Consider the following 57,282-nt stretch of genomic DNA (forward strand, 5'->3'; position numbering starts at 1 on the left):
CTGGCGTTGACTTTTGGCACGCTGTTGAGTTCTCAAGGAACGGTCGCTTCCTTTGTACTCACCCTCTCGGGCTTTCCTCCGGGCTTCCCTTCGGTGTTCCAAACTCTATCAGTGTTTTTCCGGCCCCCTGACCACCTTCCCGCAGACATGCGGAAGGTGATCCCGAGTTAGGATCTGACAAATTTGGGTGCTGCTAAGCAAGGACGCTTTATCGCGCCGCTCGGCCTCAAGCAGGAGTACAACTGTACACGGAGCCTCCGAGCGCGTGCAAATCCATTAGGCTGGTGGTCTAGACCACTAGCTGGTAGCTTCCATGCGGAACCGCCACTTCATATGACATACGCTGCTGCTCAGTGCCGTCCGGAACAAGCAGTGACGGCCCGTAAGCAGCTCCATCTCTGGGAGGCTTCCCATGACCACCGTGACGTCCCCTCTGGCAGGACGCGCCATCGGGCTGGCCGCCGTGCCGGATCCGGTCTTCTCCGGGGCCATGGTCGGCCCGGGCACAGCGATCGACCCCGCGCGTGAGCCTTCCGAAGTCGTGGCGCCTGTGGACGGCGTCATCGTCTCCCTTCACCCACATGCCTTCGTCGTCGTCGACGAGAGCGGCCACGGTGTACTCACCCACCTCGGTATCGACACGGTGCAGCTCAACGGCCAGGGTTTCGAACTCCTCGTCAACAAGGGCGACACCGTGACCCGCGGCCAGGGCATCATCCGCTGGAACCCGGCCGAGGTCGAGGCCGCCGGCAAGTCCCCGGTGTGCCCTGTCGTGGCCCTGGAGGCCACGGCCGACTCCCTTTCCGACGTCCGTGACGACGGTGATGTGAAGGCCGGCGACAGCCTCTTCGTCTGGAACTGACGACCTCGCCGCCGTCCCGTCGCATGACCGGAGAAGGCGGCGCCCACGACAACCATCGCGGCGGCGGGACCCGCCGCACTATCGGAGACGGGTGAGATGGAGACAACGCTGCGAGGCGTCGGCGTGAGCCACGGTGTGGCGATCGGCGAGGTTCGGCACATGGGAACGGCGGTGCTGGAGCCGCCTGCCAAGCAGATTCCGGCGGAAGAGGCGGAGCGTGAGCCGGGGCGTGCCCGGCAGGCCGTGGAGGCCGTGGCGGCCGACCTGATGGCGCGGGGCAACCTGGCCGGCGGTGAGGCCCAGGCGGTGCTTGAGGCGCAGGCCATGATGGCCCAGGACCCGGAGTTGATGGCCGACGTGGAGCGGCGGATCGCCGTCGGCAGCACCGCCGAGCGTGCCGTGTACGACGCGTTCGCCGCCTACCGCGAACTGCTGGCCGGGGCCGGCGAGTACCTGGCCGGCCGCGTGGCCGACCTGGACGATGTGCGGAATCGTATCGTCGCCCGGCTGCTGGGGGTTCCGATGCCGGGTGTCCCCGACAGCGACGAGCCCTACGTGCTGGTCGCGCGGGATCTGGCGCCGGCGGACACCGCGTTGCTGGACCCGACTCTGGTGCTCGGTTTCGTGACCGAGGAGGGTGGGCCGACGAGTCACAGCGCGATCCTGGCGCGGGCGCTCGGGGTGCCGGCCGTGGTGGCGCTGCCGGGCGCCGGTGAGCTCCTCGAGGGCACGGTGATCGCCGTCGACGGCAGCACCGGTGACATCTTCGTGAACCCGAGTGCGGAGAAGAAGGCCGAGTTGGAGACCGCGGCCGCCGAACGCAAGGCCGCGCTGACCGCCTCGACCGGTCCGGGTGTCACCGCCGACGGGCACAAGGTGCCGCTGCTGGCCAACGTGGGCGGACCGGCGGATGTGCCGGCGGCCGTGGCGGCCGGTGCCGAGGGCGTGGGTCTGTTCCGTACCGAGTTCCTGTTCCTGGACGACAGCAAGAACGCGCCGTCCGAGGAGAAGCAGGTCGAGGCCTACCGTCAGGTACTGGAGGCCTTCCCGGAGGGCCGGGTCGTCGTGCGGGTGCTGGACGCGGGCGCGGACAAGCCCCTGGACTTCCTGACTCCTGCGGATGAGCCCAACCCGGCGCTGGGCGTGCGCGGTCTGCGGACACTGCTGGACCACCCCGACGTGCTGCGCACGCAGCTGACCGCGTTGGCGAAGGCGGCCGAGGGACTGCCCGTCTACCTTGAGGTCATGGCGCCCATGGTGGCGGACCGTACCGATGCCAAGGCGTTCGCGGACGCCTGCCGGGAGGCGGGGCTGCGAGCCAAGTTCGGCGCGATGGTGGAGATTCCGTCCGCCGCGCTGCGGGCGCGTTCGATCCTCCAGGAAGTCGAGTTCCTGTCGCTGGGCACCAACGACCTGGCGCAGTACACGTTCGCTGCGGACCGTCAGGTCGGTGCGGTGTCCCGGCTGCAGGACCCGTGGCAGCCCGCGCTGCTCGACCTGGTCGCGCTGTCCGCGGAGGCGGCGAAGGCCGAGGGCAAGAGCTGTGGAGTCTGCGGCGAGGCCGCGTCCGATCCGCTGTTGGCGTGTGTGCTGACGGGTCTGGGTGTCACCTCCCTCTCCATGGGTGCGGCGTCGATTCCCTATGTCCGGGCGGCGCTGGCCAAGTACACGCTGGCCCAGTGCGAGCGGGCCGCTTCCGCCGCGCGTGCCGCGGACAGCGCGGACGAGGCCCGTGCGGCGGCTCAGGCGGTGCTGTCCGGCGAATAGCCGGGCGCGGCCGATCAGCTGTCCTTCCGGGGGCGCTCCACCTGCGGGTGGGGCGCCCCCGGTGCGTTTCAGTGGTGGTGGCCCGGTGTCGTCTCCTGGTCGCCCAGGTCGGGCGGTGTGCAGTAGTCGACGTCTGACTCCGGGGAGATGAGGTCGCCGGACTCGACGTCGGTGCAGTAGGCGTCGAAGACCTCGGCCGCGGTGAGGGGTGCGAGGCGGTCGCCGCGCAGTCGCCAGCCGTAGACGCGGTCGGCGGTGCCGGGGGCGCTGGTGCGCATGACGAGTCCGCCGGGGCTGCGGGTGGCGAGGCCGAGGGCGAGGACGCTGGTGAATTCGAGGGCTTCGGCTTCGTCGAGGTGGGTGGTGCCCTCGGTGTCCTGGTCGGCGTGGAGGACGGTGACGAGCGTTTCGGGTGGTCCGGAGACGCTGCACACGAGGTGCCGGTCACCAGGTGGGGCGGCGTCGAGGATGCGGCTGAGGAGGTGGGAGGCGCGGGCGAAGGCGGCGCGCCCGATGTCCTCGCCGCAGGTGGGGCAGGGGCCGAGGCGCGCCAGGAGGGTACTCGCGTACTCCCAGGTGGCCTGGCGTACCGCTTCGTCGACGAGGACGGGGACGAGGTCGGTGAGGGGTCGGCCGTCGTAGGGGACGGTGGCGCCGGTGGCCGCGAGTTCGGCGGTGAAGCGGGTGCGGCTCGCGGGGTTGTCCGGGTCGAGTCCGGTGTCCGTGCAGAACTCGGCGTATTCCTCGGGGTCGAAGAGCGCGAGTGTGGTGTGGGTGCCTTCCGCGGCGCGGGTCCTGAGGAGGGCTTCGATCTGGCCCAGGTAGGTGGGATGGTCGTCGAAGGTGAAGGTGCGGTAGCGCCGCATGGCGCGGAAGTCGTGTTCGTCGGTCAGCAGGCCGATGGTGCCGGCGATTTCGCGGCGCAGGACGCGTCGCATGACCCGGTGGTCGGTGTGCGCCATGTTTCCCCCTGTGAGAGCGGTCGATCAATGCTCACTCACAGTAACCGGCGCCACTGACAATGAGGGTTGCGGAAGTCGGCCAGGGACCAGGCGGTGCCGAAATCCGCAGGTCAGCGCGATGGCGGCACCGAATGCGATCGGGACATAGCCGGCGGGCGTCCGGATCCCGCCCTGCTCCCCGGCCTGGTGCCGCCCTCACGGCACTCCCCCGGCGCCCGGTCGCACCGCTCGATGCCCCGGCTCGCCCGGCTGGAGGAGGCCGTGCGGATCTCGACCGCCGGTCTGGAGCCGGCCGACGCGGTGCGGCCGGCCTCGGACTTCGCCGCCGTACTGGGCGAGTCCGAGGCCTCCTACGGCGGGTGAGCGCGCCGCTGGGAGGGTCAGGCGCGCTTGCGGGCCAGCTCCTCGTAGAAGCTCAGCAGGTCCAGGTTGTCGATGGAGCCGGGGTTGACGGCCTTCTCCAGGGGTGCGCCCTGGAGAAGGCGCTTGACCGGGACCTCGATGCGCTTGCCGGTGAGGGTGTGCGGGACGCCGGGGACCTCGATGATCTCGTCGGGGACATGGCGCGGCGAGAGCTGTTCGCGGATGGCCTGCTTGACGCGGTTCAGCAGGGCCTCGTCGAGGACGGCGCCCGGGGCCAGGTGGACGAACAGGGGCATCCAGTAGCCGCCGTCGGGCTGTTCGATGCCGATGACGAGGGATTCCCTGATCTCGGGGAGGCGCTCGACGACCTCGTAGATGTCGGCCGAACCCATCCGTACGCCCTGGCGGTTGAGGGTTGAGTCGGAGCGGCCGTGGATGATCACCGAGCCGCGGGAGGTGACGGTGATCCAGTCGCCGTGCCGCCAGACGCCGGGATACATGTCGAAGTAGCTGTCGTGGTAGCGGCTGCCGTCGGGGTCGTTCCAGAAGTGGATCGGCATCGAGGGCATGGGGTTGGTGACGACCAGTTCACCGACCTCGTCGATGACGGGGTCGCCGTTCGGGTCCCAGGCCTGGAGACCGGTCCCGAGGCAGGGTGCCTGGAGTTCGCCGGTGTAGACCGGGAGGGTGGGTACGGCGCCCGCGAAGCAGGAGCACACGTCGGTGCCGCCGCTGACGGAGGCGATCCACAGGTCGTCGCGGACCTCGTCGTGCAGCCAGCGGAAGCCGTCCGGGGGCAGTGGTGAGCCGGTGGTGGCGACACACCGCACCTGGGACAGGTCGAAGTCGCGGGCGGGGTGCACGCCGGCCTTGCGGCAGGCCATCACGTAGGCGGCGGAGGTGCCGTAGAGGGTGGCCCCGGTGCGTTCGGCGACCCGCCACTGGGCGCCGGTGTCGGGGTAGCCGGGGCTGCCGTCGTACAGGACGATCGTGCTGCCCGTGAGGAGGCCGGAGACGAGGAAGTTCCACATCATCCAGCCGGTCGAGGTGTACCAGAAGAAACGGTCCTCGGGGCCCAGGTCGCAGTGCAGGCCGAGCTGTTTGAGGTGTTCGACCAGGATGCCGCCCTGGGACTGGACGATGGCCTTGGGCAGGCCGGTGGTGCCGGAGGAGTACAGCACCCACAAGGGGTGCTCGAAGGGGACCTGTTCGAACTCGGGCTCGGTGTCGGCGGAGGTCAGGGCCGACCACTCCAGGGCGCCTTCGGGGGCGGCGGTGCCGAGCAGCGGGATGTGGACGACGGCGCGCAGGGTGGGCAGTTCGCGGCGGAGTTCGGCGACGATCTCGCGGCGGTCGTGTTCCTTGCCGCCGTAGCGGTAGCCGTCGACGGTGAACAGGACGACGGGTTCGACCTGCTGGAAGCGGTCCAGGACGCTGCGGGCGCCGAAGTCGGGGGCGCAGGAGGTCCACACGGCGCCCACGGCGGCGGTGGCCAGAAGGGCGACCACGGCCTGCGGGATGTTCGGGAGGTAGCCGCTGACGCGGTCTCCCGGGCGGACTCCGAGGGCGCGGAGTTCGGCGGCCAGGGAGCCCACCTGGCGGCGCAGCTCGGACCAGGTGACCGGCAGCGGTTCGTGGGTCTCGTCGACGTACAGGAGCGCGGGTTCGTCCGCGCGGGTGGCGGCGGCGCGCAGGGCGTGCTCGGCGTAGTTCAGCGTCGCGCCGGGAAACCATTCGGCGCCGGGCATCGTGCGGTCGCCGAGCACGCGCGCGTAGGGCGTCGAGAACCGGACGTCGAACCACTCCGTGACGGCCTTCCAGAACGTGTCCAGATGGTCGACGGACCAGCGGTGCAGTGCCGGGTACCCGCCCTCCGCGGGGGCTCCGTGGTGTTCCGCCGCCCAGATCTGGAACCTGGTGATGTGTGCCTGGGCGATCCGTTGCGGATCGGGTTGCCAGAGCGGTTGGGGGTTCGCTGTCGACATGGGGCGGCTCCCGGGCTTCTGCGCTGGTGTGCGTCGGGCGCGCACGGGCTGGGGTGTGCGCGTACGCGGCTGACAGGGACGATGCCATGTGATCGACTTCTACACCAGGGTGCGCTCCACATAGTCCGTGTCGTGAAGATGTGGTCCCGGCACGGGTGAACGGCAGTTGAACGGCACGCGCGTGTGGAGCGCCGAGTGGCAGGGTGAGCAGCATGGACGGTCGTGACCTGGTGCGTTCGGTGAGAGTGGTCGGTTCGAGGAAGGCGGCTCAGGGGTTGCGTACCGTACGGGCGGCGTGGCGCAGGAGGCGGATCGACGCCGCCGGGCTGCCCGCGCGGGGGGCCGAGCGCGCCCGGGTGCCGGGGCCGGTGCGGGACGCGGAGCCGGGACCGGGGGGTGGTGTCATCCGCTTCAGCCGGTCCGAGCTGCGGATCACGGTCGCCGTGAACGGGGCGGTCTTCTGGGGCTGGGACGGGGCCGGTCCCGAGCCGTCGTACGCGCTCGCGGGCCGCTGTCCGGAGCCGGATCCGCGGGCGGTCCTCGAACCGGACACGGACGGCGGCTGGCGGGTCGTGGCGGAGCGGGTGACGGTCAGCGTCTCGCGGCACGGCGCGGTGGAGGTGTGCACGCCCGGTGGTGTGATGCTGCGGCGGGACCTGCCGCCCCGCTGGTGGGAGCCCGTGGCCGGGGGCCCGGCGCGCTGGGTGCAGCGGTCGGAGGTCGCCGCGGACGCGCGGTTCTTCGGTCTCGGCGGGCGTGCCTCGGGGCCGCGGCTGCGCGACGGCACGTACCGCCTGTGGAACACCGACCCCGGCCTTGCCTTCGGGTCCGATGACGATCCGCTTTACATCACCATGCCGGTGCAGCTGGTGGTGGCGGACGCGGCCGTGCACCTGGTGTTCCACGACACCTCGTGGGACGGCACGGTGACCCTCCGGGAGGGCGAGGAGGGTGCCGGTTCCGGCCATGACCGGACCGGGCGGTGCGAGCTGCGGATGGACGGGGGTCCGCTGCGTTGCTGGGTGATGGTGGGCACGCCCGCGCGCGTGCTGCACACCTGGGCCTCGCTCACGGGCGCGCCCGCCCTGCCGCCGGCATGGGCGCTGGGTCATCACCACGCACGCTGGGGTTTCGGCAGCGAGCAAGAGGTCCGGCGGGTCGTCGGCGGTTACCAGGAACGTGGTCTGCCGCTGGACGCCGTCCATCTGGACATCGACCACTACGACGCCCATCAGGTGTTCACCGTCGACCACGAACACTTCCCGAAGCTGCCGACGCTGTCCGAGGAGCTGCGGCGGGACGGGATCCGGCTGGTGTCGATCGTGGACCCGGCGGTGAAGGCCACGCCGGGCAACGCGGTCTACGACAGCGGGACGGACGTCGACGCCTTTGTGCGGGATCCGGCGGGGCGGTTGGTGGAGGGTGTGCTGTGGCCCGGCGAGGCGGTCTATCCCGACTTCACGCACGCGCGCGTGCGCAAGTGGTGGGGCGGGCTGTACGAGGAGCGGCTCGCGCTGGGCTTCGCCGGGTTCTGGCACGACATGAACGAGCCGACGTCCTTCACCGCCTTCGGCGAGTCCACCCTGCCGCGCGCGTCACGGCACGCCCTGGAGGGGCGCGGCGGCGACCATCGGGAGGCGCACAACGTCTACGCGCTCTGCATGGCGCGGGCGGCCTACGAAGGGCTGCGCGAACTGGCGCCCAAGGAGCGGCCGTTCCTGTTCTCCCGCTCCGGCTGGGCCGGCCTGCAGCGTTACGGGGGCGCCTGGTCCGGTGATGTCGCGACCGGCTGGCCGGGGCTACGCGCGTCCCTGTCGCTGGTGCTGGGGCTCGGGCTGTGCGGGGTGCCGTACTCCGGGCCGGATGTGGGCGGTTACGACGGGAGCCCGTCGCCCGAGCTGTTTCTGCGCTGGTTCCAGCTGGGCGCCTATCTGCCGCTGTTCCGCACGCACGCGAGCATGCGGGCGGGGCGCAGGGAACCGTGGGAGTTCGGGGCCGAGGTGCTGGAGCACGCGCGCGTGGCTCTCCTGGAACGGCGGCGCCTGCTGCCGTACTTCATGACGCTGGCGCATCTGGCCCGGCGGACCGGCGCGCCCTATGTGCGGCCCCTGTGGTGGGGTGCGCCGGAGGACCGGGCGCTGCGCGACTGCGAGGACGCGTTCCTGCTGGGCGACGGTCTGCTGGTGGCTCCGGTGCTGGATCCGGGCGCCGACAGGCGTGCGGTGCAGCTGCCCCGCGGGCGCTGGTACGACACGCTGACGGAGCGGGCGTACGAGGGGCCGGGGCAGGTGCTCGTGGACGCTCCGCTGTCGCGGATTCCGGTGCTCGCGCGCGCGGGTGCCGTCCTTCCCGTGCGGGACGAGGACGGCGGTGTGTGCCTGGAGGTGTGGGCGCCCGCCCGGGGCCGGACCGGGGGCGGGCTGTTCGTGCCGGACGCGGGCGACGGCTGGGACGAGCCGGAGATCGAGCGTTACGTCGCCCGCTGGGAGAACCGGCGGGTGGTGGTGAGACGGGAGGGGGTCAACGGCGGGGGCGAACCGCCGCATCCGGTGCGCATCCGGGGGCTGGGGTGAGCCGGAGGGCTCAGTAGCGGCCCTCGAACCACGCGCGTACGGCCACGCTGTGCAGCGGGAAGGCGAGTTCCTCGGGCCTGCGCAGCAGGTGCCAGCCCTCCGTCTCGTCCGTGATACGGGACGGCGGGAGTCCTTCTGCCGGGCGCTCCGGGAGAAGTCCGAACAGCAGGAGGTGCCCGTCGGGTGAGCTCATGGCGTCGGCGAGCCGTACGTCCCGCACGGCCGCGTCGAGGCCGGTCTCCTCCTTGAGTTCGCGCACGACGGCGTGCCGCCAGTCCTCACGGTCGTCGACGTAGCCGCCGGGCAGCGCCGTGCCGCCTCGCGCGGGGGCGACGGTCCGGGTGATGACGATCAGGGCGGTGCCCTTCGTGTCGTACACGGGCTGGAGGGCGATCGCCACCGGCAGCGGGTTGCGGTAGGCGACGTGGCCGCAGACCGGGCAGGTGCGCGGCCAGCCGGAGACTCCCGCTCCATAGGGCGCTCCGCAGCTCGAACAGTGCGAGTCCGGAGCGGAGTTGACAGGTGGGTGCTGATTTTCGGACACGCGCGGACTTTATCCGATCACGAAGGCGACGTCTTACGGTCGGGGGAACGTCTTGTTCCGGAAGTGAACCGATGCCGACGGCCAGGAACGGACAGCGGGATGTGGCCCGAGGGCGCGGCCTGCCCAATCGCGGCGACCCGTGACACACTTCTGACGTCCCGTCAGATCCCGTGCCCTGGAGGAGCTTTGTCGCGTACACGCACGCCTGCGGTCGAGGGCTGGTTCACGGGCGAGGGGGACGGGTTCCGGCTCCTGGGCACCCGTTGCGCGGCCTGCGCCTCGGTCTTCTTCCCGCGAGAGGACGCCCACTGCCGCAATCCCGGATGCGTGGGCGGCGACCTGGCGGAGGTCGCGCTCTCACGCCGCGGGCGGATCTGGTCGTACACCGACAGCCGCTACCGGCCGCCGTCACCCTATGTGACCGATCCGGAACTTCCGTGGGAACCGTACGCGTTGATCGCTGTGGAGCTGGAGTCCGAGCGGATCGTGGTGCTGGGGCAGGCGGTTCCCAGGATCACCGTCGCCGATCTGGCGGTGGGCATGGAGGTCGAGGTCGTCCCCGGAGTGCTGAGCGAGGACGCGGAGACGGCCTGGACGACCTGGCACTGGCGACCGACAGGGGTGACGGCATGACGGCGGACGTGGCGGTGCTCGGCGTGGGCATGCACCCGTGGGGCAAGTGGGGGCGCAGCTTCGTCGAGTACGGGACGGCGGCGGCCCGCGCGGCCCTTGCGGACGCGGGACTGCGATGGCGGGACATCGGCTCCGTCGTGGGCGCGGACACGGTGCGTGGCGGCTATCCCGGCTACGTCGCGGGCGCGACCTTCGCCAAGGCGCTGGGCTGGCAGGGGGCGCGCGTCGCGAGCGTGTACGCGGCATGCGCGTCCGGGGCGCAGGCGATCGCCGCGGCGCGTGCGCAGATCCTGGCGGGGCTCGCGGACGTGGTGCTCGTGGTGGGCGCGGACGCGGCGCCCAAGGGCTTCTTCCGGCCCGCCGGAGGGGACCGCCCCGAGGATCCCGACTGGCTGCGCTTCCGGCTGCTGGGCGCGACCAATCCCACGTACTTCGGGCTGTACGCGCGCCGGCGGATGGCGGTGTTCGGGGACACCTTGGAGGACTTCGCGCTGGTCAAGGTGAAGAACGCGGCCCTGGGCGTGCTCAATCCGTACGCTCGTTACCGCGAGCGGGTCACCGCCGAGCAGGTCGCGGCCTCCCAGGTGGTCGCCGATCCGCTGCGGCTGCTGGACATCTGCGCGACCTCCGACGGCGGAGCAGCGCTGGTGCTGTCCAGCCTGGAGTTCGCGCGTCGGCACGGTGCGGCCCGGCCGGTGCGGATCCGTGCGGTGTCCACGGTCACACCGCGCTATCCGAACACGGTGCTGGACCTGCCGGACATCGCCACGGACTCCGCGGCGGCGGTCGAGCCCCCGGCGGAGCCCTTCCGGGCCTCGATCACACGCGCCGCCTACGAGGAGGCGGGCATCGGCCCCGAGGAGCTCTCCCTGGCGGAGGTGTACGACCTGTCCACCGCACTGGAGTTGCAGTGGTACGAGGACCTGGGGCTGTGCGGCGAGGGCGAGGCGGCCAAACTGCTGCGCGAGGGGGCGACAGCCCTGGGCGGGCGGATACCCGTCAACGCCAGCGGTGGGCTCGCCTCCTTCGGGGAGGCGGTGCCGGCCCAGGCGATCGCCCAGGTCTGCGAGCTGACCTGGCAGCTGAGAGACGCTGCGGGCGAACGTCAGGTGGCGCAGGCGCGCGTGGGGATCACGGCCAATCAGGGGCTGTTCGGACACGGCTCGTCCGTGATAGCGGTGCGCTGACGGGACAGGTGTGACAGCAGAGGTCGCACACCGTGCGTGACCACCCCGAAATGGTGCGTGAACGTCTTATGAACTGCCCCTGGGCGTACGCCGATGACGTCATCATGCTGCCGTGCGCTCCTGGACGGATGCTCTCCGTTTCGCCTTCCAGCCCGTGGTCAATCTGACGACCGGCGGGATCGCCGCACTGGAGATCCTTGCCCGCCCCGAGACCGGCGACATCCTCGCCGAAGCCCGCCGCAACCCCGAACTCGACGGCAGGGTGGCCGTGTTGGCCCTCCGCGCGGCCGCCCGCAAGGAAGCGCTGCTGCCGCTGCACATCAACGTGTTCGCGGCCACGCTCGCCGACCTGGGCGGCATCGGCCCACTGCCCGGGGCCATCCGCGAAGCCGGACGGATGCCCTGGGAGGTGACCCTGGACATCGTGCCGCCGTACACGCACGTGCCGCAGCGGGCCCTGCTGGAGGCCGTGGCGACGCTGCGCGGCCAGGGCTTCCGGATCAGCGCCGACGGCATCGGCGACGGAGACGTGCCCCTGCGGCTGCTCACCGACCTCTCCCCCGACCTGATCAAGCTCGACGCCTCACTGCTCGGCCGGCCGGCCGCGGTACGGGCGATGCGGACCCTGTGCGAGGAACTCGGCGCCCTGCTGGCCGTCGAGGGCGTGGAGAGCGAACTTCAGTACGAGGCCGCTCTGTCGGCCGGAGCCCAGCTGGCCCAGGGCGAGTTGTTCGCGCCGCCGGCCCGGATCCCGGTGGCGGACGTGTACGTTCCGCCGCGCTCGGCCGCCACCGTGTCCCCGCCCCGCTCCGGGCCGTCGGTGCGGGAGTTCATCCGGCCCGCCGCGCTGCTCCCGGTCACCGCGTCCGCGTTGCAGGTGCGGGCCCTGCTGACCGGTTCCCCGGATGTCTCCGGCGTCCTCCTGGTGGACCAGACGGGCGCCCCGGTCCGCTCGGTGCACCGCTCCCGCTTCCTGCTGTCGATGTCCGGCCGCTACGGCCACGCCCTGTACGCCGACCGCCCGGCCTTCAAGCTCGGCGACGCACCGCGCACGGTCGGCGTCGACGCGACCGCGTGGGAGGTCCTGGACGTGGTGGCCGTCGGCGGCCGGGACCGCACCTCGGACGATGTGGCGGTCGTCGACCGGCTCGGGCGCTGCGTGGGCGTCGTACGGCTCGCCGATCTGGTACGCGCCCTCGCCGAGACCCGCGTCGAGGAGGCGGCAGGACTCAATCCGCTGACCCGGCTGCCCGGTTCGGACGCGATCACGGGCGAGACGGACCGGTGGATCGCGGAAGGCCGCGTCTTCGCCCTGAGCTGGCTGGACATCGACCACTTCAAGCAGGTCAACGACGGCGCCGGGTTCGCGGCGGGCGACGAGCTGATCCGTGCGGTGGGACAGGCTCTCCAGCAGGCCGTGGCCGGGCACGCGCGCGTGGGGCACATCGGCGGGGACGACTTCCTGGTGCTCGCCGACGAGGAGGGGCTGAACCGGCTGGTGACCGACGTGCTCGACGCGCCCTGGTCCGCGGGCGGCCGTCCCGTCACGCTGTCCCTGGCCACCGTCGTGTGCGGCCCCGGCGGTGTGGCCGACCACCGGGAGGCGGCCGCGTGTCTGGCGCCGCTCAAGAAGGCGGCCAAGGCGCTGCACGGGGCGAGTTGGGTGCTGGGGCGGGCGGGACTGCCCGGCCACGAGATCCGGCGCGGCTCGGGCGCGTATCCGGCCCAGGCCGGCTACGTGGCGGTGGAGCCGTGAGAGCTGTCTCCCGGCGAGTTGCCTGTCATCGTTGACGTCGGCGACCTTGACGCTCCCTGAGTGCCGGTGAAAACTTCCGGTGTCGGTCGACATCGCCGTACATTCTCGGCGTAATCAGGCACTGCGCCGTGGGCCGCTCCTGTTCTGAGGCCCGCTCCCCCATGGGCGATTCGGCTGCTACGGCACGCTCGTCACTGACGCCGGGCGGGGCGCGGGACTTTCCCTGCCTTCGGCTGACGTCGCCAAGGGAACCGTTCCTGCTCAATGCGCCGGGGTCGATCCTCCGGCCAGCGCCCTAGGAGCCGCCATGAGCAACGGAGACATATTCGTCGGCGAAGTCATCGGCACGGCCATCCTGATCCTCTTCGGTGCCGGTGTCTGCGCCGCCGTCACCCTCAGACACTCCAAGGCGAGAGCGGCCGGGTGGGTGGTGATCGCGTTCGGCTGGGGATTCGGCGTCCTGGCCGGCGCCTACACCGCCGCTCCGCTCTCCGGCGGCCAGCTCAACCCCGCCGTCACCATCGGCATCGCCGTCGACACCGGCGAGTGGGGCAAGGTCTGGGTCTACCTGCTCGGCCAGTTCGTCGGCGCGATCCTCGGCGCCGTTCTGACGTACCTCGTCTACCTGGCCCAGTTCCAGGCCAACGTGCCCGACGAGGACACCGCGGAGGAGCCGACACCGACGCTCGGCATCTTCTCCACCATCCCGGAGATCCGGAACCCGGTCGCCAACCTCATCACCGAGATCATCGCGACGATCGCGCTGGTCCTGCCGATCCTCGCGTTCGGGCTGACCAAGGGGCTCGGCGAGTCCGGCACCACCGTGCTGATCGTCTCGCTGCTCGTCGTCGGGATCGGGCTGTCCCTGGGTGGGCCCACGGGCTACGCCATCAACCCGACGCGCGACCTCGGCCCCCGGATCGTGCACACCTTCCTGCCGATCCCGAACAAGGGCACCTCCGACTGGGGTTACGCCTGGATCCCGGTCGTCGGCCCCCTGGTCGGCGGGGCGCTCGCGGGCCTCATCTACAACGTCGCCTTCTGAATCGCGTTTCTTTGAAACGCGGTCTTGCGAAACGCGGCCTTCCGATCCCACGCAGCCTTCCGACCCAGCCACCGAGGGGTAGCCATGACGGACACCGCCGAGAGGTACGTCGCCGCAATCGACCAGGGCACCACGTCGAGCCGCTGCATCATCTTCGACCACGGCGGCGCGATCGTCGCCGTCGACCAGCGCGAGCACCGGCAGATCTTCCCCAAGCCGGGCTGGGTGGAGCACGACGCCACCGAGATCTGGTCCAAGGTGCAGGCCGTGGTCGCCGGGGCGCTCGCCAACGCGGGGCTGCGCGCCGACCAGCTGAGCGCGCTCGGCATCACCAACCAGCGCGAGACCACGGTCCTGTGGGACCGCGCCACCGGCAAGCCCGTGCACAACGCGATCGTCTGGCAGGACACCCGTACCGCGGCCCTGTGCAACGAACTCGGCGGCAGCGACGGCCAGGACCGGTTCCGCGACCAGACCGGGCTGCCCCTGGCCAGCTACTTCTCCGGGCCCAAGGCGGCCTGGCTGCTGGACAACGTGCCCGGGCTCCGGGACCGGGCCGAGCGCGGTGAGATCGCCTTCGGGACCATCGACTCCTGGCTGATCTGGAACCTCACCGGCGGCGTCGAGGGCGGCCGGCACGTCACCGACGTCACCAACGCCGGGCGGACCATGCTGATGAACCTGGAGTCCCTCCAGTGGGACACCTCCATCCTGTCCGCGATGAACGTCCCCGCGGCGGTCCTGCCCGAGATCAGGTCCTCCGCCGAGGTGTACGGCACCGCCGTCGGCCAGCTCGCCGGGGTACCGGTGGCGTCCGCGCTGGGCGACCAGCAGGCGGCGGTCTTCGGGCAGGCCTGCTACGACGTCGGCACGGCGAAGAACACCTACGGGACGGGCAGTTTCCTGCTGCTCAACACCGGTGACCGGCCGGTGCCGTCCAAGAACGGGCTGCTGACGACGATGGGCTACAAGATCGGCGACGAGGCACCGGTGTACTGCCTGGAGGGCTCGATCGCCATCACGGGCGCGCTCGTCCAGTGGTTCCGGGACCAGCTCGGCATCATCCGCTCCGCCGACGAGATCGAGACCCTGGCCGCGAGCGTCGACGACAACGGCGGCGCCTACATCGTGCCCGCCTTCTCCGGCCTGTTCGCGCCCTATTGGCGCTCGGACGCGCGCGGGGTCGTCACCGGCCTCACCCGGTACGTCACGAAGGCACATCTCGCGCGCGCGGTCCTGGAGGCGACCAGCTGGCAGACGCGGGAGGTCGTGGACGCCATGTACCAGGACTCCGGGGTGCAGATCACGACCCTGAAGGTGGACGGCGGCATGACCAAGAACAACCTGCTGATGCAGCACCAGGCCGACGTCCTCGGGGTGCCGGTGATCCGGCCACGGGTCTCGGAGACGACCTGCCTGGGCGCCGCCTACGCGGCCGGCCTCGCGACCGGCGTGTGGAACGACCTCGACGAGCTCAAGTCGCACTGGCAGAAGGACGTGGAGTGGACGCCGGCCATGGAGGCGGCAGTGCGCGACAGGGAGTACGCGAACTGGCGCAAGGCCGTGGAGAAGAGCTTCGGCTGGCTGGAGGACGGCGAGTAGCCGCCCGCCCCGGGACCACGGCCCGTACCCCGGTCGGCGGGGGTACGGGCCGTGCCGGCGCCTCAGGTGGTGACGGTCTGCCGGTGGCCCGCCGCGTACGCCATCGCGTGCTGGACGACGCCGATGAGCACCTTCTTGACCGACTCGCGGTCCCGGGCGTCGCACAGCAGGACCGGTACGTCCGCGTCGAGGTCGAGAGCCTTGCGGATGTCCTCGGCCGGGTAACGGTCCGCCCCCTCGAAGCAGTTGACGCCGACCAGGAACGGTATGGAGCGCCGCTCGAAGTAGTCGACGGCCGCGAAGCAGTCCTCCAGCCGGCGCGTGTCGGCGAGCACGACGGCGCCCAGCGCGCCCTCGGACAGCTCGTCCCACATGAACCAGAACCGCTCCTGCCCCGGCGTACCGAACAGGTACAGCACCAGGTCCTCGCGCAGGGTGATGCGGCCGAAGTCCATGGCGACGGTGGTGGTGTGCTTGCCCTCGACGCCGTTGGTGTCGTCGACCGGTCGCCCGGCCTCCGTGAGCACCTCCTCGGTGCGCAGCGGCCTGATCTCGCTCACCGCGCCGACCAGGGTCGTCTTGCCCACGCCGAAGCCGCCGGCCACGAGGATCTTGAGCGTGACGGGCTCGACCGGGGGCTTGCCGCGCTCAGATCGCCCGAAGATCATCGATCTCTTCTCCTGCTTGATGAGGGTCGCTTGATGGGGTCTGGTGACGGGCTTCCGTATCCGCCGCCACCCGGGGTTTCGATGACCAGTACGTCGTCCGCGCCGACGTCCGCGCTGTCGCTGCCGCCGAGCTCGGTGACCGTGCCGTCGGCCCGCTCCACCCGGTTGGCGCCGAGCCCGCCGGGTGCGCCGCCCGCCATGCCGTACGGCGGCACGCGGCGGTGCTGGGACAGGGTGGAGACGGTCATGGGTTCGAGGAAGCGGATGCGGCGCACCGCGCCGTCCCCGCCGCGCCAGCGGCCCGTGCCGCCGCTGCCCCGCCGTACGGCGAACTCGTCGAGGCGGACGGGCAGTCGCCACTCCAGGACTTCCGGATCGGTGAGCCGGGAGTTGGTCATATGGGTCTGTACGACGCTCGCGCCGGGGAACCCGTCGCCCGCTCCGGATCCGGAGGCGACGGTCTCGTAGTACTGGTGGCGCTCGTTGCCGAAGGTGACGTTGTTCATGGTGCCGGAGCCCTCGGCCTGGACACGGAGCGCCGCGTAGAGGGCGCCCGTGATGGCCTGGGAGGTCTCGACGTTGCCCGCGACGACGGCGGCCGGCGGCTCGGGGGCGAGCATCGATCCGGGTGGTACGACGATGTCCAGTGGGCGCAGGCAGCCGTCGTTGAGCGGGATGTCGTCGGCGACCAGGGTGCGGAAGACGTACAGCACGGCCGCGTTGACGACGGCGAACGGGGCGTTGAAGTTGGTGTCCAGCTGCGCGGAGGTGCCCGTGAAGTCGATGGTGGCGCGCCGGTCGTCGCGGTCCACGCGCACGCGTACGCGGATGACGGCGCCGGAGTCGGTCTCGTAGGCGTACTCACCGTCGTCCAGGGCGTCGATGACGCGGCGGACCGCTTCCTCCGCGTTGTCCTGGACGTGGCGCATGTAGGCCTGGACGACGTCGAGGCCGAACTCCTCGATCATGCGGCCGACTTCGTCGACGCCCTTGCGGTTGGCGGCGATCTGGGCACGCAGGTCGGCGAGGTTGGTGCGGATGTTGCGGGAGGGGTAGCGGGCCTCGGCGAGCAGCCGCCGGGTCTCGGTCTCACGGAACCGGCCGTTCTCGGCGAGGAGCCAGTTGTCGAAGAGGACGCCCTCCTCGTCGATGGTGCGGCTGTCGGCGGGCATCGAGCCGGGGGCGATACCGCCGATCTCGGCGTGGTGGCCGCGGGAGGCGACGTAGAAGAGGATCTCGGGTGCCGCGCCGGGGTCACCCTCCGTGTCCGCCGTGCCGTCGGTGCCATCAGTGCCGAAGACCGGGGTGATCACGGTGACGTCGGGCAGATGGGTGCCGCCGTGGTACGGGTCGTTCACGGCGTAGGTGTCGCCGGGGCGCATCGAGGTGCCGCGGCGGCGGATGACCTCTTTCACGCTGGTCCCCATGGACCCCAGGTGGACGGGGATGTGCGGGGCGTTGGCCACCAGGTTCCCGTCCGGGTCGAACAGGGCGCAGGAGAAGTCCAGGCGTTCCTTGATGTTGACGGACTGTGCCGTCGACTCCAGCCGGGCGCCCATCTGTTCGGCGATCGACATGAAGAGGTTGTTGAAGACCTCCAGCAGAACCGGATCCGCTTCCGTGCCGAGATCGGAACTCTGCGTAACCGCCGCGCGTTCCATGACCAGATGCCCGTCGTCGGTCGCCGCGGCCCGCCAGCCGTCGTCGACGACGGTCGTGGCGCCGGACTCGGTGATGATCGCCGGGCCGGTGACCGACCCGCCGGGGGGAAGATCCTCGCGGCGGTGGAGGGGTACGTCGTGCCAGGCGCCACCGGTGTGGAGGCGGACGGTTTCCGGGTCGGCGGGACGGCCTTCGTACGGGGCGAGGGCGGAGAGATCGGGGGGGTGGGTGATGCCGGTGGCTTCCACGGAGAGGGCTTCGACGACGACCGGACGGTCGAGCGTGAAGGAGTACGTGGCCCGATGACGTTCTTCGAAGGCGTGTTTCATCGCGTCGGGCTCGGTGAGCTCGACGGTGAGAGTGGTGTCGGTGCCGTCGTAGCGGAGCTGGGCGCGGCGGGTGATTTCGATGCGGTCCTCCGGGACGTCCTCGGCGAGGAGTTCGGAGCGGGCCGCGGCCTCCAGGTCGTCGGCGGTCTTGCGGACGCCCGGCATGGCGGCGGGCTCCAGGGGAGCCTCGACGGACTGTTCGCGCATGGCGGTGGTGTCGGCGAGGCCGATGCCGAGCGCGGACAGGACGCCCGCCATGGGCGGCACCAGGACCGTGCGGATACCGAGCGAGTCGGCGACCATGCACGCGTGCTGGCCGCCGGCCCCGCCGAAGGTGGTGAGGGCGTAGCGGGTGACGTCGTGGCCCTTCTGGACGGAGATCCGCTTCACCGCGTTGGCGATGTTGGCCACGGCGACGCTGAGGTAGCCCTCGGCGACCTGTTCCGGGGTGCGGTCGTCGCCGGTCTGTTCGCGGATCTCCCGCGCGAGGCCGGTGAAGCGGTCGCGGACGAGGCCGGCGTCGAGGGGCTGGTCGCCGTCGGGTCCGAACACATGAGGGAAGTGGGCGGGCTGGATCCGGCCGAGCATGACGTTGGCGTCGGTCACCGTGAGCGGGCCGCCACCCCGGTAGCAGGCCGGGCCGGGGTCGGCGCCGGCCGAGTCGGGGCCGACCCGGTAGCGGGAGCCGTCGAAGTGCAGCACCGAGCCGCCGCCCGCGGCGACGGTGTGGATGTCCAGCATGGGGGCGCGCAGCCGGACGCCCGCGATCTGGGTGGTGAAGACCCGTTCGTACTCGCCGGCGAAGTGGGAGACGTCGGTGGAGGTGCCGCCCATGTCGAAGCCGATGACCCGGTCGAAGCCGGCGAGCTGCGACATCCGGGCCATGCCGACGATCCCTCCGGCAGGTCCGGAGAGGATGGCGTCCTTGCCGCGGAACTGCCCGGCCTCGGCGAGCCCGCCGTTGGACTGCATGAACATCAGCCGTACGCCTTCGAGTTCGTCGGCGACATGGCGGACGTAGCGGCGCAGTACGGGCGACAGGTAGGCGTCGACGACGGCGGTGTCGCCGCGCGGGACGAGCTTCATCAGCGGGCTGACCTCGCTGGACAGCGAGATCTGCGAGAAGCCGGTGCGGGCGGCCAGCGCGCCGATCGCCTGCTCGTGGGCCGGGTGGAGATGGCTGTGCATACAGACCACGGCGACGGCCCGGATACCGTCGTCGTACGCCTCCCGGAGCGGGCCCGCCAGGGCGTCCAGGTCGGGGGCGCGCAGGACGGTGCCGTCCGCGGCGATGCGCTCGTCGACCTCGACGACCCGTTCGTACAGCAGCTCGGGCAGATCGATGCGGCGGGCGAAGATGCGGGGGCGGTTCTGGTAGGCGATGCGCAGGGCGTCGCGGAAGCCCCGGGTGATGACGAGCAGGGTGCGCTCGCCCTTGCGTTCCAGCAGCGCGTTGGTGGCGACCGTGGTACCCATGCGGACGGCGTCGACCTGGTCGCCGGAGCCTTCGAGCAGCTCACGCACGCCTGCCACCGCGGCGTCGGCGTACCGTGCGGGGTTGTCGGAGAGCAGCTTGTGGGTAAGCAGCCGGCCGTCCGGGCGTCGCGCGACGACGTCGGTGAACGTACCGCCGCGGTCGACCCAGAACTGCCAGCCTGTCACGTCACTTCTCCGCATCCGCGCCGGTCACAGCGCCCGGAGGCCGTTGATCACGTCGCGCAGAATACTCTCGTCCACCAGCTCGGCCGGAGGGACCGGCCGGTTGACATGGACGAGTTCCCCGTCGACGAGGTCGCCGATGAGGACCCGGACCACTCCGACGGGCAGATCGAGTCCGGAAGCCAGTTCGGCGACCGACTGCGGGGTGTCACGGCACAGCTCGACGATGTCCACGTGCTCCGGGGACAGCGTCCGGTCGTCCTCCGGGTCGTCCGCGTGGGCCTCCGTGACGACCACCGCGATCAGATCGAGGCGGTGCTGGGCCGCACTGGTGGTGCGGCCCCGCGTCATGGCGTACGGACGGACGACCGGTCCGGCCTCGTCGTCGAACCAGTGACTTCTTCCCTGACCGTCTCCGCTCATGTCATCCCACTACCCGCCCGAGGGCAGATCGGTGCGCGGAGCGGACACCAGATGTACGCCGACCCGCTTGACCAGGAGGGTCATCTCGTACGCGACCTGGCCGACGTCGGAGTCGGCGTCGGAGAGGACGGCCAGGCAGCTGCCGTCGCCGGCGGCGGTGACGAACAGGAAGGCGTCGTCGAGCTCGACGACGGTCTGCCGGACGCTGCCGGCCTCGAAGTGTCGGCCCACGCCCTTGGCGAGGCTGTGGAAGCCGGAGGCCACGGCAGCCAGGTGCTCGCCGTCCTCTCTGGTGAGGTCCTTGGAGACACCGGTTGCCAGGCCGTCGCCGGAGAGCACCACGGCCTTGCGGATACTGGCGACCCGGTCCACCAGGTCGTCCAGCAGCCAGTTCAGCTCGCCCTTGTTCGTCGCCGTGTGGCCGGTCGCCTTCGGATCGGTCATCGACCGTCCCCCTTTTTCGTTCCTTGTGCTGTGCCGTCCCGGGACCCGTCGCCCGCGGTGTTCTCCGCCCGGCCGCGCTGCCAGCCTCGCTGGAGCGAGGCCATGCGGCTGCGGACCTCGTCGGCGTCGCGCTCGACGGGCTCCGGCTCGTGCCCGGCGGCTCGGGCGGGGTCCTGTCGCAGCTGTGGGGCCAGGTTGGCCTGCCGTACCCGCCTGGGCAGCGGCCGGGTGCCGGATGCGGCCTCCGGGGGTGTGCTGCCGAGGGGCGGGACGGAGTCGTCGGTGCCGCTGCCGGAGGCGATCGCGGAGCGGCGGGTGCGCCGGGGCAGGGCGGCCGGCCCGGAGGGTTCGTCCGGGCCGCCGGCCTCGGGCGCCGTGCGTGGCTGGACGCCGTCGGCCGGGCCGCCGGTGCGCTGCTGGGACGGCTCGGTGCGGCGGCGGGAGGGCAGCGGGGCGAGTCCGCCCGGTTCGGGCCGGCCCGCGTCCGCCGGGTCCCGGTCGTCCGGTTCGGCGCGGCGGGAGCGCTGCTCGGTGACGGGCTTGCCGTGCGAGCTGACCAGCTTGGGCGTACTCCGTCTGGGCAGCGGCAGGGGGCCACCGGGACGCTCGTAGCGGGAGCCGTCCGCGGTGTCGGAGGCGGGCTGACGCAGCTCGCTGACGACGGGCGCGGTGTCGTCGTCGGCGCGGGCGAGGGAGCGGCGGGGTCGGAACAGACCGCCGCGCTCGCTGTCCTCTTCGGTGAGGGCGCCCGGGAAGTCGTCCAGCGCGTCCAGGTCGACGGGTGCCTCCAGCTCGACCGGTCCGCCCAGCAGCGCGGTCGGCAGCCCGGGGCGCTGCGCCGACATCTGGGTCCGGGTGGTGGCGCGGCTCTCCTCGGGTTCGGTCTCCGAGGCGGGCCGCTCGCGGTCGAGGCGGAAGCCGAGCCCGTTGGTATCGGGGATGTCGTCGGTCAGCAGTACGTCGGGGATGAAGACGACGGCGGTGGTGCCTCCGTAGGGGGACGGCTGGAGGGAGACCCGGACGTTCTGGCGCTGGGCGAGGCGGCTGACCACGAACAGGCCGAGCCGGTCGGTGTCGGAGAGTTCGAACTCGGGGGTCTCGGCGAGCCGCAGGTTGGCGTCGAGGAGTGCCTCGGCCGCCATGCCGAGACCCCGGTCGTGGATCTCCAGGGTGAAGCCGTTGGCGACCCGCTCACCGAGGACCTGAACGGCGGTGTGCGGCGGCGAGAACACCGTGGAGTTCTCCAGGAGTTCGGCCACGAGGTGGGTGAGGTCGGCGACGGCGGGGCCGGTGACGGCGACCCGGGGCAGCCGGCGGACCTCGATGCGCTCGTAGTCCTCGACCTCGGCCACGGCGGCACGCACCACGTCCATCAGCTGGACGGGGCGGCGCCACTGCCGCGAGGGGGCGGCGCCGGAGAGGATCACCAGGCCCTCGGCGTGCCGGCGCATGCGGGTGGTGAGGTGGTCGAGGCGGAAGAGGTCGGCGAGTTCGTCGGTGTCCTCGGTCCTGCGCTCCATGGTGTCGAGCAGGGTGAGCTGCTTGTGCAGCAGGACCTGGCTGCGGCGGGCCAGGTTGACGAAGACCTCGGAGACACCCGAGCGCAGTTCGGCCTGCTTGACGGCGGCCTCCACGGCGGCGCGCTGCAGGGTGTTGAGGGCCTGGCCGACCTCGCCGATCTCGTTCCTGTCGTACTCCAGGCGCGGGACCTCGGTCTCCACGTCGACCTGTTCACCCGCGGACAGCCGGCGCATCACGCTCGGCAGCCGGACCCCGGAGGCCTCGTGCGCCTCCTGGCGCAGCAGCCGCAGGTCGCGGATGAGGCTTCGGCCGACCCGGACCGACACGACCAGCGAGAACATCACGGCGACCATGCCCAGGACACCGACGACAGCCGCCTGGACGATCACGGAGACGGCGACGGGCCGGATGCGGTCCTGGTAGCGGTCACCGACCTGGTCGTCGAGGGTGCGCAGTTCGTCGAGCACATTGCCGGCGGCGGTGTCCCAGCTCCTGGCGCTGACGTCGTTCGGCACACCGGATCCGGCGTCGATCACGGACTGCTCCGCGGTCCGCAGCGGGGCGGTCGTGGCGTTCTTCCAGAAGCGGTCGAAGCGGTCGCGTTCCGACGACGGCAGCAGCGGCAGGTTGATGTCGTACAGGAGGGTGCGCTGGGCGACGAGGTCGGATATCTCCCGGGCCTCGGCGCGGGAGATCTTCCCGACCACGAGGGCGGAGCCGAGCAGAGCGTCCTCGCGGGAGAGGATTTCGCGGGCGCGGGTGATGTTGATGAGGGCCCGGGCCTGCTTGTCCATCTCGACGTCGTCGATCCCGCCGAGGGAGGCGAGCAGCGTGTAGCAGGGGTCGACGACGCGGTTGTAGAGGTCGAGGGCCTGGGCACGGCTGACGGTGCCCTGTTCGACGCTGCGGCGCAGGGCGTCGATGCCGTCGAACGCGTCCAGCACGGCGGTGAGGTGTTCGGCGTCGTCGGCGCTCATGCCGTCGCGGGCGTCCTGCTTCCCGGCGTTCTTCCTCAGTTCGGCGAGAGCGCGGTCGGTGGCGGCGCGGGTGCGGTGCAGGGCGGCGAGTGCGTCGGCGGCGCGCGGGTCGGCGAGATAGACGAGGGTCTGCCGGCGTTCCTGCTGGAGAACGCGGGCGGTGTCCTCGGTGGGGTAGCCGATGTCCTCGACGATGTGCGACACCTGGAACAGCTGGGTGACCTCACGCCCCGTGAGCACGGCCGCGAAGCCCCAGACGGCCGTCAGAGACACCAGCGGCACGAGAAGCAGCGCCACGATCTTCCGGCGGATCGACTTCCCGCGAAAGCGCATGGCCTCCCCCAGCTCGACCCCCGCCGGCCGGGGGTACACATGTACGTCAACAAACGGCGCGAGCCTACTACCGCCACATGGATAACTCGAAGACGCGTCCGGACGATGAACTTCCGCCTGGGGGCCGGGACATGGGGAACTGACAGGGAGAGATGTCCGGGCATTGCGGGAGATTGCCACCACGATCGCGCCGACTTCGCGTGTGTGGGGGCGGGAACGACACGAAGGATCAGTTGGCCGGAAATTTTCACTGGTTGGGAATCATCGGGCGAGTTCGTTCGTCCTTGTTGATGGGCGAGGGGTGCGAAATCAGCCACAGGAGCCGTATCTCGCATCCGGGCAGCGTAAAACAGCGCAAGCCGGGCAGCCACTGGGGAGCCGGGGTCGTCGGACACCGGTGCGAGGGGGTCTGTCGGCGGTGGGGAGTGACACCTTGATGGGGACGGCTCAGCGGCGCTTGGCGCCCGAGGACGGCACGGCGACTCGCTCGACGGTGCGTCCGGGGCCCGAGGCGCCGGACGGCGGCTTTTCGCCGCGCCTCGGCGACGAGGGGCTCTCCGGTGCGCTGGCGCGCACGCAACAGCAGGCGCGGTACCGGCCGTTGTGGGTGGAGGAGCCCGCCAAGCGGTACCGGATGCCGGATCCGGTGCGTACGTCGGCGGTGCGGGCGCTCATCATCATCGCCGTCACGCTGATCCAGGCCATGGTGGCGTTCTTCTGCACGATGGCGGAGTCCTGGCTGGCGTTCCCGATGGTGATCAGCAGCGTGGCGAGCACGGTGGTCGCTACCTGGGGCGCGGTGGACGTCCTGGTGACCCGTCAGGTGTGGAACCAGCGCAACGGCGTGATCTCGGAGCCGAGCAGCACGGCACGCTCGCTCCGCCGCGAGCGGCGCGCGGCCCGGCGGCAGCAGCGGGCCGCCGAGCGCGAACAGGAGCGGATACGGCGGCATGGCGGCAGCACCGGGCGGCTGTCCCACCCCTGAGGCCGGCCCCCACCCTTGCAGGGCGGGGGCCCTGCCCGCGGCCGATTGAGAACTTCAGGGCGAGGGCCTCTTGAACATGCGGGTCGCCGTGATCTCGCTGTGCCCGGCCTCCCCCGCGTGCGGCTGCTGCGGCAGCCCGGGCCGCAGGTGCTCCTCCACGCTGATGTACTTCAGCCCGGCCCTGAGGTCGGCGTCGTTCCGCAATCGGATGACCAGCGGGAACTCGGCCAGCGCGGTGGTGTCGAACAGACCGGTCGTGTACAGCAGCTGCACGCCCAACGCGTCCGACACGGCGCGCTGGAGTTCCAGCAGATAGGTCGCGTTGGCCCGTCCGATGGGGTTGTCGAGGAACAGCGTCCCCGCGTGCCGGTGCTTGTCGCGCCCGCGGTCGTTGGACCTGAGCGCGGCCATGGTGCAGTACAGGGCGATGGCCGCGGTGAGCAGCTGCCCACCGGAGAACACGTCCCCCATCTGGCCCACCGGCACCCGCTCCGCGCGCAGCACGGCGTCCGGCTTGAGGATCTCGACGGCGACCCCCTTCGGCTGCAGGGCCGCCCCAACCCCCCTCAGCAGCAGGGACATTCCGTCCCGTCGCAGGTCGGAGTTCTTCTTCACGGCCGCCCGGGTCGCCTCGTCGACGACCTCACCGAGCCGTTCGGTGAGCGTGGCCTGGTCGGGCTCCTCGAAGCGGATGCGGAGGAACTCCTGCCCGGACCACTCGCCGAGTCCCTCGGGCAGCCGGGACAGCCGCTGGGCCGACCGCAGGGTCGCGAGGGCCGACTCGACGAGCCCGCGCAGCCGGTCCACGATCGAATCGCGGTTGCGCTCCAGCTGGGCCAACTCGTCGGTCAGCACCCGCAGCCGGGGCGCGAAGGCGTCCGCCCACTTCTGGGCGTGCTCGGGCAGTGCGGAGGCGGGCAGTTCACGGATCTGCTGCCGCGCGGGCGTCCGGACCGCTTCGTACCGTGTGGAATTGGCGTGCCGTACGAGCACATCACTCGTCTCGCGTACGGCGGACTCGGCGGCGGAGAGGTCACCGGCGCAGCCGCGCAGCGACCGGCGGGCCTCGGCGGCGGACTGCCGGGCCTCCTCCAAGGTGCCGGGGTAGGGCTCGGGCTCCTCCTGCTCCTCCTCGGGGGCGTGTTCGCGCAGCAGGTCGCGGAGCATCGCGGCGATCTCGTCGAAACCGCCGGCCGCGTCCTCGGCCGCGCGGTGGGCGTCCAGCAACTCGGTGTGGGCGGCGCGGGCCTGGGTCAGGGCCTCGGTGCGGGCGGCGAGTTCGGCGGTCGCGGTGCGCAGCAGGGCCTGCGCGTGTTCGGCGTCACGCGGCTGGAGCTCCTCGGGCAGCTCGGTGTGTGCCTCGCCGTCCTCGGGGGCGTGCCGCTCGGCCTCGCCGCGCAGCCGGCCGAGTTGCTCGCTCGCGGTGGACATCCGGGTCTCCAGGAGCTGTACCAGCTCCTCCGCCCGGGCGGCGGCGGCCTGCCGGGAGGGCCCGTCGGAACCGTCGGGCGACTGGAGCAGCTGCTCCGCGCGGGTGCGGACCTTGTTGGTCAGCCGTTCCAGCTCCGCGAGCGCGGCGCTCTCGTCGCTCTCCGAACGGGCCTGCTCGGCACGGAGATCGGCGCCGACGCCGACCTTCTCGTACACCTGTGAGGCGGCCCGGTAGGCCTCGCGCAGGGCGGGCAGCGAGGACTTGGGGGCGTCCTCGTCGGCTTCCGGTACGTCGTCGGGGGCGCCGGCGATCTCGGCACGCTCGGCGCGTAGCGCCCGGGCGGTGCGGCGTGCGTCGTCGGCGGCACGCTGGGCGCCGCGCCGGTCCTCGTCGGCGGCGCGGGCGCGCTCCAGGCAGGTCTGGGCGCGGGCCTCCGACTCGGTGGCCTCGTCGGCGAGTTCGCGCAGCTTGACCTGCCAGCCGGCCCGCTCGCGCAGCCGGAACGCGAGGCCGGCGAGGGCGTCGGCGGCGCGCCGCGCCTTCTGAGCGGCCTCCTGCCGTTCGTCGCGCACCTGGGCGGTCTCGGCCGCCGTCTCCTCGGTCTCGGCCCGCACCGTCCGTGCCTCGGCCAGTTCGGCCTCGGCCTCGTCGGCGAACGCGCGCGCCTCCCGCGCGGTCTGCGCCAGTTCCACGAGCCGCCCGGCCGGGCAGCCGGTGCGCCAGGAGGCGAGCCGCGCGGCCAGCTCGCGGTCCCTGCCGAGTCGGGCGGCGAGGATGCGGATCTCCTCGTCCCGCTCGGTGGCCCGGGCGCGCAGCGCCTGCCGCTCCTCGTCGGCGGCGTGCTCGTCGTGCATGGCCGGGTTCGGCGGTACGAGGAACACGTCGCCCGGGGTGGCGTCGACGGCCGGGGTCGGCGCGAGCAGGGCCGCGGCCGTGCCGACGGCGACGGCGGAGCGCGGCAGCAGGGCGGCCTCGCCGAGCGCCGCACGGGCCCGCGCGTGGGTGTCGGGGTCGGTGATGATGACGCCGTCGACGAGTTCGGGGCGGGCGGCGAGCACGCGGGCGTGGTCCGTCGGGTCGACGGCCTGGGCGAGATAGCGCCAGCCGGGCAGCGCCGGGATGCCGTGCTCGCCGAGGTACTCGACGGTGGCCAGCACGTCGGGGCCGGGCGGCAGCAGCCCGCCGTCGCCCAGGGCGCCGAGGATCCGGGAGTCGTCGGCGGCAGCGGTGCGCAGTTCGAAGAGGTGCCGTTCGGCGGAGCCGACGGCGTCGTCGAGCAGCTCGCGCAACTCGTCGGCGAACCGGTCAATTTCCTCGGCGCTGAGGGCGTCCTCCGCGCCCTCGCCCCGGGGCCGGGGGATGGTCGTACGCGAACCGGTGAGGCCCAGCAGTTCGGTGAGCCGTTCCTCCGCCGCCAGGGCCTCCGCCAGGCGCTTCTCCGCGTCGTAGGTCCGCTCGGCGGCGGTCGCCGCGTCTGCCGCGCGGGCGGCCGTGAGTTCGGCGCGGGACTCGGCGGAGGCTGCCTCGCGCGCGTGCTCGGACGCCTTGCGGGAGGCCTCGCGCGCGGTGTCCCAGGCGGCCACGGCGGTCTTCTCGGCGTCGCTGGCCGCGAGGGCGGCGCGGGCCGGGTCGGCGTCCGGCGCGCTGTCGTCGAGCCAGCCGGCGCGGACGGCCTCAGCGGTCTCCTGCTCGACCTCGCTGAGGCGCTGGCGCAGATGCCCGATCTCGCTGCGGGCACGCTGCGCTTCGGTGGCGGCGGAGGTCGAGTCCCGGTAGGCGGAGTCGCTGACCTCCTGGAGGGCGGCGGAGCGCTCCTCCTCCTCGTTGGCGAGGTGTTCCGCGCTCCCGGCGGCCGCGTGCAGAGCCCGTACGAGATCGACGGCGGCCTTGGCGCGGGCGGCGAGCGCGGGCGCCGCGTCCCGCTCGGCGTCCTGGATGGCGGCGGCCACGCGTGCGACACGGTCGGCGGCGGCGCGGTGGCGCAGCACGGCTTCGGCGGCCTGCCAGGCCGAGTGCAGGGTGCGGGCGTCGGCCAGCTCGCGTTTCTGCCCGGCTGCGGACTTCTCACCGGCGGCCAGTGCCAGCGAGGCGTGCCGGTAGGCGAGTTCGGCGGCGATCAGCGCGCTGCGCTCGCGGGCGCCCTCGGAGTGCGTGACGGCGGACGCGGCGGCCGTGACGCGCTGGGCGAGGTCGGCGGCGCGCACCCGCTCCTGCGCGCCCCGCGCGGACAGCCGGCGCGCGAGCGTGCGGGTACGGCGCTCTGCGCCGGCGTGGATGTCACGCGCGCGTGCCCGCGCCTCGGCCGCCTCGACGATCCGCCCCAGCAGGTCCACCGACCCGGCGGTGAAGTCCCGTTCGGCGATCAGCTCGGCGCGCCGCCCCAGCTTGTGGCCGAAACCGCCGACCAGGTCGGCGAGCCCGTCGGTGTCCCGGGTGTCGGTCACGGCCCGCAGCAGCAGGTCGGTGAAGTCGGAGTCCTTCTTGACCGCGAACAGACCTGCGGCCTCGCCCTCGTCGGCGTTCATCTCCCGCTGGTAGCGGAAGAGTTCGGGGTCCAGGCCGAGGTCGCCGAGGTGCTCGATCCAGCGGTCGTGGATCTCCTCCCAGTGCACCTCCAGATGCGGATACGCCTTGCCCGCCTCGGTGATGGCGTCCCGGAAGCCCTTCATGGTGCGCCGCCGCCCCTGCGCCCCGGAGGCGCCCTCCACGGGCGGCCGTACGGCGGTGGACTCGGCGACCGGCAGATTGTCCAGGGAGAGTCCGGGCCCGGGACGGAACGAGTACCAGGCCTCGGCGAACTTCCGCGGGTCGTTGGAGACCTGCCGTCCCCGCCACTCGCTCACCTTGCCCACGACCACGCACTCACCGGTGAGCGTGTGCTGCCACTCCAGGGCGACATGCCCGCAGTCGTCGGCGAGCAGGAACTTGCGCAGCACGCCCGAGCTGGCGCCGCCGAGGGTGTTGCGGTGGCCCGGCAGCATCACCGAGAAGATCAGCTTGAGCAGCACCGACTTGCCCCCGCCGTTCTCCAGGAAGAGCACGCCGGCGGGCGCGGGGCGGCGAGGCGGACCGACCGGCTCCTCCTCGAAGAACTCCGCCTGGGTGGGGGCCGGGTCGGGCACGGGCCGGCCGACGCCCCGCAGGTCCAGCACGGTGTCGGCGTAGCGCGCACCGGCGGGCCCGATGGAGTAGAGGCGGACCCGGGACAGCTCGTACATGGCGGACTCTCGTAAGTCTGGGGAAAGGTGCGTGGGGTGCTGGACGGTCAGGAGTGGAACGGCAGTCCGGCGTCGGCGACCAGGTCGTCGCTGTCGTCGGCGGGCAGCAGGCTGGCCGTGCCGTCGGTGACCGGGACGACGCCGAGTTCCAGCAGTTCGGCCATGGCGGCGCTGCCGGCCATGTCCCGTACCTGGAGTTGGTAGCGGGCCGTCGTGCGGTAGGTGCCGCCCTGGTCGTCGCCGGTGCGCTGGAGGAATCCCGAGTCGGTGAGGAAGACGACCGCCTTGCCGATGATGCCCGTGGTGGATCCGGCCAGCCGGCGGGCGTCCTTGGTGGCGCCGGTAGCGCTGCGTCTGGCCCAGATCCGCCAGGCGGCCTCCAGGCCTGGCGCGTCGGTGGCCGGGTCGGTGTTCTCGCCCAGCTCGTCGGCGCGCTCCTCCAGGCGGCGGCAGGCCTGCCGGACGAAGGCGTCGACGCCGTTGACCGTGATCCGCCCGATGTAGCCGTCGTCGGCCAGGTCCTCGGGGCGCGGGAACGCCAGCGCGGCGACGGCGAGATGCGCGAGCCCGTGCAGGAACCGGTCGCTGCCGTCCGCGGATGTACGACGCGCGTAGTCGCCCATGCGAACGGCGAACACCGAGTCCTCGGCGGCGGTCACGGCCATCCCGGCGCGGGGCGACACCTCCAGCACCACCAGCCCGAGCCCGGCGGCCACGGCATCCGCGAGCCGCGCGAACGCCGGGTCCTCCCGGTAGCGCCGCAGCAGCTCGGTGTACTCCTGATCACGCGCGGGCTGCAGTTTGGGCTGCAGCCCGAAGGCGACGAGCCGAGCCGCGTCGGCGGCGTCGGCGGGCGTGACGGCAGCGTTGGCCGGCGCGGCGGACGCGTCGGCCTCAACGTACTCGTTCACGAGGACAACTCCTTGAGCTTGAAAACAGGGGTCGGCGCAAACGCCCCGTCAGGAGCGCGGGGCTGCGTTGGACGTGCGGCTGCCGCCGTGTGGGCACCACCAGCCCCCACAGGCCCGCACCGGCAGCACAACATCACGCGGCCTCGGTCCGATCCGCAGCCATCCCCACCGCATCCAGCAAAGCGGTCCCGACGATCAGATCGGCGCCGCCGAAGCCGGGGTCGTCCAGCTCCGTGCCGTCGTCCACCGCGAACAGCAGCTTCTGCTCACCCTGCCGGTAGGCCGTGCCCACGGCCGGGCTGGCGGCGTGCACGGCCAGCAACGCGACCAGGTACGCCAGGTCCTCGCCCCCTACCCGCCGCGCCTCCGCCAGCAACCCCGACAACCGCCGAGGCGCGTCGGCCGGAAGGTCCAGCAACCGCATGGCGTCCGCCAGCTGCTCCTCGCTGAAGCGGCTGTCGTCCGGCGTGGCGATCAGGTCCGGCTCCGGCATCTCCGCACCCAGGTGCTCGCGCTCCACGGGCGGCGTCAGCAGTATGTCGACGAGGTCGCCCACCCGCACCGACACCGGCGTCCGCAGCCCGGTCCCGCGCGCGAAGAACGCCCCGGTGACCCGGCTCGCCTGCTCCAGCGGCAACGGCAGCAGGGGCGCGAAGAGGTGGCCGTACAGGTCTGTCCCCGACGTCGTCATCGGCGTCGCGAACGCCTGCCGGTCCTGCTCCGCGCGGAACAGCGGCCCGGCCTCCAGCAGACGCGACTGCAACTGCGTGTGGCGCCGGATGCAGTCCTTGACGATGTCGACGAGCTCGGCGGCGCGCCGCTTGTTCTCCGGGTCCTCGGTCTCGTCGCGGGCCTTGCGGATGTTGGTGAGGATCGCGTTCTCGTGCCGGTAGCGGTCGGCTACGTGGTCCAGGGCCTCGGCGATCATGTCGGGGACGGCGTTGAGCCAGTCCACCGCGCGGACGTTGCGCCGGGTGGCGTCCAGGGCGCGGCGCAGGGTCTCCGAGTACTGCACGGTCCGGTAGCGGGCCTGCTCGGCGGCGAGCTGGGCGTCGGCGAGGCGGCCGCGGTTGATCAGCACCTCCAGCTTGACCTCGGCCGCGATCTGGGCGCTGGTGACGTCCGTGTCGAGGGCGCCCACCAGGACGTTGACCGCCTCGTCGGTGGTCCGGAGATACACCGTGCCGCCGGGGCCGGGCACCTCCTCGATCAGCTTGAAGTCGTAGTCCCGGCGGACATACGACCCGTCGGGCGCGAAGGTGCCGTACACCGCGCGGAAGCCTCGGTCGACGCTGCCGACGTTGATCAGGTTCTCCAGGACCCAGCGGGCCACGCGCTCGTGCTCGGCGACGGGGCGGTGAGGCGTCTGGGCGGAGATGCGCGGGATCAGCCGGGCGACGATCTGCTCGTGGTCCGCGCCGGTGTCGAAGTCCATGTTCAGGGTGACCAGGTCGATGGCCGAGAGCGCCACCTCGGCCATGCCGTAGACCGAGTACTCGCCCGCGAGGTTCGCCTTGCGCGTGTCCAGGTCGTGCAGCGGCGCGGTGCAGGCGAGCGCGCGCAGCCGCCGCGCCAGCCCCTCGTCGGCGGCCGGGCCCGGTGCGGGGCGCGGCCCCGCGCTGAGCTGGGGCGGAACGCTGTCCGTCGTCGCAGGCGAAGTCACGGTGCACAGACTAGGTCCTTGGTCTGACAACGGCCCAAACGACGCGGGTGGCTCCGGCGGCGGGGCCGGGTGGCCCGAGGCCGGTTCTTCGGGTGCGGGTCTGTGGGGGTCGATCGCGCCCACGCGACGGTAGCCGCACATCCAACACAGCCCCGCGCGCCTGACGGGGCACTGCCCCCTTACGGAGTCAGGTCCTCTCCGACCCTGCGGCGGTAGACCTCCACCACTCGCTCCAGTGAATCAGTGAGGTACGTCTCCAGCAGTCGCTCCGCACCGCGCCTGTCGCCCCCCTCCAGGGATTGCAGGATCTCCCGGTTCCGGGCCAGGTACGGCTCGTGCAGGGCGTGTGGGTCGTCGACGATGTGGAACGCGAGGCGGAGTTCGGCGAAGACGCTGCGCATCAGTTCGTCGGTGCGTTCGCTGCCGGCCAGGGCGACCAGTTCCCGGTGGAAGTGGATATTGGCCGTACCCACTGCTTTCCAGTCATTTCCGGCCGCCGCCTGGCGGCCCTCCGTGACCGCCGCCGAGAGACCGTCCAGGGCGTACGGGGGCTCGCCGAGGCCACGTACGACGGCGCACTCGACCAGGGACCGGGTGCGGTAGATGTCCTCGACGTCCTCGACGGTCAGGACCCGGACGAAGACCCCCCGGTTGAGTTCGTGGACCAGCAGGCGTTCGTGGGTGAGCAGCCGGAACGCCTCGCGCAGGGTGTTGCGGGAGACGCCCAGCGCGCCGCCGATGCCGTCCTCCGACAGGCGGGCGCCTGGCGGGAAATACCCGTCGGCGATCCGGCTCCTGAGGATGTCGGAGACCCGTTCGGCGGTGCTGGTGCGCCCGAGGAGGGCACGGTCGTCGGCCAGTCCCGTCAGCTGCTCTGCCATGCCCGGAATTCAACCGCAGACACAGGAACGAAACAACGCGGGTATTGAAGGATCGTTGAACGATCCTCTACGGTGCTCAGCACGCTCACCTTGGCACGGCACCGCACGGCTCAGTCCCCGCACCCTCCGTCCCCTCTCCATGCTTCTGCGAGGTGCCCATGAGCACGACTCCTCCACCGCAGGCCCTGACCTCCGACGCGCACCCGGGCAAGGGTGAACGCACCGCCGAGGACGGCGCGTTCGGCTGGCTGCGCGCCCTCGGTCCGCGCGGCCGGCACGCGTTCGCCGGCGCCTTCGGCGGATATGCACTGGATTCGTACGACTACTTCACCCTGCCGCTGAGCATGGTCGCGCTCGCGGCCTACTTCGGCCTGGACAGCGGCCAGACCGGCCTGTTCACCACCGTCACCCTGGTGGTCTCCGCGGTCGGCGGCGCCGCCGCGGGCGTCGTCGCGGACCGGGTCGGCCGGGTCCGCGCCCTGATGATCACGGTCATCACCTATGCCGTCTTCACCGTGGCCTGCGGCTTCGCACCCAACTACGAGACGCTGCTGGTGTTCCGCGCCCTCCAGGGCCTCGGCTTCGGCGGCGAGTGGGCGGTCGGCGCGATCCTGGTCGCCGAGTACGCGAGCGCCCGGCACCGTGGCCGCACACTCGGGGCGATCCAGAGCTCCTGGGCCGTCGGCTGGGCACTCGCCGTGATCGTCTACACGACGGTCTTCTCGTTCGTCGGCGACGACCTGGCCTGGCGGGTCATGTTCTGGACCGGCGCCCTTCCCGCGCTGCTCGTGGTGTGGCTGCGCCGCCGGGTGCACGACGCTCCGCAGGCGGTCGCGGTACGTGAACAGAGCCCGAGGCGCGGCTCGTTCGCCGCGATCTTCCGTCCGGCCACGGCCGAAGCGCCGGGTCTGCTGCGCACCACGGTCTTCGCGGGCCTGCTGTCCACGGGTGTCCAGGGCGGCTACTACACGCTGGCCACCTGGATCCCCACGTATCTGAAGTCCGAGCGCGGGCTGTCGGTCGTCGGCACCGGCGGCTATCTGACCTTCCTGATCTCGGGGGCCTTCCTCGGGTATCTCACCGGCGGATACCTCACCGACCGGCTGGGCCGGCGCCGCAACATCTGGCTGTTCGCGGTGCTGTCGGCGGTCTGTGTGCTGGCGTACGCGAACATCCCGGACGGCGCCAACACCACGCTTCTGGTGCTCGGTTTCCCGCTCGGCTTCTGTATGTCGGCGATCTTCAGCGGCTTCGGTTCCTACCTGAGCGAGCTGTACCCGACGGCGGTGCGCGGCACCGGGCAGGGCTTCACGTACAACGCGGGCCGCGCGGTGGGCGCGGTCTTCCCGACCCTGGTGGGCTTCCTGGCCGACAGCTGGGGCGTGGGCGGCGCGCTGATCTTCGGCGCGGCCGGGTACGGGCTCGCCGCCCTGGCCCTGTTCGGGCTGCCGGAGACGCGCGGGAAGGAACTGGCGTGAACCGTACCGAAGACCGCCCTGTCACCCTGGCCGACGAGCACGCGCACGCGTGGAGCCCGAAAACCGCCCGGGACCGCTTCCGGGAGGGCCTCACGGGCGCCACGGCCGGGGTCGCGGCCGGCCACACCCAGGCCAACCTGGTCTCGGTGCCCGCCGACTGGGCGTACGAGATGCTGCTGTTCTGCCAGCGCAACCCCAAGCCCTGCCCGGTGCTCGACGTCACCGACGCCGGCGCCACCGACACCGTGCTCGCGGACGGCGCGGACCTGCGCACCGACCTGCCGCGCTACCGGGTCTGGCGGGACGGGGAGTTGGTGGACGAGCCGACGGACGCGAGAGCCTACTGGCGGGACGATCTGGTGTCGTTCCTGCTCGGGTGCAGCTTCACGTTCGAGTGGGCGCTGGCCGAGGCGGGTGTGCCGATCCGCCATGTCGAGCAGGGCCGGAACGTGCCGATGTACGTGACGAGCCGCCCGTGCCGTCCGGCTGGGCGGCTGAGCGGGCCGCTGGTGGTCTCGATGCGCCCGGTCCCGGCGGAGCGTCTGTCGGTCGCGATCCAGGAGAGCAGTCGGCTCCCGGCGGTGCACGGTGGCCCCGTGCACTGCGGCGATCCCTCGGCGCTCGGCATCGACGATCTCGGCCGACCCGACTTCGGGGACCCGGTGGACGCCGGCCCCGACGACATCCCGGTGTTCTGGGCCTGCGGGGTGACCCCGCAGGCGGTGGTGACGGCCTCCCGGCCGCCGTTCGCCATCACGCACGCACCGGGCCAGATGTTCATCACCGACGCCCGCGACGAGCAGTACCGCGTCGCCTGACACGAGAGACACCGGATCCATGACCTCGATCGATCTGAACGCCGACCTCGGCGAGGGCTTCGGCCGCTGGCGGCTCACCGACGACGAGCAGTTGCTGTCCGTCGTCACCAGCGCCAACGTGGCCTGCGGCTTCCACGCCGGGGACGCGGCCACCATGCGGCGGGTGTGCGAGCTGGCGGCCGGGCGCGGGGTGACGATCGGCGCCCAGGTGTCCTACCGGGACCTGGCGGGGTTCGGACGGCGCGCGATGGACGTGCCGTCCGCCGAACTGGCGGCTGAGGTGGCCTACCAGATCGGTGCCCTTGAGGTCTTCGCTCGCGCGGCCGGCGCGCGCGTGGCGTACGTGAAGCCGCACGGCGCGCTCTACAACCGGGTCGTGCACGACGAGGAGCAGGCCGCCGCGGTGGTCGACGGCGTGCTCCTCGCGAACGCCTCGCTGCCCGTCCTCGGGCTGCCCGGCTCGCGGCTGCTGGAGCAGGCCGGGAAGGCGGGGCTGCCGGCCGTCACGGAGGCGTTCGCGGACCGCGCGTACACCGACGAAGGCACGCTCGTCCCGCGCGGGCGCGAGGGTGCGGTGGTGAGCGACCCGGAGGCGGTCGTGGAGCGCTCGGTGGAGCTGGCACGCTCCGGCGCGGTCACCACGCACTCCGGCGCGCGCATCGCCGTACGCGCCCGCTCACTCTGCCTGCATGGCGACACCCCGGGCGCCGTGGAGCTGGCCCGCAGGGTGCGCGCGCGGCTCACGGAGGCGGGCGTGACCGTAGCGGCCTTCGCATGAGCACGAGCATGGGCAGGGGCATGGGGGCACGGGCATGGGCATTGGCGAAAGCACGAGCACGAGCACGAACACTGACACGAGCGTGGACACAAGCCCCGGCATGAACACGAGTTCGACGACCGAGGCCGCCACGCCCATGACGATGACAACCCATCTCGTCGGTGACGACGGCCTCCTGGTCGAGGTCGGCTCCGGCGTGGAGGCTCAGGCCCTGCACGCCGAGTTGTCGCGGCGGCGTGCGGAAGGCTCGCTGAGGGCCCGCGAGATCGTGCCGGCTGCCCGCACGGTCCTGCTCGACGGCCTCGACGACCCGACCCGCTGGGCCGCCGAACTGGCCGCCGCGCAGATCCCGCCCACTCCTCCACGCCCGCGTGCGGCGATCGAGCTGCCCGTGCGTTACGACGGTCCGGACCTGGCCGAGGTGGCCGCCCACTGGCGGGTGCCCGAGCGGGAGGTGGCCCGCATCCACGCGGGAACCGAGTTCACGGTCGCCTTCTGCGGTTTCGCCCCCGGCTTCGGCTATCTCACCGGGCTCCCCGCCCGCTACGACGTGCCGCGCCGCGCCACTCCGCGCACGGCGGTGCCCGCGGGCGCGGTGGCGCTGGCCGGGCCGTACACAGGCGTGTACCCGCGTTCCTCGCCGGGCGGCTGGCAGTTGATCGGAACGACGGAGGCAGTGCTGTGGGACCACACCCGGGTGCCGGCCGCGCTGCTGACCCCGGGTGCGCGCGTGCGGTTCGTACCGGTGAGGGGCGTATGACCGACCGTGCGCTCGTCGTCGTACGAGCCGGAGCGCTGACCACCGTGCAGGACCGCGGACGCCCCGGGTACGCGCATCTCGGGGTACCCCGCTCGGGGGCGCTGGACGCGCCCGCCGCGGCGCTCGTCAACCGGCTGGTCGGCAACTCCCCCGACGCGGCCGTCCTGGAGACGACCCTCAACGGGTGTGCCGTGCGGCCGCGTTCGGCAGTGGTGGTCGCGGTCGGGGGTGCGCAGGGTCCGGTCGCGGTGGGCGGGCGCCCGGCCGCGTGGGGCGCGCCCGTGCTGGTTCCGGCCGGGGAACTGCTGGAAGTGGGGGCGGCCCGGCGCGGCGTACGAAGTTATGTGGCCGTCTCCGGTGGGATCGCCGTCGAGCCGGTCCTGGGCAGCCGGGCCACGGATCTGCTCTCCGGGCTCGGGCCGGCTCCACTGGCGGACGGCACGGTGCTGCCGCTGGGCACTCCGGTGGGCCCGCACGCGCGCGTGGACGTCGCACCGCAGCCGTCCCCGCCCACGGAGCTCGTGCTGCGGGTGACGCTCGGCCCGCGCGCCGACTGGTTCACGCCCGCGGCCGTCCGGGCGTTCACCTCGCGCGCGTACCGCGTGTCGTCGGCGAGCAACCGCATCGGGCTGCGCACGGAAGGGCCCGCCTTGGAGCGGGCCCGTTCCGGTGAACTCCCCAGCGAGGGCATGGTCCTCGGCGCCGTCCAGGTGCCGCCGGACGGCTGTCCGGTGGTGTTCCTGGCCGACCATCCGACGACCGGCGGCTATCCGGTGATCGCGGTGGTCCGCGCCGCCGACCTCCCGGCGGCGGCCCAGGCGGTCCCGGGCGTCCCGGTCCGCTTCGTGGCCGTACGCCGTCGCTGAGCCGCCGTGACGGCCTCATCCGGCACCGCCGTGTCACCGCCGGCGCCAGTCCGCGTGCCGCCGCCGACGCCGTCGTCCGCGCGTGACGTCCTCGTCCTCACGCGGCGTCGGCGGGCCGCTCCGGCGGCTGGAGGGCGGCCAGCGCGGCGGACACGGCGGCGGACGCGCTCAGGTCCAGGCGGGCGCTGGTGCCCTTCCGGCGGTGCCGCATCTCGTCGATGGCCAGCCGCAGCAGCTGGGGCAGGAGGTCGCGGCACCGCCTGATCACCCAGGCGGTACCGGCCGTGGCCAGCCAGAACAGACTCGCCTTCCTGGTCGGCGGGGGGAACTCGGGCTCGGGGGACGGCGCCGTACCCGTCGCCATACCCAGCGGGGCGAGCAGGGCGTGGAAGCGGACGGCGAGCTGCCGGTGCCCGCGCTCGCCCGGGTGCAGCCGGTCCGCGCTCCACATCTCGCGGTCGGTGAGCCAGGCACCCTCCGCCGCGTGCAGATGGACGGCCCCGTACCGCTCGGACAGGGCGTGCACCACCATGTTGACCGCACGCCCCCGGCGGGCCAGGGGGCGGGACAGGGCGCCCGGGAGTCCCCACATCGAGCCGGGGTCGGGCAGGCACGCCGTGAGCAGGGTCGCGCCCTGCGCGGTCAGGGCCGCGTAGACCTTGTCGAGTCGTTCGGCCACCGCGTGGATGTCGAACGTGCAGCGCAGGGTGTCGTTGACGCCGATGACGACGGCGACGATGTCGGGGCGCAGGTCCAGTGCGGCCGGGGTCTGGCGTTCCAGCACGTCCCGGGTCTGCGCCCCGCTGACCGCGAGGTTGGTGAAGTCCACGTCCTTCGCGGCGAGACCGCCGGACAGCAGCGCGGCCCAGCCGCGCCATCCGTCGCCGGCGGGGTCGCCCACGCCCTCGGTCAGCGAGTCCCCCAGGGCCACGAAGCGAACCGCTCTCATGCCACGCCCTCCGGCACGACACGACGGATCGATTCCGTCGTTCCGTTCTCGTCACGACGGCACAGCACCGACGCGTCGTGCGCGGCGAGGAAGGCCTCCACGGCCGTCCCCCAGCCGAAGCACTCCGCACGCGCGCGTGCCGCTTCCCTGCGCTCGGGACCGGGTCGCTCCAGGAGCATCTCCACGGCGTCGGCGAAGGCCTCGCCGCGGTCGGCGGCGGTGGCTCCCGCGGAGCCGATCACCTCGGGCAGCGCGGAGGAGGCGCTGGCGACCACGGGCGTCCCGCAGGCCATGGCCTCCAGGGCGGCGAGCCCGAAGGTCTCGGCGGGGCCGGGCGCCATGGCCACGTCGGCGGACGCCTGCAGCGCGCCCAGGGTGTCCCGGTCGGAGACGTGCCCCAGGAAGGTCACCGGCAGCCTGCGCTCCCGCGTGCGCTGTTCCAGACGCGCCCGCAGCGGCCCGTCACCGGCGACGACCAGGATCACCCGGCGGCCGCGCCGGACCAGCGCCTCCACGGCGTCGAGGGCGGTGCCGGGCCGCTTCTCCACGGACAGCCGCGAGCACATGACGAGCAGTGCCTCGTCCTGGCCGGCGTACCGCGCCCGCAGGTCGAGGTCGCGCATCGAGGGGTGGCGGCCGGTCAGGTCGACGCCCAGGGGGGCGCGTACGACGTTGCGCGCGCCGATGCGGATGAACTCGCGCTCGGCGAACTCGGTGGTGCACACCACGCGCGCGTAGGTGTGCGCCGTACGGATGTTGAGGGCGTCGGCGGTGCGCCGGGACATGTTCTCGGACATGCCCCAGGTGCGCAGGACACCGTCGGCGGTCTCGTGGGAGACCATCACGGCGGGGATCCGGGCGCGCCGGGCCCAGCGGCCGGTCCAGCGCAGGGTGGTGCGGTCGGACACCTCCAGGCGGTCCGGGGCGAGGTGCTCCAGGAGGGTCTGCACGCGTGTCTTGTCGACGAGGACGCGGTAGCCGCCGGTGCCGGGCAGCATCGGGCCGGGCAGGGTGATGACGCGGCCCTGCTCCTCGACCCGGTCCGAGTAGCGCTCGCCGGGCACGATCAGGACCGCTTCGTGACCGGCGGCCACGAAACCCTTCCCGAGTTCGCGCAGGGCGGTGCGCAGGCCGCCGGAGGACGGGGCGACGAAGTTGGCCAGCCGGACGATGCGCAGGGGTGCCGACGACGAGGCGCTCATGCCGCCACCACCGGCCGGCGTGCCGCGAGCACGTCCTCGTAGTGCTGGATGAGCTGGTCGCCGACCGCGGCCCAGGTGCGGCCCTCGACGGTCGCGCGGGCGGCGGCGCCGAAGCCGGCCCGCATCGCGGGATCGGCCGCCAGTGAGGCCACGGCCTCACGGACGGCGCCCGCGTCGCGCGGCGGGACCAGGAACCCGGTGCGGCCGTGGTCGACCAGGTCGATCGGGCCGCCGGCGGCGGGCGCGACGACCGGGACACCGCTGGCCATGGCCTCCTGGACGGTCTGGCAGAACGTCTCGAAGGGGCCGGTGTGCGCGAAGACGTCGAACGAGGCGAAGATCCGCGCGAGGTCGTGGCCCGTGCGGCGGCCGAGGAAGACCGCGCCGGGCAGGGCCTCGGTGAGGTGGACCTGGCTCGGCCCGTCGCCCACGATCACGACCTTGACGCCTTCCAGGCCGCAGACCCCGGCGAGGAGTTCGACCTGCTTCTCGGGGGCGAGGCGGCCGACGTAGCCGACGATGACCTCGCCGTTCGGGGCGATCTCTCGGCGCAGCGCCTCGTCGCGGAACTCGGGGCGGAAGCGGACGGTGTCCACGCCACGCTGCCACAGCTGGATCCGGGGAACCCCGTGCGACTCCAGGTCGCCGATCGACGCGGTGGACGGAGCGAGGGTGCGGTCGGCGGCGCCGTGGACGGACCGTATCCGCCGCCAGGCGGCCGCCTCCCCGGCGCCCACGTAGGTCCGGGCATATCCGGCCAGGTCGGTCTGGTACACGGCGACGGCGGGGATGCCGAGCCGGGCGGCGGCGGCCATGCCGCGGACGCCGAGGATGAAGGGGCTGGCCAGGTGGACGACGTCCGTGCGGTGCTCGATCAGTGCGGCGGCGAGCTTGCGGCTGGGGAGAGCCACGCGGACCTGGGGATAGCCCGGGAGCGGAAGGGAGGGGACGTGGACGACAGGGCACGGCGCGGCGGCCGCGGCGAGCCTGTTTCCGGGGGCGGGAGCCGGAGCGACGACGAGGGGAGCGTGACCGCGATCGACGAGGTGCCGGGCGGTCTGGAGCGCGCAGTGGGCCACGCCGTTCACATCGGGGGGAAAGGATTCGGTCACGATGACGACACGCATACCGGTGTTGTCGCCGCGCTGGACGTGGCCGCGTCAAAGTGGATCTTTCCGATGGTTAAACGTCCCATGAGCGTTGCCCTGCACACCCGAGCGGGTCAGCCGGCGTCCACATCCGGCTGGTGTGCCGGTCACAGGTTGTTCACTCAGCGGGCGGACTTCCGCGAATGGAACGTATGCGGGATCCCCCGTGGTTCCCGAGTTGACGCCGTGGTCCCCCGTGGCGATGTCTCACACGGCGGGGGCGTCCGGTCCGATACGGCTGCGGACCGCCGTCTGGACCTCGTCCTCCTCGGCGGGGTCGGCGGCCAGCCGGCGGAGTTGTTCGACGACCCGGGCGTCACCGGTCTCGGCGTGCCGGGCGGCGATCTCGCGGGTGGTCTCCTCGCAGTCCCACAGGCATTCGACGGCGAAGCCGGTGGCGAAGGAGGGGTCGGTGGCTGCCAGGGCGCGGGCGGCGCGACCGCGGAGATGGGACGAGGCCGTCTCGCGGTAGACGTGCCGCAGGACGGGCGCGGCACAGGCGATGCCGAGGCGTCCGGTGCCGTCGACGAGGGTCCACAGTGTCGGTGCGTCGGGGCCTTCGCCGCGTACGGCTTCCCGTAGGGCGGCGAGGACCAGTTCGCTGTCCTGTGCGCCGCCCCGGCAGGCGAGCATCCGTCCGGCGGCGGCGCCGAGGGCGTCGGGCCGGCGGGCCCAGCCGCGGGCGCGGTCCACGGCGGCGATACTGCGCATGCGTTCGAAGGCGTCCACGGCGGCCTCCACGACGATGGAGGTGCCGTCGATCACCGCGGCCTCGATCAGGCCCAGCGCGTCGGAGTCGTTGCTGTCGGCGAGGTAGCGCAACGCGGTGCAGCGGGCTCCGTCGGTGCCGTCCTTGGCCGCCTGGAGGATCTCCGGCCGGTCCTCGGGGCCGGCCACGGCGACCAGGCAGCGGGCGGCCGGCACATGGAGGGCCGCGCCCCGCTCGACGCCCTGCTGGGCCCACTCGAAGACCGCACGCACGCTCCACCCCGGACGGGGCCCGGTAGGTCGCATCTGGCGCTGCCAGCGGTCGAAACAGCCGGTTTCCTGTGCGGCACGCACGCGCGTGGCGATCGATTCGCGGGGATCCTCGGCCCACAGCCGCCAGGGCCGTGGCTCGAAGGCGTCCCGTACGGCGGCGGCCAGCTCGGCCTCGCCCTCGGCGTCCGTGGTGAAGCGTGCCAGCACCGGGGCGGCCAGGGCGCACAGGCCCGCGTCGTCGTCGCGCAGCGCCAGCTCGTCCAGGGCCCAGGCCCAGTTGGTGCCGGTGGCGGCGTACCTGCGCAGCAGTTCGAGCGCGTCCCGCCTGCCGTAGGAGGCGAGGTGGCCGAGTACGGCCAGCGCGAGGCCGGTGCGGGATTCCTCGGAGTCGAGGACGTCGTCGGGGTCGAAGAGATGCGCCTCGATGGCGTCCAGCTCGCCGTTCAGGTCGAGATAGAGGCGGGCGTAGTAGAGGGAGCGGTTCTCCACCTGCCAGTCGTGGCGGGGGTCGTGGAGCACGCAGTGGTTCAGCGCCGCGAGCGCTTCGGCGCGCGGGGCGGTGAGCGCGTGCAGCGTGCCGTCGCCACGGCCCCGCTGGAGCAGGCCGAGCAGCGTACCGCTGGGCGCTATGACCGGATCGAACATGGGAAACAGCCTCACATCAAGCGTCGACGCAACCGGAGAACACGCACTACCTGGCCGCGTGACACAACGTCGGAGCGCCCGCCGTCTCTTGCTTGCTGTAGACCATTTCTCTCTGCCTCTCGTCAGTGGCCCATGCGGGCCGCATCACGGCCCGCGCGGTGCGGCAACACCTGCCCGGCCATCGCGTCCGTGAATCACGACGTCATGATGACTCGGCACTTCGACCTGCCGCGACCGAAATTTCGGCGGCCCTGTACCGCCTCCCCCGTTTTGTGTGTTTTCGCTGGTCGGAAGGGATGGTTCAGTGGATGCCGAACAATTCGAGAAGTTCCGCCTTGCCGAACATCCGCGCGGTGTCGACGGCCGACGGAGTGCCCGCCGCGGGGTCCGCGCCGGCCTCCACGAGCGCCTTGATGACCTCTGTCTCGCCCTTGAAGACCGCTCCGGCGAGCGGGGTCTGACCTCTGTCGTTGATCCGGTCCGCCTCGGCACCCCGGGCGAGCAGCTCGCGCACCGCGTCGGCGTGTCCGTGGTAGGCGGCGAGCATCACGAGGGAGTCGCCGCGGTCATTGGTGAGGTTGGCCGGAACGCCCGCGTCGAGGTACGCCACGAGCGCCTCGGTCCGCCCCTGCCGGGCCAGATCGAAGATCTTGGTCGCCAGCTCCACGACCTCGGGGTCGGGGGCTTCGCTCATCGAACGGACCGCCTCTCCTGTGTGCTGCGGGGTCTTCCGTGGACGGAGGGAGCGTACGGCAACGGGTGGGCCGCGCGGCCGTACGAGTGAATCGCCAGGGTACTGGCTTCAGGGGGCACATGACCGGAACTGTCCGAGGTAAAGATCTCCACAGCTCCGCCGACCGGTCACCGGGACCCCACCGGACACCGCCCGACCTGGTCGGCAACGGTCAGGAACGATCCGCCGACCGAGTGAAATCTGCCGAAATTCACTCATTTGCACCTTTAATCGTATGGATACCTCCTGTGATGCTGGAAGAACTCATGGTGACTGTCCCCCTTCGACACCAGGAGATCTCAAATGATCCTCTCCATCTCAGGCGTCATCGTGCTCGGCATCATCGTCTTCCTCTTCTTCCGCAAGGACGGACTGAAGCCGTCGCACGCCACGGTCTCGGCGCTCTTCGGTTTCTATCTCGCCAGCACGGCCATCGCACCGAGCATCAAGGCCGGCGGCGAGAGCCTGGCGAGCCTGCTCGGCGGCATCAAGTTCTGACGCCCCTCCGGTCCCTACGCACCATCAGGAGACAGCAGTGGCCCGGCGCCCTCTCCCCCGCATTCTGAGCAACGGCACCGCGCAGCTCGCCCGAAGCCGGGAGCTGGCCCGGACGGCTGCCGACAACGCCACCGACGTCCTCCACCCGCTCATCACCGTGACCCGCGGGCTGAGTCGGCTGGTCTCGGCCGGGCGGCGCAGGTGGGCGGAGACGCCGCAGGACAAGCGTGGGTCGCTGCTGTTCCTGGTGGCCTCGGTCGTCCTGGTCGTGGCCCTGGTGCCGTACGGACCCCTGCTCGCCGTCATCACCCTGATGGCGGCGAGCGCCTGGCACGGCCGCGACCGCACCCCGCCCCCGCCGGAGGGCCCCGACGAGTCGCAGACCCAGCGGCTCCAGTCCCTGTACGAGGCCCTGGTGCCGTACTTCTCGGCCGCCGAGGACCCGGCGCCGCTGTACGCGCACGGCGGGGAGTGGGAGAAGGCCTTCCTCACCCACGAGTTCGACGACGCCGGCCGCGTCAGCCAGCTCATGATCCGCTATCCCGCGTACTTCCCGGACGGCGAGCCCGAGGCGCGCGCCCGGATCGAGTACCTGCTCACGGCGAAGTCCGGGCGCGGCCGCGAGTACCACTTCGCCTGGGACGAGGAGGGCAACCGGCTCACGGTGACGGTCCTCGCCCCGCTGCCCACCGACATCACCGCCCAGCGCTTCGTCACCGCGCCGGGCGAGACGGTGCTGGGCTTCACCGACCCCACCGAGATCCAGCGCACGCTCCCGCTCGCCTACGGCGAGGAGCAGCGGGACGTCCCGCCGGTCGTCTGGCGCACCGGTGCCCGCTCCACCGAACCCCATCTGCTGGTCATGGGCCGCCCCGGCAGCGGCACCTCGACCCTGCTGCGCTCGGTTGCGCTGCAGGCCCTCCAGTACGGCGACGTGCTCATCCTCGAGGGCGGCGGCACCGGCGAGTACGCGTGCTTCTCCGGCCGGGACGGGGTCCTCGCCGTGGAGTGCGGCCTCGCCGGGGCATTGGCCGGCCTCGAATGGGCCGCGCACGAGACGGAACGGCGGCTCATCGCCCTCAACCGGGCGCGGCAGGCCGGCCAGCCGCCGCCGGACGACTGCCGGCGTCCGCTGTGGATCCTGCTGGACCGCCCCGGCGCCTTCGTCCACCTGGCCTCGGCGAACGGCCACAAGGACCCCGGGGCCCTCCTCCAGACCCCCCTCAGGCACGGCCGCGCGGCGAACGTCACCGTGGTGGTCGCCGAGCACCTCGACAGCACGGACGCGGTGAGCGAGGCGCTACGACAGCACACGCGCGCGCGTGTCGTGCTCGGGCCGGCGCTGCCGGACGAGCTGGAGGCGGCACTGGGGGCGCCGCCGCACACGACGCCGTTGGCCCACATGCCGCCCGGCCGGGGGTACGCCCGGCTGGGCCACGGCCCGGTGCTGCGGCTCCAGGTGCCGGCCACGCCGGACCCGTACGACGACGCGACGAGCGACGCGGACCGCCAGGCGGTACTGGAGCTGCTGCCGCCGCGAAGTGAGCCGACGGAGCAGCCGGTGCCGATGGAGGCGGCGACCGCCGAGGGCTGAGGTGAGGGCGGGGTCGCTCACCGGCGCTTGCAGGGTGCGCCCGCCCACCCGCGCCCGCCCGTGCCACCCGCGCCCGCCCGTGCCGCCCGCGCCCCCCGTGCCGCCCTGGGGGCACCTCCCAGGCCCTTAAGGCACTGGGAGAGGCACGACTGCCCGCAGGCTGGGTCAGCCGACAGGACGCCCGCGGCTACAGCGCCCCTTCAGGGGCGTGAGGCTGTATGCGATGTGCGGCTGCCACCGCGTGGGCGCGACCAGCCCTCACGCGGCGTGCGGCTGCCACCGCGTGGGCGCGACCAGCCCTCACGCGGCGCGCGGCTGCCACCGCGTGGGCGCGACCAGCCCTCACGCGGCGCGCGGCTGCCACCGCGTGGGCGCGACCAGCCCTCACGCGGCGCGGCTGCCACCGCGTGGGCGCGACCAGCCCCCACGCGGCGTGCGGCTCCCGCCGCCTGGGCGCGACCAGCCCCCACGCGCCCGCGGCGAACAACCGCCTACGCCACGAAAGTCCTCGGCGCCTCGCCCCCGGCGGACGCGCCGGCCTCCACCAACCGCGCCGCCGCGGCCAGCCGCCCCGCCGCCTCGTCGGCCACCGGTCCCCCCACCGTGAACGGCAGCCGCACGTACCCCTCGAAGGCCCCGTCGACCCCGAAGCGCGGCCCCGAAGGGACCCGCACCCCCACCCGCTCCCCCGCCTCCGCCAGCCGGGAACCGGACAGACCCCCCGCCCGGACCCACAGCGTGAGCCCGCCCCGCGGCACCTCGAACTCCCAGCTCGGCAGCTCCCGCCGTACCGCGGTCAGCAGGTCGTCCCGGTTCTGGCGGGCCTGGGCGCGGCGCAGCTCGACCGCCTGCTCCCAGCCCCCCGTGCCGAACAGCCAGTTCACCGCCAGCTGCTCCAGCACCGGCGTCCCCAGGTCGGCGTAGGCTCGCGCGGCGACCAGGCTGCGGATGACGTCGGGGGCCGCCCGCACCCAGCCGATGCGCATGCCCGCCCAGAACGCCTTGCTGGCGGAGCCGACCGTGACGACGGTCGAGCCCGCCGGGTCGAAGCCGCAGACCGGCCGGGGCATCTCCACCCCCTCGTCCAGCCACAGCTCGCTCATCGTCTCGTCGGCGACCAGTACCGTGCCCGCCGAGCGGGCCGCGTCGACCAGCCGGCGGCGCTGGTCCTCGTCGGCGAGCGCCCCGGTGGGGTTGTGGAAGTCGGCGACGACGTACGCGATCCGGGGCGCCGCCTCCCGCAGGACCTGGCGCCAGCGGTCCATGTCCCAGCCCGTGAGGCCCTCCGCCATCGCCACGGGGACCAGCCGGGCGCCGGCCTCCCGCATCAGCTGGAGGATGTTGGCGTACGAGGGTGACTCGACGGCGATGCGCTCGCCCCGCCCACCGAAGAGATGACAGATCGCGTCGATCGCACCCATCGCACCGGTGGTGACCATGATCTGCTCGGGCATCGTGGGGATCCCGCGCGCGGTGTAGCGCTCCGCGATCATCGCGCGCAGGACCGGGAGCCCGGCCGGGTAGTCGCCGTGCGTGTGGGCGTACGGCGGGAGTTCCTCCAGGGCGCCCTGGACCGCGCGGGTCAGCCAGGGTTCGGGCGCGGGCAGGGCGGCGCAGCCCAGGTCGATCAGCGAGCCGAGGGCCTCCGGCGGCAGCGGTTCGAGGCCGCGGGCGGGCAGCGGGTTGCCCGCCGGGACGGCGGTCCAGCTGCCGGCGCCCCGCCGGGACTCCAGGAATCCCTCAGCGCGTAGCGCCTCGTACGCCGCCGCCACGGTCGTACGGCTGACGGACAGGGCGAGGGCCAGTTCGCGTTCGGCGGGCAGCCGGGCGGCGACCGGGACGCGGCCTTCGAGAACCAGCAGCCGGATCCCGTCGGCGAGCGCACGGTAGGCGGGCGGACGTCGGGTGCCGGGGCCGGCCGGGCGGTCCTGCTGCGAGTTGAGCAGCCGGCCGAGCTGTGCGGCGCCCACCGCCGAGGTCCACTGCGCCATGAGAATCAGTCCACCTTCCCCGAATTGGCCATGGATGGCTTTTCCTCCCACGCCACAGAGTGACATGAACCAGTCCACTACCACCAGCAGGGGGTACCTCTTGTCCACGCGAGGCCGACTCGGGCGACGGCTGATCCAGCTCTACGCGGGGCTCACGTTGTACGGCGTGAGTTCCGGGCTTCTCGTCGAGGCGGGCCTCGGCCTGGAGCCCTGGGGTGTGCTCCACCAGGGTCTGGCCGAGCACATCGGGCTGAGCATCGGCACGGTGTCGATCATCGTGGGCGCGGCCGTGCTGCTCCTGTGGATCCCCCTGCGCCAGCGCCCGGGCCTCGGCACCGTCTCCAACGTGTTCGTCATCGGCCTCGCCATGAACGCCACGCTCGCCGTCGTCCCCGGCGCGCACGCGTTCGCCGTGCGGATTCCGCTGATGGCGGCGGGGATCGTACTCAACGGAGCGGCGACCGGGCTGTACATCGCGGCGAGCTTCGGGCCGGGTCCCCGGGACGGTCTGATGACGGGTCTGCACCGGCGTACCGGACGTTCGATCCGGCTGATCCGGACGGCGATCGAGGTCGCGGTGGTCGTCACGGGATTCGCCCTCGGCGGGACCATCGGCGTCGGGACCCTGCTCTACGCCGTCTCCATCGGGCCCCTCGCCCAGTTGTTCCTCAAGGTGTTCGCCGTTCCGGTGGCATCCCAAGGCAGCACGGTCGTTGCCAAGGGGTCATCCGAGCAGGCCATACTTCGCCCGTGAGCACGCTGATCCGCCACCCGTACCTGGACCACCCCGGCCCCATCGCCTTCGCCCACCGCGGCGGGGCCGCGGACGGCCTGGAGAACACCGTGGCGCAGTTCCGGCGCGCGGTCGCGCTCGGCTACCGGTACATCGAGACCGATGTGCACGCCACGGCGGACGGCCGGCTCGTCGCCTTCCACGACGACACCCTGGACCGGGTCACCGACGGGGTGGGCCGGATCGGCGACCTGCCGTGGGAGGACGTACGGCACGCGCGCGTGGCGGGCCGCGAGCCGCTCCCCCTCTTCGAGGAACTCCTCGAGGAGTTCCCGGACGTCCGCTGGAACGTGGACGCCAAGGCGGAGCCGGCGCTGCGGCCGCTGCTGGACCTGATCGACCGGACGGACTCCTACGACCGGGTGTGCGTCGGCTCGTTCTCGGAGGCGCGGGTGCTGCGCGCGCAGCGCATCGCCGGGCCACGGCTGGCCACCTCGTTCGGCACCCGCGGTGTGGTCGGGCTGCGGCTGCGCTCCTGGGGGCTGCCCGCCTCGGTGCGCCGGTCGGCGGTGGCCGCGCAGGTGCCCGAGTCGCAGTCGGGTGTCCCGGTCGTCGACCGGCGCTTCGTCCGTGCCGCCCACGCGCGCGGGCTGCACGTCCACGTGTGGACCATCAACGAGCCCGAGCGTATGCACCGGCTCCTGGACCTGGGAGTCGATGGCATCATGACCGATCACATCGACACGTTGCGTGAGGTCATGCAGGGCCGCGGCGTCTGGGTCTGAGACGCGCGACGGCACTGCTGCGGGAAAGGCGAGGGCACGGGTGGGCACCGAAACCGTGCGGACGGGGGTCTCGGACGAGGTCACCGAGCTGCGGCGCGAACAGCGCGGCTGGTACTTCTACGACTGGGCGTGCTCGGTCTACTCGACGAGCGTGCTCACCGTGTTCCTCGGCCCGTACCTCACGTCGGTCGCCGGACACGCGGCCGACGCGGACGGCTATGTGCACCCGCTCGGCATCCCGGTCCGGTCGGGCTCCTTCTTCGCCTACTCGGTCTCTCTGTCGGTGATCCTGGCGGTCGTGCTGATGCCCCTGGTGGGCAGCGCGGCCGACCGCACGGGCCGCAAGAAGCAGCTGCTCGGCGCGGCCGCGTACACCGGGGCCGTGGCGACGACGGGCATGTTCTTCCTCGACGGCGACCGCTACCTGCTCGGCGGGCTGCTGCTGATCGTGGCGAACGCCGCCCAGTCCGTCGCCCTGATGCTCTACAACTCCTACCTCCCCCAGATCGCCCCGCCCGAGGAACGCGACACGATCTCCTCCCGGGGCTGGGCCTTCGGCTACGCGGCCGGTTCCCTGGTGCTGATAGCCGACCTGGTCCTGTACTCCGCCCACGACTCCTTCGGCCTCTCCGAGACGGAGGCGGTCCGCATCTGCCTGGCCGGGGCGGGTCTGTGGTGGGGCGCCTTCACCCTCGTACCGCTACGGCGGCTGCGCGACCGGGGCGGCCGGGCGGCCGAGGCGACGGCGCCCGGGCTGCGTCAACTCGCGGCGACCGTCCGGGACATGCGCCGCCATCCGCTGACGCTGTCCTTCCTGCTGGCGTACCTCGTCTACAACGACGGCATCCAGACCGTGATCTCCCAGGCGTCCGTCTACGGCTCCGAGGAGCTGGGCCTAGGCCAGTCGACGCTCATCGGGGCGGTCCTGCTGGTCCAGGTGCTGGCGGTGGCCGGCGCCCTGACGATGGGGCGGCTGGCGCGGACGTACGGGGCCAAGCGCACGATTCTCGGATCACTGGTGGCGTGGACCGTGACGCTGGCGGCCGGGTACTTCCTGCCGGCCGAGGCCCCGGTGTGGTTCTTCGTCCTCGCGGCCGGCATCGGTCTCGTCCTCGGTGGCAGCCAGGCACTGTCCCGCTCCCTGTTCTCGCATCTCGTACCGCCCGGCAAAGAAGCCGAGTACTTCGCGGCGTACGAGATGAGCGATCGGGGGATGAGCTGGCTGGGACCTCTGTTGTTCGGGATCACCTTCCAGCTGACCGGAAGCTACCGCTCCGCGATCATCTCGCTGGTGGCCTTCTTCGTCATCGGGTTCGCGCTGCTGGCGCGGGTTCCGGTGCGGCGGGCGATCCGCGAGGCCGGCAACCCGGTTCCGCAGAAGATCTAGCAGAAGATCCAGCGGGAAGATTTAGCGTTCAACGCGGAAGGGCGGTAGTGTACGCGTTTGGCCTGCCAGGCGTACCGTTACTGCGCGTCAAAGATGCCGAAACGGTGGGTGACATCTGTTAGCAGATGTGACAAACCGGGCGCTGGTGGGTACAACAAGGGGCGGCTACGACGGCGACGCATGACCCGGAACGGGAATCTTTACCGCCGACCGGACGTTGACCGGATGACGACGACAGCGACACCTGTCCTGTGGGCGACAAGCCCGGGAGGCACGATTCATGAGTGAGCGAGCTCTTCGCGGTACGCGCCTCGTAGTGACCAGCTACGAGACGGACCGCGGTATCGACCTGGCCCCGCGCCAGGCCGTGGAGTACGCATGCGAGAAGGGGCACCGGTTCGAGATGCCCTTCTCGGTCGAGGCGGAGATCCCGCCGGAGTGGGAGTGCAAGGTCTGCGGGGCCCAGGCACTCCTCGTGGACGGCGACGGCCCTGAAGAGAAGAAGGCCAAGCCCGCGCGTACCCACTGGGACATGCTGATGGAGCGACGTACCCGTGAGGAACTCGAAGAGGTCCTCGAGGAGCGTCTGGCGGTTCTGCGCTCCGGCGCGATGAACATCGCGATTCATCCCAGGGACAGCCGTAAGTCCGCATAGTTCCGTATAACGGGAAGCCGACATAACCCATCGAGGGCGCCGTACGTTCAGTGAACGTGCGGCGCCCTCGGTTCTTGGTGAGGTGACCGGCCCTCACGGAGTGCCTCAGCGCGTCAGCGGCGGCCGCTCCCCCGCCGGGCCGTCGCCCCGCTCCGGACCGTCGTTCCGGACGATCACCTCGCCCTGGACCACCTTGCCGTCCGGGCGGTGCATACGGGCCTGCTGGAAGACATCGCCCAGGGTGCCGGCGGCGGACGCGCGGAGCTTGCGGTCGAGGGTGCGTTCCGTGAGGCGGGAGACCGCCTTCTGGACCGGCCGCAGCAGGAGCAGCAGGCCGAGGGCGTCGGAGATCAGGCCGGGGATCATGAGGAGCAGGCCGCCCAGCATCATCAGGCCGTTGCCACCGCCGCGCTCCGGTGAGCCGCCGCGCTGGATCGCCTCGTTGAGACTCTGGAAGGCACGGCGCCCGGCTCGCTTGATGACCACGGCCCCGGCGACCAAGCCCGCCACCAGCAGCAGGAACACGGTCATCCCGCCCGCCGCGCCCGCGACCACCGTCAGCAGCCAGACCTCCAGCACCAGCCAGGCGGCGATGCCCAGCGGCAGATATCTGCCGAGCCGGGAACGCCGGGGCCGGGTGGTCTGCGGAGGGGTCTGCGCGCCAGTCGTCATGCTCCCAGTGTGCCTGGGCCCGGCTCAGTGCAGGATAAGAGGATGATCAACGGCAGCTGATGGGGTTTGCGGGCCCCCGCTGTGACAGCGGTGCCCGCCGTACCGGCTAGGACGGCGCCGTACCGGCTGGGACGGCGCTGTACCCGCTAGGACGGCGCTGTACCCGCTAGGACGGCTTGCCCTTGCCGGTGATCTTGCCCACCCGCTCGGTGAGACCCCACGACGTGACCCGCCACAGGGCCTCCACCATGATGTCGCGGCTCATCTTGGAGTCGCCCAGCTCACGCTCGACGAAGGTGATGGGCACCTCGACGACATGGAAGCCTGCTTTGATCGCCCGGCGGGCCAGGTCGACCTGGAAGCAGTAGCCCTGCGACGCGACCTCGTCGAGCCCCAGGCCCTCCAGGGTCTCGCGGCGGAAGGCGCGGTAGCCGCCGGTGATGTCCCGCAGCGGGAGGTCGAGTGCGAGGCGGGAGTAGAGAGAACCGCCGCGGGAGATGAACTCGCGGGACTTGGGCCAGTTCACCACCCGCCCGCCGGGCACCCACCGGGAGCCGAGCACCAGGTCGGCGCCCTTCAGCGCGGTCAGCAGGCGGGGCAGCTCCTCCGGCTGGTGAGAGCCGTCGGCGTCCATCTCGATGAGCACGCCGTAGCCGTTGTCCATGCCCCAGCGGAAGCCCGCGAGGTAGGCGGCGCCCAGGCCCTCCTTGCCCTTGCGGTGCATCACCTGGACGTGGTCGTCCTCGGCGGCCAGTTCGTCGGCGAGCTTGCCGGTGCCGTCGGGGCTGTTGTCGTCCGCCACCAGAACGTGCGCCTCGGGGACGGCCCGGCGTACCCGGCCGACGATGGACTTGATGTTCTCCGCCTCGTTGTACGTGGGAATGATCACCAAGGCCGTGCCGAGCGGACCGAACCGCCTCTCCTGGGCCTGTGCCGCGAGGGTCCCGTCGCCGTCGTTCACTGCTGCCCCTTCATGTCGTACGCAGGGGACCACCATAGTGGCCACGGCCTGCAGTGACGTGACAGCTCGTTCGTGTGGTGGTGTCGATTCCGAAAGAATGGGGTAAGGATGCCCGTTTCGGGTGGCGTTCATCCGTGATTTCGCCATCCCGTTCGACTACGGATGGGGGCCCGGCGCCCTTCGGGCCGACCAGGGACCCGCTGGCTGCGGGTCGACCGAAAGCCGTTGTCTACTGAGCGTCCGGGCCCCACCCGGGTCACACCTCCCGACCGGCCGGAGCGTTCCCTCGTCGGCGCGGGCGCTGAGCCTGGCTCCCAGTGACGGTGCCCCGGTGCGGCACACCGTCCCTGACCCAGCGGCGCTGCGACGAGTGCGCGAACTGCTCCCCGGTCGGGCGTCCGGTGGTGGACTCGGCCGAACCTACCGGCCCGCTGCCGCTGGCTGTCAACAGCCGTTTGACCTGCACAAACAGCCTCAAACCGCTGGTCAGCGCGGAGGATGCGCAGGTCGCGCGACAGGGCGGCGGCCGTAGATCACGGCCGCGCCACCCCGGGAGATCACTCGCCCGGCCGTACGAATGCGGCCGGGTCACTCGCCCGGTCGTACGAACACGGTCCGGCCGCCCACCACGGTGCGCAGACAGACCGGCAGCTCGCGGCCGGGGGTCAGATCCGGCAGGCCGGGAGTGCCGGAGCGGGGGTCGGTGGACCAGCGGGCGACCCGGTCGTCCGGGGCCTGCACCACCAGTTCCTCGGTCCGCCAGACCGCGTAGTCGGCGGGCGCGCCCGGCACCAGGATGCCCGCGTCGTCGCGGCCGATGGCCCGCCAGCCGCCCCGCGTGTGCGCGGTGAAGGCGGCGCGTACGGAGACCCGGTGTTCGGGCGTGTGATGGAAGGCGGCGGCGCGGACGGTGCCCCAGGGGTCGAGCGGCGTCACCGGGCTGTCCGAGCCGAAGGCGAGCGGGACCCCGGCCTTGAGGAGGGCCGCGTAGGGGTTGAGGGTGCGGGCCCGCTCGGCGCCGAGCCGCTGGGCGTACATCCCGTCCGTACCGCCCCACAGCGCGTCGAAGGCGGGCTGCACGGAGGCGATCAGACCGAACTCGGCGAAGGCGGCGATGTGCTCGGGCGTCAGCATCTCGGCGTGCTCGACGCGGTGCCGGGCGGCGCGGACGCGGGCCGGGCCGATCTTCTCGGCGGCGGCGCGCACGCCCTCGACGACGGTGCTCACCGCGGCGTCGCCGATGGCGTGGAAGCCCGCCTGGAGGCCGGCCTCGGTGCAGGAGGTGACATGGGCGGCGACGGCGGCCGCGTCCAGGTAGACGGAGCCGGTGGAGTGGCCGGCGTCGGCGTAGGGCTCGTGCAGGCAGGCGGTGTGCGAACCGAGCGCGCCGTCCACGAAGAGGTCACCGGCGGCGCCGAGCGCGCCCAGCTCACGCGCCTTGTCGACGCCTTCGTCGGCCGCCTCGGCCCAGTAACCGACGACCCTGGGTCCGCGCAGCTCCGCGGCGAGCCGCAGCAGGCCGGTGAAGTCATCCTCGGAGGAGATCTTCGGGCCGCCGCACTCATGGACGGTGCCGATACCGAGGGAGGCCGCGTGTGCGAGGGCGGTGCGCTGGGCCTCGGCGCGCTGTGCGGGCGTCACGGCCGCGAACGCGGCCGCGCGTACGGCGTGGTGGGCGTCGCTGGTGAGCGGGGCGTCCTCCCGGGAGAGCGCACCGGGAACCAGGTCCAGCAGGGCCGTGCTGACGACCGCCGAGTGGACGTCGATACGGGAGAGATAGAGCGGGCGTCCACCGGTGGCCGCGTCCAGCTCGGCGCGGGTCGGCGGGCGGCCGTCCGACCAGCGGGAGGCGTCCCAGCCGTGCCCCAGCAGGACCCGGTCGTCCGGCCGGGCGGCGGCGAAGTCCCGTACCAGCGCGAGGGCCGCGTCCAGGGAACCGGCGCCGGACAGGTCGAGGCCGGTCAGGGCGAGACCCGTCGAGGTGGTGTGGACATGGGCGTCGGTGAAGGCGGGGGTCACCAGGGCGCCGTCCAGGTCCACGACCTCGTCCACCCCGTCCGCGAAGGCGTCGGCGGCCCCTTCGGACCCGACCCAGGCGACCTGCCCGTGCTCCACGACCATCGCGGTCGCGAACGGATCGGCGGGACTGTGGACCTCGCCGCGGCGGAGGAGGACGGTCTGGGATTCGGGGCTGCGCTCGTTCATGGGGACCAGTCTCGCGCCTCACACTGATCACTCTGAACGAGGGGCGCCCTGAACGTGCCCCGAAAGGGGCGCGGGGCTTTATCCGATATGCGGCTCCGCCGCGTGGGCGCGGCCAGCCACGAATCACCCGCAGCCGACACGACACCGACAGCCCCACAGCGCACCGTCCGCTGCGCTCAGATCTTCGGCGGCCGCGCCTCGTAAGGCGTGGACAGCACCACCGTCGTCCGCGTCGACACCCCCGCCAGGCCGCGCAGCCGGGCCAGCAGTTCCTCCAGCTCGTGCGGGGTCGCCACCCGCACCTTGAGGATGTAGTTCTCGTCGCCCGCCACGCTGTGGCACGCCTCGATCTCGGGGACGCCGGCCAGCCGGTCCGCGATGTCGTCGGGGGCGCTGGGGTCGAAGGGTTTGACCGAGATGAACGCCGTCATGGGCAGCCCGATGGCCTCCGGGTCGACGACCGCGGCATAGCCGCGGATGACGCCGCGCTGTTCCAGCCGACGCACCCGCTGGTGCACGGCCGACGTGGAAAGGCCCGTGGCCTTGCCCAGGTCGGTGTAGCTCATCCGCCCGTCCTTGACGAGCAGCTGCACGATTTGACGGTCCAGCTCCTCCATGGCGCAAAAGCTACAGTGCGGCTGATCTCCTGGGATACCTCGGCGACGCAGGTCATGGCCGGTTCGTGATGTCACGGGGTGCAGGTGGTGAGCCTGCCGAGGGACAAAAACACCGCACCGGGCACCTGCGGGCGGCATGTGACGAACGACACAGCTCCCGGGCAGGCTCCGTGATGCTCTCGTGATTACCGCCGAGACCGGACGGGAAGTGCTTGCTGTGGTCGAGGCCGCAGTGCCGTCACGGCCCAGCCCGAGGGGGAGTTACCCATGCAGAGTCTTAAGCGCCCTGGTCGTACCACGCCCAAGCGCCCTGAGTTGGTTGTCGAGCCCGAGCCGGAGGGCGTCGAACCCGACCTCTACGAGGCCGAGGACCTGGACGCGTACGACACTTTCGAGATGTACCGGGTGGTCTGCCCGGACTGTGCGCAGCCCATCGCCCTGCTGGCGGACGAGGAGTTCCTGCCGGAGCACGCGCTGTGCGCCTCGCCGTGGAACCCGTTCGGTCTGACGGTCTGTGCCGGTACGGGCCGTGCCGCGGCCGAGGCCCCGTCCGCGGACGAGTCGGTCGAGCCGCAGGAGCAGGACACCGCCCTCCTGCTCACCCTCCCGCAGGGTCTGAACTGGCGGACGCAGCCCTTCTCGCACGTCGGCGGCCCCGGCTCGCGCCCGATGCGCGTACCGGCGATGCGCCTCGGCGGCAGTGACATCGGCCGTCAGGCCGCCTGAGTCACCGCACCGCATCCCAGTAGCTGCCCTGCACCATGGCGCGCAGACTGCCGTGGTGCAGGATCAGTGTGTCCGGATCCGCCGGGACGGCGACCTCACCGAAGTACACCTGCCGATAGGCGATGCGCAGCATGACGATCGCGTGCCGCAGGGCGGCGTACAGGGTGTGGAAGTCCATGTCCCGCGGGGTGTGGCCGGTCAGCCGGGCGTAGCGGGCCTCGACGCGGTCGCGGCGCAGGAACCCGGGCAGTCCCGGCTGTCCGGAGGCGACCGTGAGGTCCTGGAAGAAGCGGTGCAGATAGATGGTCCAGCCGAGGTCCACCTCGCGCGGGGCCGGTGCCGCCATCTCCCAGTCGAGGACGGCGACGGGGTCGAAGCCGTCGTAGACGACGTTCCCGATGCGTGCGTCGCCCCAGTTGAGGACCGGTGGGCCGGGCTCGCTCGGCCACAGCTGCGCAAGCCGCGCGGGGGTGGGGCGCGGTCATGTCGTAGGTACGGCGGTCCACCCAGGCGTGGCCCTGCCAGGTGCCGTGCTGCCAGTCGTCCGCCGGTGGGTAGCCGGCGCCGAGCGCGAGCGGTGAGGAGGCGAGGATCTCCACCTCCAGTTCCTGGGGCCCGCGCGGATCGCCGAGGTGGACGACGGCGCGCTCCGGGTGGCGGGTGCCGGAGCGGTAGCCGATCTCGGCCCGGGGCCAGCCGAGTTGACGGTCACGGTGGCCGGGCCGGACCAGGGTGGCGTCGTTCAGGGTGCGGTAGCCGTCGGCGTCCTCCTGGGTGACGACCATCAGGAAGCGGTCCTCGAAGCGGACCGGGCACCAGATCCAGTGGAAGCCCTCGGTCGGGTTCTCCTCGGCGAGCCGCCCGCCCTCCTCCCCGGGTACCGGGCGGACGCCCCAGCTGCGGTCCCGGGTGCCGGTCCAGCCGGCGGGGTCGACGCGGAACTCCTCGCCGCCCGCCCGGATCACCCCGGACACTCCCCCGGCCTGCACGAACCTGCGGCCCTCCAAGGTCAGCCGGTCGCCCCGGCGTTGCAGGTGGTGCGGCTCCCACAGGGCCGGGAAGCCGGCGGTCCAGGTGAGGTCGCCGGAGAGCGCGTCGTCGTCGCAGGTCAGGCGGAAGCGCCGGAGCGGCTCCTCGACCTCGATGCGCAGCGGGCCGACCTCCAGCCGCGTCCGGTCGTCGCCGAGGGCGTCCGAGGCGCGTACCGCGTGCAGGACGTCCCCGGTGCGCAGGGTGGCGTAGGCGTCGATCACTCCGAGGTTCGGGTAGACGCCGAGGCCGAGGATGAGCAGGGCGCGGCCGCTGTGGTCGAAGACGTGGAAGATGCAGCGGTCGTAGGCGTTCCGGTCCCCGGTGGCGACGTGCTTCATGGAGAGCGGGACCTGGTGCACCGGGTACTCGTCGAGCGGTACGGGACGGTCGTCGGCCATGGCGGGCCTCCCCGGAGGCTGGAGACGGTCCGGCTGACGGTACGTCAGAAAACAGGGGGAGGCCAGATCCGGGAGGGGACGTCCACGAACTCACGCGCGATTCGGGGCATCGGTGACCAGGGCGGCCGCCCCCGCGTTGGCCGGGCATGACGACCACCTACACCGCCCTCGGCCGTCAGCGCCGTATCTTCGTGCCCCCGCCCGCGGCATCGGCCCCGCCTCCCGCGCCGCAGGATCCGCCGATCTACCGCGATCTGATGCGGACCTGGGCCGACCGGGGCCGCA

43 protein-coding genes and 3 pseudogenes are annotated in these 57,282 nt (G+C 72.2%); 22 read left to right on the forward strand and 24 right to left on the reverse strand.

Annotation, left to right across the window (positions count from 1 at the left end):
- Window positions 1-412 precede the first annotated feature (412 nt).
- Both AB0N16_RS13625 and ptsP read left to right on the forward strand, forming a co-directional pair.
- Window positions 413-862, forward strand: coding sequence for a PTS glucose transporter subunit IIA (locus AB0N16_RS13625; protein ID WP_365796224.1), 450 nt, complete (start codon window positions 413-415; stop codon window positions 860-862).
- Window positions 863-958: 96 nt separating this feature from the next.
- On the forward strand, window positions 959-2,629 hold the full coding sequence (gene ptsP, locus AB0N16_RS13630; RefSeq protein WP_365796226.1) for a phosphoenolpyruvate--protein phosphotransferase: 1,671 nt from the start codon (window positions 959-961) through the stop codon (window positions 2,627-2,629).
- Window positions 2,630-2,697: 68 nt separating this feature from the next.
- On the opposite strand, the gene AB0N16_RS13635 is transcribed toward ptsP, so the two are convergent.
- The gene (locus AB0N16_RS13635) at window positions 2,698-3,591 is read right to left on the reverse strand and encodes a hypothetical protein (protein WP_365796228.1); all 894 of its coding nucleotides are present in this window, start codon (window positions 3,589-3,591) and stop codon (window positions 2,698-2,700) included.
- A gap of 93 nt (window positions 3,592-3,684) precedes the next feature.
- Here AB0N16_RS13635 and AB0N16_RS13640 point away from each other — a divergent pair, with 93 nt between their 5' ends.
- A complete protein-coding gene (locus AB0N16_RS13640) occupies window positions 3,685-3,954 on the forward strand; it encodes a hypothetical protein (RefSeq protein ID WP_365796230.1) in 270 nt (89 codons plus the stop codon).
- Window positions 3,955-3,971: 17 nt separating this feature from the next.
- Here the strand turns inward: AB0N16_RS13640 and AB0N16_RS13645 are convergent, their stop codons facing one another.
- Window positions 3,972-5,939 carry an acetoacetate--CoA ligase gene (locus AB0N16_RS13645; RefSeq protein ID WP_365796232.1) on the reverse strand — a complete coding sequence of 656 codons (1,968 nt, stop codon included), beginning with the start codon at window positions 5,937-5,939 and terminating at the stop codon, window positions 3,972-3,974.
- A 212-nt stretch (window positions 5,940-6,151) separates the two neighbouring features.
- Between AB0N16_RS13645 and AB0N16_RS13650 the strand changes: the two genes are divergently transcribed.
- Entirely contained in the window at window positions 6,152-8,512 is a 2,361-nt protein-coding gene (locus tag AB0N16_RS13650; RefSeq protein WP_365796234.1) for a glycoside hydrolase family 31 protein, read from the forward strand.
- Between the two features lie 10 nt (window positions 8,513-8,522).
- On the opposite strand, the gene AB0N16_RS13655 is transcribed toward AB0N16_RS13650, so the two are convergent.
- Window positions 8,523-9,056: an NUDIX domain-containing protein gene (locus AB0N16_RS13655; RefSeq protein WP_365796236.1), complete on the reverse strand. Its 534-nt coding sequence runs from the start codon at window positions 9,054-9,056 to the stop codon at window positions 8,523-8,525.
- 186 nt (window positions 9,057-9,242) lie between these two features.
- Here AB0N16_RS13655 and AB0N16_RS13660 point away from each other — a divergent pair, with 186 nt between their 5' ends.
- From AB0N16_RS13660 to glpK, 5 genes are all read left to right on the forward strand, one after another.
- The gene (locus AB0N16_RS13660; RefSeq protein ID WP_365796238.1) at window positions 9,243-9,689 is read left to right on the forward strand and encodes a zinc ribbon domain-containing protein; all 447 of its coding nucleotides are present in this window, start codon (window positions 9,243-9,245) and stop codon (window positions 9,687-9,689) included.
- Window positions 9,686-10,876, forward strand: a complete 1,191-nt coding sequence (locus AB0N16_RS13665; RefSeq protein ID WP_365796240.1) for a lipid-transfer protein — start codon at window positions 9,686-9,688, stop codon at window positions 10,874-10,876. Before AB0N16_RS13660 ends, AB0N16_RS13665 begins: the two co-directional genes overlap by 4 nt.
- 112 nt (window positions 10,877-10,988) lie before the next feature.
- Window positions 10,989-12,632: a GGDEF domain-containing protein gene (locus AB0N16_RS13670; protein ID WP_365796242.1), complete on the forward strand. Its 1,644-nt coding sequence runs from the start codon at window positions 10,989-10,991 to the stop codon at window positions 12,630-12,632.
- 307 nt (window positions 12,633-12,939) lie between these two features.
- Window positions 12,940-13,677 carry an MIP/aquaporin family protein gene (locus AB0N16_RS13675; RefSeq protein ID WP_365796244.1) on the forward strand — a complete coding sequence of 246 codons (738 nt, stop codon included), beginning with the start codon at window positions 12,940-12,942 and terminating at the stop codon, window positions 13,675-13,677.
- Window positions 13,678-13,761: 84 nt separating this feature from the next.
- The gene (glpK, locus tag AB0N16_RS13680; protein ID WP_365796246.1) at window positions 13,762-15,279 is read left to right on the forward strand and encodes a glycerol kinase GlpK; all 1,518 of its coding nucleotides are present in this window, start codon (window positions 13,762-13,764) and stop codon (window positions 15,277-15,279) included.
- Between the two features lie 62 nt (window positions 15,280-15,341).
- Here glpK and AB0N16_RS13685 read toward each other — a convergent pair whose 3' ends face one another.
- From AB0N16_RS13685 to AB0N16_RS13705, 5 genes and pseudogenes are all read right to left on the reverse strand, one after another.
- Complete coding sequence (locus AB0N16_RS13685; protein WP_365796248.1) at window positions 15,342-15,947, reverse strand: ATP/GTP-binding protein; 606 nt, start codon at window positions 15,945-15,947, stop codon at window positions 15,342-15,344.
- Window positions 15,928-19,600: pseudogene (locus AB0N16_RS13690) on the reverse strand (hydantoinase B/oxoprolinase family protein). The gene AB0N16_RS13685 and the pseudogene AB0N16_RS13690 overlap by 20 nt, the downstream one beginning before the upstream one ends.
- A 24-nt stretch (window positions 19,601-19,624) precedes the next feature.
- Window positions 19,625-20,020, reverse strand: a complete 396-nt coding sequence (locus AB0N16_RS13695; RefSeq protein ID WP_365796250.1) for a DUF742 domain-containing protein — start codon at window positions 20,018-20,020, stop codon at window positions 19,625-19,627.
- A 9-nt stretch (window positions 20,021-20,029) separates the two neighbouring features.
- Window positions 20,030-20,464: a roadblock/LC7 domain-containing protein gene (locus AB0N16_RS13700; protein WP_365796252.1), complete on the reverse strand. Its 435-nt coding sequence runs from the start codon at window positions 20,462-20,464 to the stop codon at window positions 20,030-20,032.
- A complete protein-coding gene (locus AB0N16_RS13705; RefSeq protein WP_365796254.1) occupies window positions 20,461-23,295 on the reverse strand; it encodes a nitrate- and nitrite sensing domain-containing protein in 2,835 nt (944 codons plus the stop codon). Before AB0N16_RS13705 ends, AB0N16_RS13700 begins: the two co-directional genes overlap by 4 nt.
- 436 nt (window positions 23,296-23,731) lie before the next feature.
- Here AB0N16_RS13705 and AB0N16_RS13710 point away from each other — a divergent pair, with 436 nt between their 5' ends.
- Window positions 23,732-24,280, forward strand: coding sequence for a hypothetical protein (locus AB0N16_RS13710; RefSeq protein ID WP_365796256.1), 549 nt, complete (start codon window positions 23,732-23,734; stop codon window positions 24,278-24,280).
- Window positions 24,281-24,334: 54 nt separating this feature from the next.
- Here AB0N16_RS13710 and AB0N16_RS13715 read toward each other — a convergent pair whose 3' ends face one another.
- The 4 genes from AB0N16_RS13715 to AB0N16_RS13730 form a co-directional block, all read right to left on the reverse strand.
- Window positions 24,335-28,930, reverse strand: coding sequence for a hypothetical protein (locus AB0N16_RS13715; protein WP_365796258.1), 4,596 nt, complete (start codon window positions 28,928-28,930; stop codon window positions 24,335-24,337).
- A 47-nt stretch (window positions 28,931-28,977) separates the two neighbouring features.
- Window positions 28,978-29,841 (reverse strand): hypothetical protein, encoded by an 864-nt coding sequence (locus tag AB0N16_RS13720; protein WP_365796260.1) that lies wholly within the window; start codon window positions 29,839-29,841, stop codon window positions 28,978-28,980.
- A 133-nt stretch (window positions 29,842-29,974) separates the two neighbouring features.
- Window positions 29,975-31,504 carry a hypothetical protein gene (locus tag AB0N16_RS13725; protein WP_365796262.1) on the reverse strand — a complete coding sequence of 510 codons (1,530 nt, stop codon included), beginning with the start codon at window positions 31,502-31,504 and terminating at the stop codon, window positions 29,975-29,977.
- A gap of 179 nt (window positions 31,505-31,683) precedes the next feature.
- Complete coding sequence (locus AB0N16_RS13730) at window positions 31,684-32,385, reverse strand: GntR family transcriptional regulator (RefSeq protein WP_365796264.1); 702 nt, start codon at window positions 32,383-32,385, stop codon at window positions 31,684-31,686.
- A 158-nt stretch (window positions 32,386-32,543) separates the two neighbouring features.
- Here AB0N16_RS13730 and AB0N16_RS13735 point away from each other — a divergent pair, with 158 nt between their 5' ends.
- The 5 genes from AB0N16_RS13735 (at window position 32,544) to AB0N16_RS13755 (ending at window position 37,085) form a co-directional block, all read left to right on the forward strand.
- Window positions 32,544-33,863, forward strand: a complete 1,320-nt coding sequence (locus tag AB0N16_RS13735) for an MFS transporter (protein ID WP_365796266.1) — start codon at window positions 32,544-32,546, stop codon at window positions 33,861-33,863.
- Complete coding sequence (locus AB0N16_RS13740; protein WP_365796268.1) at window positions 33,860-34,681, forward strand: putative hydro-lyase; 822 nt, start codon at window positions 33,860-33,862, stop codon at window positions 34,679-34,681. Before AB0N16_RS13735 ends, AB0N16_RS13740 begins: the two co-directional genes overlap by 4 nt.
- A gap of 19 nt (window positions 34,682-34,700) precedes the next feature.
- Window positions 34,701-35,459, forward strand: coding sequence for a 5-oxoprolinase subunit PxpA (locus AB0N16_RS13745; RefSeq protein ID WP_365796270.1), 759 nt, complete (start codon window positions 34,701-34,703; stop codon window positions 35,457-35,459).
- A gap of 142 nt (window positions 35,460-35,601) precedes the next feature.
- Window positions 35,602-36,219: an allophanate hydrolase subunit 1 gene (locus tag AB0N16_RS13750; RefSeq protein WP_365797105.1), complete on the forward strand. Its 618-nt coding sequence runs from the start codon at window positions 35,602-35,604 to the stop codon at window positions 36,217-36,219.
- The gene (locus AB0N16_RS13755) at window positions 36,216-37,085 is read left to right on the forward strand and encodes a biotin-dependent carboxyltransferase family protein (protein ID WP_365796272.1); all 870 of its coding nucleotides are present in this window, start codon (window positions 36,216-36,218) and stop codon (window positions 37,083-37,085) included. Before AB0N16_RS13750 ends, AB0N16_RS13755 begins: the two co-directional genes overlap by 4 nt.
- Window positions 37,086-37,182: 97 nt before the next feature.
- Here the strand turns inward: AB0N16_RS13755 and AB0N16_RS13760 are convergent, their stop codons facing one another.
- From AB0N16_RS13760 to AB0N16_RS13780, 5 genes are all read right to left on the reverse strand, one after another.
- Window positions 37,183-38,034 (reverse strand): SGNH/GDSL hydrolase family protein, encoded by an 852-nt coding sequence (locus tag AB0N16_RS13760; RefSeq protein ID WP_365796274.1) that lies wholly within the window; start codon window positions 38,032-38,034, stop codon window positions 37,183-37,185.
- Window positions 38,031-39,236 (reverse strand): glycosyltransferase, encoded by a 1,206-nt coding sequence (locus AB0N16_RS13765; protein WP_365796276.1) that lies wholly within the window; start codon window positions 39,234-39,236, stop codon window positions 38,031-38,033. The genes AB0N16_RS13760 and AB0N16_RS13765 overlap by 4 nt, the downstream gene beginning before the upstream one ends.
- Entirely contained in the window at window positions 39,233-40,363 is a 1,131-nt protein-coding gene (locus AB0N16_RS13770) for a glycosyltransferase family 1 protein (RefSeq protein WP_365796278.1), read from the reverse strand. Before AB0N16_RS13770 ends, AB0N16_RS13765 begins: the two co-directional genes overlap by 4 nt.
- A 228-nt stretch (window positions 40,364-40,591) precedes the next feature.
- Complete coding sequence (locus AB0N16_RS13775) at window positions 40,592-42,010, reverse strand: HEAT repeat domain-containing protein (RefSeq protein ID WP_365796280.1); 1,419 nt, start codon at window positions 42,008-42,010, stop codon at window positions 40,592-40,594.
- A 301-nt stretch (window positions 42,011-42,311) separates the two neighbouring features.
- The gene (locus AB0N16_RS13780) at window positions 42,312-42,704 is read right to left on the reverse strand and encodes an ankyrin repeat domain-containing protein (RefSeq protein WP_365796282.1); all 393 of its coding nucleotides are present in this window, start codon (window positions 42,702-42,704) and stop codon (window positions 42,312-42,314) included.
- 342 nt (window positions 42,705-43,046) lie between these two features.
- Here AB0N16_RS13780 and AB0N16_RS13785 point away from each other — a divergent pair, with 342 nt between their 5' ends.
- Together AB0N16_RS13785 and AB0N16_RS13790 are read left to right on the forward strand one after the other, a co-directional pair.
- A complete protein-coding gene (locus tag AB0N16_RS13785) occupies window positions 43,047-43,241 on the forward strand; it encodes a hypothetical protein (RefSeq protein WP_046731976.1) in 195 nt (64 codons plus the stop codon).
- A 37-nt stretch (window positions 43,242-43,278) separates the two neighbouring features.
- A complete protein-coding gene (locus tag AB0N16_RS13790) occupies window positions 43,279-44,835 on the forward strand; it encodes an ABC transporter ATP-binding protein (RefSeq protein WP_365796284.1) in 1,557 nt (518 codons plus the stop codon).
- 491 nt (window positions 44,836-45,326) lie between these two features.
- Here AB0N16_RS13790 and AB0N16_RS13795 read toward each other — a convergent pair whose 3' ends face one another.
- The gene (locus AB0N16_RS13795) at window positions 45,327-46,826 is read right to left on the reverse strand and encodes a PLP-dependent aminotransferase family protein (RefSeq protein ID WP_365796286.1); all 1,500 of its coding nucleotides are present in this window, start codon (window positions 46,824-46,826) and stop codon (window positions 45,327-45,329) included.
- A gap of 64 nt (window positions 46,827-46,890) precedes the next feature.
- Between AB0N16_RS13795 and AB0N16_RS13800 the strand changes: the two genes are divergently transcribed.
- The 4 genes from AB0N16_RS13800 to AB0N16_RS13815 all read left to right on the forward strand — a co-directional run bounded on the left by AB0N16_RS13800 (window position 46,891) and on the right by AB0N16_RS13815 (window position 50,386).
- Entirely contained in the window at window positions 46,891-47,580 is a 690-nt protein-coding gene (locus tag AB0N16_RS13800; protein WP_365796288.1) for a hypothetical protein, read from the forward strand.
- Window positions 47,577-48,344, forward strand: a complete 768-nt coding sequence (locus AB0N16_RS13805) for a glycerophosphodiester phosphodiesterase (protein ID WP_365796290.1) — start codon at window positions 47,577-47,579, stop codon at window positions 48,342-48,344. The genes AB0N16_RS13800 and AB0N16_RS13805 overlap by 4 nt, the downstream gene beginning before the upstream one ends.
- Window positions 48,345-48,384: 40 nt before the next feature.
- Entirely contained in the window at window positions 48,385-49,731 is a 1,347-nt protein-coding gene (locus AB0N16_RS13810) for an MFS transporter (protein WP_365796292.1), read from the forward strand.
- A 280-nt stretch (window positions 49,732-50,011) separates the two neighbouring features.
- Window positions 50,012-50,386, forward strand: a complete 375-nt coding sequence (locus tag AB0N16_RS13815) for an RNA polymerase-binding protein RbpA (protein ID WP_010046329.1) — start codon at window positions 50,012-50,014, stop codon at window positions 50,384-50,386.
- 105 nt (window positions 50,387-50,491) lie between these two features.
- Here the strand turns inward: AB0N16_RS13815 and fxsA are convergent, their stop codons facing one another.
- The 4 genes from fxsA to AB0N16_RS13835 all read right to left on the reverse strand — a co-directional run bounded on the left by fxsA (window position 50,492) and on the right by AB0N16_RS13835 (window position 54,841).
- Window positions 50,492-51,058 carry an FxsA family membrane protein gene (gene fxsA / locus AB0N16_RS13820; RefSeq protein WP_365796294.1) on the reverse strand — a complete coding sequence of 189 codons (567 nt, stop codon included), beginning with the start codon at window positions 51,056-51,058 and terminating at the stop codon, window positions 50,492-50,494.
- A 166-nt stretch (window positions 51,059-51,224) separates the two neighbouring features.
- Window positions 51,225-52,019: a polyprenol monophosphomannose synthase gene (locus AB0N16_RS13825; RefSeq protein ID WP_365796296.1), complete on the reverse strand. Its 795-nt coding sequence runs from the start codon at window positions 52,017-52,019 to the stop codon at window positions 51,225-51,227.
- Window positions 52,020-52,607: 588 nt separating this feature from the next.
- Window positions 52,608-54,224, reverse strand: a complete 1,617-nt coding sequence (locus tag AB0N16_RS13830; RefSeq protein ID WP_365796298.1) for an amidohydrolase — start codon at window positions 54,222-54,224, stop codon at window positions 52,608-52,610.
- 176 nt (window positions 54,225-54,400) lie between these two features.
- On the reverse strand, window positions 54,401-54,841 hold the full coding sequence (locus tag AB0N16_RS13835) for an Lrp/AsnC family transcriptional regulator (protein WP_365796300.1): 441 nt from the start codon (window positions 54,839-54,841) through the stop codon (window positions 54,401-54,403).
- Between the two features lie 267 nt (window positions 54,842-55,108).
- On the opposite strand from AB0N16_RS13835, the gene AB0N16_RS13840 reads away from it, so the two are divergent.
- A complete protein-coding gene (locus tag AB0N16_RS13840) occupies window positions 55,109-55,567 on the forward strand; it encodes a hypothetical protein (protein WP_365796302.1) in 459 nt (152 codons plus the stop codon).
- A 1-nt stretch (window position 55,568) separates the two neighbouring features.
- On the opposite strand, the pseudogene AB0N16_RS13845 reads toward AB0N16_RS13840, so the two are convergent.
- Both AB0N16_RS13845 and AB0N16_RS13850 read right to left on the reverse strand, forming a co-directional pair.
- A pseudogene (locus tag AB0N16_RS13845) lies at window positions 55,569-56,030 on the reverse strand (phosphotransferase); the annotation flags it as partial.
- Window positions 56,026-56,997, reverse strand: a pseudogene (locus tag AB0N16_RS13850) (hypothetical protein); the annotation flags it as partial. The pseudogenes AB0N16_RS13850 and AB0N16_RS13845, both read right to left, overlap by 5 nt.
- Window positions 56,998-57,282: the final 285 nt, after the last annotated feature.

The organism is Streptomyces sp. NPDC051105, from assembly GCF_040682795.1.
GTDB lineage: Bacteria > Actinomycetota > Actinomycetes > Streptomycetales > Streptomycetaceae > Streptomyces.

What these genes read in the sequence shown, in the direction of transcription:
- AB0N16_RS13745 (WP_365796270.1), top strand. Translation starts at nt 34,701, where the DNA reads ATGACCTCGATCGATCTGAACGCCGACCTCGGCGAGGGCTTCGGCCGC.
- AB0N16_RS13770 (WP_365796278.1), bottom strand. Translation starts at nt 40,363, where the DNA reads ATGCGTGTCGTCATCGTGACCGAATCCTTTCCCCCCGATGTGAACGGC.
- AB0N16_RS13755 (WP_365796272.1), top strand. Translation starts at nt 36,216, where the DNA reads ATGACCGACCGTGCGCTCGTCGTCGTACGAGCCGGAGCGCTGACCACC.
- AB0N16_RS13645 (WP_365796232.1), bottom strand. Translation starts at nt 5,939, where the DNA reads ATGTCGACAGCGAACCCCCAACCGCTCTGGCAACCCGATCCGCAACGG.
- glpK (WP_365796246.1), top strand. Translation starts at nt 13,762, where the DNA reads ATGACGGACACCGCCGAGAGGTACGTCGCCGCAATCGACCAGGGCACC.
- AB0N16_RS13830 (WP_365796298.1), bottom strand. Translation starts at nt 54,224, where the DNA reads ATGAACGAGCGCAGCCCCGAATCCCAGACCGTCCTCCTCCGCCGCGGC.
- AB0N16_RS13815 (WP_010046329.1), top strand. Translation starts at nt 50,012, where the DNA reads ATGAGTGAGCGAGCTCTTCGCGGTACGCGCCTCGTAGTGACCAGCTAC.
- AB0N16_RS13795 (WP_365796286.1), bottom strand. Translation starts at nt 46,826, where the DNA reads ATGGCGCAGTGGACCTCGGCGGTGGGCGCCGCACAGCTCGGCCGGCTG.
- AB0N16_RS13650 (WP_365796234.1), top strand. Translation starts at nt 6,152, where the DNA reads ATGGACGGTCGTGACCTGGTGCGTTCGGTGAGAGTGGTCGGTTCGAGG.
- ptsP (WP_365796226.1), top strand. Translation starts at nt 959, where the DNA reads ATGGAGACAACGCTGCGAGGCGTCGGCGTGAGCCACGGTGTGGCGATC.
- AB0N16_RS13730 (WP_365796264.1), bottom strand. Translation starts at nt 32,385, where the DNA reads ATGGCAGAGCAGCTGACGGGACTGGCCGACGACCGTGCCCTCCTCGGG.
- AB0N16_RS13705 (WP_365796254.1), bottom strand. Translation starts at nt 23,295, where the DNA reads ATGCGCTTTCGCGGGAAGTCGATCCGCCGGAAGATCGTGGCGCTGCTT.
- AB0N16_RS13665 (WP_365796240.1), top strand. Translation starts at nt 9,686, where the DNA reads ATGACGGCGGACGTGGCGGTGCTCGGCGTGGGCATGCACCCGTGGGGC.
- AB0N16_RS13635 (WP_365796228.1), bottom strand. Translation starts at nt 3,591, where the DNA reads ATGGCGCACACCGACCACCGGGTCATGCGACGCGTCCTGCGCCGCGAA.
- AB0N16_RS13685 (WP_365796248.1), bottom strand. Translation starts at nt 15,947, where the DNA reads ATGATCTTCGGGCGATCTGAGCGCGGCAAGCCCCCGGTCGAGCCCGTC.
- AB0N16_RS13710 (WP_365796256.1), top strand. Translation starts at nt 23,732, where the DNA reads ATGGGGACGGCTCAGCGGCGCTTGGCGCCCGAGGACGGCACGGCGACT.
- AB0N16_RS13675 (WP_365796244.1), top strand. Translation starts at nt 12,940, where the DNA reads ATGAGCAACGGAGACATATTCGTCGGCGAAGTCATCGGCACGGCCATC.
- AB0N16_RS13835 (WP_365796300.1), bottom strand. Translation starts at nt 54,841, where the DNA reads ATGGAGGAGCTGGACCGTCAAATCGTGCAGCTGCTCGTCAAGGACGGG.
- AB0N16_RS13785 (WP_046731976.1), top strand. Translation starts at nt 43,047, where the DNA reads ATGATCCTCTCCATCTCAGGCGTCATCGTGCTCGGCATCATCGTCTTC.
- AB0N16_RS13840 (WP_365796302.1), top strand. Translation starts at nt 55,109, where the DNA reads ATGCAGAGTCTTAAGCGCCCTGGTCGTACCACGCCCAAGCGCCCTGAG.
- AB0N16_RS13765 (WP_365796276.1), bottom strand. Translation starts at nt 39,236, where the DNA reads ATGAGCGCCTCGTCGTCGGCACCCCTGCGCATCGTCCGGCTGGCCAAC.
- AB0N16_RS13715 (WP_365796258.1), bottom strand. Translation starts at nt 28,930, where the DNA reads ATGTACGAGCTGTCCCGGGTCCGCCTCTACTCCATCGGGCCCGCCGGT.
- AB0N16_RS13760 (WP_365796274.1), bottom strand. Translation starts at nt 38,034, where the DNA reads ATGAGAGCGGTTCGCTTCGTGGCCCTGGGGGACTCGCTGACCGAGGGC.
- fxsA (WP_365796294.1), bottom strand. Translation starts at nt 51,058, where the DNA reads ATGACGACTGGCGCGCAGACCCCTCCGCAGACCACCCGGCCCCGGCGT.
- AB0N16_RS13750 (WP_365797105.1), top strand. Translation starts at nt 35,602, where the DNA reads ATGACAACCCATCTCGTCGGTGACGACGGCCTCCTGGTCGAGGTCGGC.
- AB0N16_RS13735 (WP_365796266.1), top strand. Translation starts at nt 32,544, where the DNA reads ATGAGCACGACTCCTCCACCGCAGGCCCTGACCTCCGACGCGCACCCG.
- AB0N16_RS13625 (WP_365796224.1), top strand. Translation starts at nt 413, where the DNA reads ATGACCACCGTGACGTCCCCTCTGGCAGGACGCGCCATCGGGCTGGCC.
- AB0N16_RS13780 (WP_365796282.1), bottom strand. Translation starts at nt 42,704, where the DNA reads ATGAGCGAAGCCCCCGACCCCGAGGTCGTGGAGCTGGCGACCAAGATC.
- AB0N16_RS13775 (WP_365796280.1), bottom strand. Translation starts at nt 42,010, where the DNA reads ATGTTCGATCCGGTCATAGCGCCCAGCGGTACGCTGCTCGGCCTGCTC.
- AB0N16_RS13695 (WP_365796250.1), bottom strand. Translation starts at nt 20,020, where the DNA reads ATGAGCGGAGACGGTCAGGGAAGAAGTCACTGGTTCGACGACGAGGCC.
- AB0N16_RS13800 (WP_365796288.1), top strand. Translation starts at nt 46,891, where the DNA reads ATGAACCAGTCCACTACCACCAGCAGGGGGTACCTCTTGTCCACGCGA.
- AB0N16_RS13700 (WP_365796252.1), bottom strand. Translation starts at nt 20,464, where the DNA reads ATGACCGATCCGAAGGCGACCGGCCACACGGCGACGAACAAGGGCGAG.